The following is a 56,930-nucleotide window of genomic DNA, read 5'->3' as shown; positions in this document are numbered from 1 at the left end:
TCCTGTACGTAGATGCGCGGGCCGCGGCTGACCGTCCTGCGGGCCCGGAGCGGACCGCCGTCGGCCCCGACGAGCCGGCCGGAGGCGTACGGCCGGACCTCCAGGTGCCCGATCTCGGCGTCCACGAGCCGGTCACGGTCGTCTCCGTACCCGCCGAGGAAGGTGACCCGCCCCTCGTGCACGGCAAGCGCGGTCGCTCCCTCCAGGCCGTTGGCGCGCTGCCGCACCGCCCGGCCGGGGCGGACCTCCAGGAGGGTGAAGTCGCTGTAGGCGCAGACCCAGACGGCCTCGTCGGTCACGTTGAGCGCATAGCAGTCGTAGATCTCACTCGCGCCCTCCTCCGCCTCGTACGTCCACAGCGGATCGCCCTCGGCGCTCCAGCACCGCAGGCCCGGATGGCTGAGCTCGTCGTCGCCGAAGACCCCTTCGTCGAAGTGGCCGACCCACAACCGGCCCGCCTGATCGGCCAGAAGATCCTCTATGGCGTCCCCGACGCGGAAGGACCACGACTCGCGCCCGAGCGCGTCGAAGACCTGCACATGCTGCTCGGACCTGCGGCTGCGGCCGTCCGCCACGACGAAGCCCCCGTCGGGCAGCGCGTCGATCCGCGGATGCCGTGCCCGCACGGCGTTCAGCTCCGTCGTGTGGTCCCGGCCGTCGGCGTCGACGGTGACGACCACCGCGTCGTACGGCTTCATTGCGCCACGTCCGGGGCGCGGCTCGCGCGCGGCGAGAAGCCAGTGGGCCTGTCCGAAGGCGTCGACGGTGCTGTGCGCGATGTGGCGGTCGTGGTGGCGGCGCGGCAGACGTGCGTACGGGGTGAGCGGTGTGTTCTGCGTCCCCGGTTGCGGGTGGGGCGGTGCGGTCGGCTGCGTTCCGTGCTCGGCATCGGCCTTTCTGGTCGTCATGTGGAGATCTTGTAGGACACGCCGTTCCAGGCGCCATCCCTTTACCCAGAGGTCCACGTTGGGTGTACTCCTTGTACGGCTCATCCACGCGTCTCCTCCACGCGCCACACCCGTACGTCCCCTGTGAGCACCTCCGCGAACTGCCATTCAAGGGAGCAGAGTTGAGCAAGGACAGCGTGTACGACTACGTCATCGTCGGTGCCGGTTCCGCGGGATGCGTCCTCGCCGCCCGGCTCTCCGAGGATCCCGCGATACGGGTGGCGCTCGTCGAGTCGGGGCCACGCGACCGGAAGCCCGAGATCCGCATCCCGGCGGCCTTCCCGAAGCTGTTCAAGACGCCTTACGACTGGGACTACTCCACCGTGAAGCAGACCGCGCTCGACGGCCGTGAACTGTACTGGCCGCGCGGTCACACGCTGGGCGGATCATCCTCGATCAACGCCATGATGTGGGTGCGCGGCCACCGCGACGACTACGACGCCTGGGGCGAGGCCGCGGGGCCCGAGTGGTCCTACGACGCCTTCGAGCGCTACTTCCGGCGCGCGGAGCGGTGGACGGGCGGGGCGGCCGGGGCGGGCGCGGCAGGCAAGGACAGCGTCTACGGAAGCGACGGGCCGCTCTGGATCTCCCCGCCCCGCGCACTCAACCCGACCACCACCGCGTTCCTCGACGCCTGCCGCGACGCGGGCCTGCGCGAGCTGACGGAGCTGAACGAGCCCGACCACGGAGGCTTCGCGCTCACCCCGGTCAACCAGCGCCGCGGCCGCCGCTGGAGCGCCGCCGACGGCTATCTGAAACCCGCGAGGCGCCGCCGCAACCTGCACGTCCTCACCGAAGCCCGTGTCCGCAGGCTGGAGTTCGACGGGACGCGCGTGGCGGGCGTCATCGCCGACGGCGTGCCCGGGAAGCTGATAGCGCGCCGCGAGGTGATCCTCAGCGCGGGTGCCATCGGCTCCCCGCAGCTCCTCCAGGCCTCCGGCGTCGGCGACCCGGACGACCTGTCGAAGGCGGGCATCGAGCCACGCGTCGAGTCGCCGGGCGTGGGCCGCCACCTCCAGGACCATCTCGCCTACGCACTCACCATGACCTGCCCGCGGCCCATCACGCTGACCGGCGCGGACTCCCTCGCCAACGTCGGCCGCTTCCTGCTCGGCGGGCACGGACCGCTCACGTCCAACGTCGCCGAGGCTGTCGCCTTCATCAAGACCCGGCCCGAACTCACCGCTCCCGACATCGAGTTGATCTACGCACCTGTCCCCTTCGTCAACCACGGCCTCACCCCGCCGACCGAACACGGCATCACCATCGGCGTGGTGCTGCTCCAGCCGGAGAGCGAGGGCCGGATCACGCCGAGGGGCCCGGGGGTGGGCTCCGCGCCCCTCATCGACCCCGGCTATCTGACGGCGGAGGCCGACATCCGCACCCTGGTCGCCGGGGTGCGCCGCGCCGAGGAACTCCTCGCGGGCCCCGCTCTCTCCCCGTACGCATCGGACCCGCTGGCACCGCATCCGGGCACGGTCGACGACGCGAGCCTGGCCCGGACGATCCGCGGGGCGTCCGAGACGCTCTACCACCCGGTCGGCACCTGCCGGATGGGCAGCGACGAGGCCTCGGTCACCGATCCGGCGCTGCGGGTGCGAGGCGTGACGGCGCTGCGGGTCGTGGACGCCTCGGTCATGCCGCGGATCACGCGGGGCCACACGCACGCTCCCACGGTGGCCCTCGCGGAGAAGGCGGCCGAGCTGATCAGGGCGGACGCGCGGAGGTGAAGCGGGCGGGGGAAATCTCCCCGCCCTGCCCGCCGGTCGTATCCTGACCGGCGCACACCCGCAAGCTGCCCCGAGGAGCCCCACGTGACCGAGCCGCCGAGCGCCGCCCCGCGCCCCACCCTGGAGGCCGTGGCCGCGCGGGCCGGAGTCTCCCGGGCCACGGTGTCCCGCGTCGTCAACGGCGACGTGGGCGTACGCGAGGTGCTCGCCGAGAAGGTCAGGCAGGCGGTCGACGAGCTCGGCTACGTGCCGAACCGCGCCGCCCGCAGTCTGGTGACCCGCCGCCACGACGCGGTCGCCGTGGTGATCGCCGAACCGGAGACGCGGGTGTTCGCCGACCCGTTCTTCGCCCGTCAACTCCGGGGCATCAGCAAGGAGTTGACGTCGCGTGACGTCCAGCTGGTGCTGCTCCTGACGGAGGGCCGTGACGACCACGAGCGGGTCGGCCGCTATCTGGCGGGTGGCCATGTGGACGGCGCCCTCGTCTTCTCGCTGCACCTGGACGATCCGCTGCCCGGCATCATTCAGGGTGCGGGCGTGCCGACGGTGTTCGGCGGCCGTCCGGGGTGGCCGGAGGGGACGGTGACATCTCCGTACGTCGACTGCGACAACCGCGGCGGTGCGCGGGACGCGGTGCGCCACCTGGTCTCGCTGGGCCGCACCCGCATCGCGCACATCACCGGCGCGCTCGACCAGACGTCGGCGGTGGACCGCCTCGACGGCTTCCGCGACGTCCTGCCGGAGGCGGGGGAGAGGTTCGTCGCGCAGGGCGACTTCACCCCGGCGGGCGGCGAGCGCGCGATGCGCGAGCTCCTGGACCGCGTCCCCGAGGTGGACGCGGTCTTCGCCGGCAACGACCTGTCGGCACTGGGGGCCCTTCGGGTGCTCCGCGAGCGGGGGAAGCGGGTGCCGGACGACGTCGCGGTGGTGGGCTTCGACGACATGCTGCCGGTCGCCGAGCAGGTGGACCCGCCGCTGACGACGGTGCGTCAGGACATCGAGGAGATGGGCCGGCTGATGGCGAGGATGCTGCTGGCGCGGGGCGAGCTGCCGACGGAGAGCGTGGTCCTGCCGACGGAGCTGGTGCGGAGGGAGTCGGCGTAGGGGGCCGTGCCTTCCCGGTCCCGGTCCCTGCCCGGCGGCCCCGAGCCCAGGGACACGGGGCTCCAGGGGGCTCCAGGGGGCTCCCCAGGGGGCCGATAATCCCACGATCGGGTGCCCTCGTTACCCCGCACGGTCCACCGGCGTTTTTGCCGCGTCGCGCCCGGGTGAGGCTCGCTTCAGCACTTCCCCTCATCCGGAGGTAACACCATGCGCAAGTGCGCGATCCTGGCAGCAGCGGCCTTCGCCGCGGTCACCGTCATCGGCGGGGCCGGCTCCGCCGTCGCCGACCCCGGCCCCGGCGCCTACGCCGAGGGCACGGCTCAGAACTCGCCGGGCGTCCTCAGCGGCAACGTCCTGCAGGTTCCCGTCGACGTTCCCATCAACGCCTGCGGCAACACCCTGAACGTCGTCGGCCTCCTCAACCCGGCCGCGGGCAACAACTGCCAGTAGGACCCCGGACCGGACACCGCCCCGTCGCGACCAGCGCGCGACGGGGCGGTGTGCGTGGTGGGAACGTGCGGGAGGCCCCCGCCGGGGCCGCTAGGCCCCGACACTCACCGTGAACCGCCGCGGATTCCCGTCGTGCGCGGCACCGGACACATCGGGCTCCCCGTCCGGCCGGACGTCGTCGTACGGGAAGGCGTATCCGATGGGCGAGTTCGCGTGCACGACCCGGGCCCAGTGGTTGGTCACGTCACCCTTGTAGTAGTCCCCGGCGCCAGCCCCGTTCGGCTGCTCCGCGTGCGTCAGCATGATGCTCCGGTTGAAGCCCGCCGCGAGCCGCGCCAGCAGGCCCTTCTTGTCGTCGGAGTCGCCGGGGTTGTTGGTGAAGGGGCCGTGGTTGCAGGTGAAGATGTCCTTCGAGGTCGGCTTCGAGAACGTGTGCCCGCCGTTGAACGTCAGCGTGTCGCCGCTCACCCGGCCCGTGAACACACCCCGGCCGCCCTGCAGGTCGATCTTCAGGTCGGTGCTCCGGTACTTCTCCCACGCCTGGTCGATGTAGCTGTTCCACACGTCCCGGAACGGCATCTCGTTCGGGCGGTCGAAGTACGGGGCCATGAGGTTTTGCGGCGAGATGACGCGCAGTACGTCGCCGTCGTCGCCGCGGATCACCAGATCACCCCAGGGCTGCCCGTCCTTCTCCCCCTGGGCGGCGAGGTCGGAGGCGATCTTGTCGACGGCGCCGTCCGGCAGCGGGGCCACCGTGTGCGTGGCGTCCCCCTCCAGGGTCAGGCCGATGGGGAGGGCCGTGACGAGGTCCACGTAGCTGATGTTGGCGTACAACTGCGAGCTGTTGAAGGTGAATTCACAGAACGACCAGGTGCGCCCGTAGTTGGCGTCCTCCTTGGTCGCGAACGCGGGCTCGACCAGCGAAGGACCCGGGTTGAGGAAGAAGTCCAGCTTGTCGTCCCGTACGAAGTAGACGCGGGCGCCGAACATTTGAGGAAGCGTCAGGACCTTCGGCGCGGATCCCGCCGCGCCGAGCGGGATCGCGCAGTCGACGGGCAGCGGGGTCTGCGGGGCCGACGGCGAATCGGGGCGGTAGACGCCGCCGTCCGGCTTCAGCAGGACCCAGCGGTCGGTGCCCTGCTCGTGTCCGGTGACGTAGGCGTGCACCTGGCCGGGCAACGACTTGTTCTGGAGGGCGAGTTCACAGGTCGCGGGTGCTGCCTTGGCGCCGGGGCTGAGGGCGCTTCCCCAGACGGGGTAGGTGAGGGCTCCGGCGGCACCGGCGGCAGTGGACAGGAACACTCGACGCGATATCACGGAAGGTCTCCCGGGATGTGTGTGGGGGGATGTCGTGCGGCCGTGGGTGGCTGTGGGGGTGGCCGGCCTTGTGGTGCGACCACTGTCGCTTCGGCCCATTCGACCGTCAAGAGTTGTGACTGAGAGCGCTCTCAGAATCTTGTTTCTTTCACAAGGTGGCAGCACACGCGCACTGTCAGTGCCGGGTGCCAGACTCGGAGGAAGGGAAGAGAGATACGACAAAGGAGTCGGTCATGCTCAATAACCGTTATGTCGTGGGAGCCCCGACATGGGTCGACCTCGGCACTCCGGATCTTGAAGGCGCCCACGCCTTCTACGGCGAGCTCTTCGGGTGGCAGTTCCTGTCGGGCGGTGCGGAATTCGGTGGCTATGGCATGTATCAGGCGGACGGGAAGACCGTGGCGGGAGCCATGACGGTCACCGCCGATCAGTCCCCTCCGTCCTGGACGCTCTACTTCAAGACACCGGACGCCGACGCGACGGCCAAGGCGGTCGAGCAGGCCGGCGGCAGCACGGTGTACGAGGCCATGGACGTCGGCGACCTCGGCCGCATGGCGGTCTTCCATGACGCCCAGGGGGTCGGCTTCGCCGTGTGGCAGCCGGGCACGAACAAGGGCCTCGACCTGGTCGACGCCCCGAACAGCATGTGCTGGACCGAGCTCTACACCCCGGACATCGAGGCGGCCCAGGAGTTCTATGGGGCGGTGTTCGACTGGGGCACCTCCACCCAGGCCTTCGAGGGCGGTTCGTACACGATGGTGCACCCCGCGGGCGGCACCGAGGACGACATGTTCGGCGGCCTGTGGCCGCTGTCCGACGCCCCGGAGGAAGCTGAGGCCGGGCCGTACTGGACTCCGTACTTCCAGGTGACCGACATGGACGCGGTGCTCGCCAAGGTCGAGCCGTCCGGGGGCACGGTGCGGGTGCCGCGCATGGACCTCGCGGGCGTCGGCAGCTTCGCCAAGCTCGCCGATCCCTCCGGGGCGCGGTTCGCGCTGATGCAGCCGGAGGCGCCGGGCGGAAGCTGAGGGCGGAAGGTGCCGGACGGGACGGACGCACGCGTCCCGTCCGGCACGCGAACCCGCCGGTGAGCGTTTCGCCGCGTTCCCCGGCGGGCAAGCAGGAGGAGGCCGAAACAGCGCATGTCATGGCGTTGATCGTTCGTTGATCCCTTGTTTCGCGCCCCCTGCCAGCATCGACGGCATGCAGATCCACATGACAGCCCAGCCGGAAATCGCCTGGGAGCAGGCCCTGTGCGCCCAGACGGGATCCGAGTTCTTCTTCCCCGAACCGGGCAGCTCGGTGCGCGAGGCCAAGTACATCTGCCAGCTCTGCGAGATGCGCCCGGCGTGCCTCGAGTACGCCCTGGCCCATGACGAGCGGTTCGGCGTCTGGGGCGGGCTCTCGGAGAAGGAACGGCTCAGCCTCAGGCGTACGTGACCGTGAACCTCCTCGTCCCCGCGGGAATGTGCACGTTGTCCCCCGTCACCGTCAGATCGCGGCCGTCCGCCGTCACCGCGCGCACCGGGCCGAACCGGCACGGATAGACGTACCGCACGCGTTCCGGCGCCCGCGTGATGTCCACGATGACCTTCCGGCGGCCCGCGTCATGGGTGAGGCGGTAGCCGAAGGGCGCCCCGAACAGGTTCGGGGCGTCGTCCACGGCCACCGACGCACCGTCCGGCACCCAGTGGGGGCGTATGCCCGGAGCGATGTAGAGGTGCGGGTCCCTGTCCTCGTCCGCCTCGAAGAAGAGGATGTCGCGGATCAGGAGCAGATACTCGGCCGCCGCCCAGCCGTGCGGGATGTCCCCCATGTACCAGTGGCGTGAGGGGACTTCGCGGTAGTCGGAGGCGATGGGGAAGGCGTGCTGCTCGTTCCACGCGCCGAGCGCCACCGCCCGCTCCTCGGTCCGGGGCATCGACGCGCCCACGATCCAGCCGAGCAGCGTGTCCATCCGCGCGGCGTCGCCCGCCAGGAGATACGCGTGCGCCAACTGCGTCGTGAGGTAGGGGCCGTAGGCGTTCCAGGCCGCCTCGTGCCGGTAGCCGCCGGTCACGAAGTGCGCGTACATCGTGTCGAGCGTCCAGCGGGCCGCCCGGTCGATGTCCTCGCCCAGCTTGCTGCCCATGTGCAGCCGCAGCGGGTGGAAGAACGCCGCCGTGCCGATCATCGTCGAGTCGAGCCGGCCGACGTCACCGGGTCCGGTCGGGATGTACGTCTCCCAGGCGCCGCGCCTCTGCTGTTCCGCAAGGACCCAGCGCACCGATGCCGCCGTGGCCCGCTTCAAGTCGTCGAAGGCGCCCCAGAGTTCGGGCACGTCGGGGGAGCCGATCCGCTCGGCGAGCCGCGCGGCCTCGTAGAGACCGGCAAGGCCCCACAGGTCGTCCCAGTAGTGCGGCTTGTCCCGCTCTCCGAGGTGCTCGGCGCTCCAGCCGCTGTGCAGCAGGCCGTACTGATCGCGGTTGTCGCGCAGCCACCGGGCGCCGTCGATGACGTACGGCGTGTAGAGCTTGGCCCCGAACGCGGTGGACCGGCCGTGGGTCCGGTCGAAGCGGCCGATCGCCCACAGCGCCTGGCCGTTGCTGTCCCACTCGCGGTCGTCCTTCTCGTGCGGTCCGCCGTAGAAGCCGTACTCGGCACACGGCCCGATCCGGCCCGAGCCGCGGTTGAACTTCAGCGGATAGTGCGTGCCCAACTGCCGTTCGGCCAGGGCCGCGTCGCCCACCAGTGAGCACGCCGTGGCCTCGACGGACGAGTCGCGGATCCAGAAGGAGTCGTACACCGTCGGGCCCGGATGGATCTCGCCGTGGTCGGAGAGGATGAGGAGCTGTGAGCGGCACTGCCGCCACCGGTCCGCCAAGTGTGAGACGGGCTGCGGCAGTTCGGGTTGCACACCCTGCGCGATCAGCTTGCCCGTCCAGAACAGGCGGTTGGCCTCCTCCAGAGCGGCGGCCGGAGTGGCCTTGATCTCCGCAAGGTCGGCGGCGCCGCTGTAGAGGTCGACCGGCAGGCGGACGTCGAGCTCGAACAGCTCGTCGTCCGCGACCCGGTAGGGCCAGGCGAACGCCGCGCTGCACAGACCCGCGATCTGGTCCTGGGCCTGCGTCGCGCCGTTCAGCTTGCCGCCCATGACGAGGTCGTGGAACGGGTTGCGGCTCAGATAGGAATCCGGGGCGTACGTGAAGTCCGGGTTGCCGTACACGCCGTACTGCTCGGGAGGCGTGTCGAACACCGGCCCCCACCCGCTGTTGGTCTCCACCCGGCCCTCGTCGGGCAGATGGCGCAGGAACGTCAGGCGCCGGTCGGTGATCTGGCGGCCGTTGCGGTCGTGCCGCTGGAAGCCGCTCGGCCCCGCGGGCATGACGGCCGCGCACAGCCAGCCCTCGCGCGGCTGCCCGGTCGCGCTGCCCACCGTCAGACGGGTCACGACGAGGTCCCGCTGCCGGGGGCCGATGGCCGTACCGAAGGTCCGCTGCACGAACTCGGTGCCGTCGGCGGTGCGGAACGTCGTCAGGACCACCGGCAGATGGGGCGCCTCCATGCGCTGGCCAAGCGTCCCGGCGTCCGTCAGCTGCGGCAGCCGCACGGCGCCGGTCGACGGTGAGTAGAGGAAGAAGGACAGGCAGTACTTGTCGTAGACCGGCTCGATCTCGCCCGCCTGCCCGATGAGGGACTCCTGGCGGTGGTCCTTGACGCCCACCATGTGCCAGTAGCGGTACAGCGCGTTGGAGGCGAAGGCGGCCTCCTTGGATTCGTACGTTCCCGAGTCGAAGTCGTCGCTCCAGCGCCGGAAGGCGGCTTGCGCCCACCACGGAACGGGATAGGGCACCCGGGCCCGCCCCGCCCAGCCGCGCCACATGACCTCGTAGAACATCCATTCATGGGTCTGTGCCATGGGTTCCACCCCCGCTGCCCACCGTTGCACCGGGGCGGGCACTCGTAAATCGGTTCGGCACGGCGGTACGCGCGCGGCTACGATCCGGGGGCGCGGGCGGACCGAACACTCCTGGTCCGCGCGGGTGCGGGGTCCTGTAGAGCAGAGGCAGACTCGCCGCCTTCTCAGGGCGGATACGCCGGTTCGAATCCGGCCGGGACCACGAGCGGACGGCACGGGCGGGGCGGAACGGATGGATGAGAGCGGCGGGATCAGCGAGGCGGACCTCGCGGCCTTCCACGACGTGATCGGCAGGCTCCGTGAGCTGCCGGCCGACGACCCGGTGCGGCTGCGCGCCGAGCAGGTCGCCGCTTCCTTCGCCCGGGACGGACGGCTGCGCAGACGCAAGGCGCGCGGGGCCGAACTCTCCGCCGCCGACGCCGCCGTGATGGCCGCCACCGCCACCGGGGCCGACGACCGCCGTGAGGACGCGCCGCTGGTCGTCGAGGGGGCAGCGGGTGCCGCCGCTACCGCCGGGGTCTTCCGGCGGGCCAGGCCCTGCTATGTCTGCAAGGCGTCGTATCGACAGGTCGACTCCTTCTACCACCGGCTCTGTCCCGGCTGCGCAGCCGACAACCGCACCCGGCGCGAGCTCGGGACCGATCTGAGCGGGCGTCGCGCGCTGCTCACCGGGGGCCGCGTGAAGATCGGCTTCCAGCTGGCCCTGATGATGCTGCGCGACGGTGCCGAACTCCTGGTCACCAGCCGCTTTCCGCATGACACGGAGCGGCGCTTCCGTGCGGTGCCTGGCAGCGAGAAGTGGCTCGAGAGGCTCACGGTGCTCGCTGTCGACCTGCGTGACCCGCGCCAAGTGCTCGGCCTGTGCGAGGAGTTGCGTCGGGAGGGCGAGCCGCTGGACATCCTGGTCAACAACGCGGCGCAGACGGTCCGAAGGCCGCCCGAGTCGTACGCGGCTCTCGCGGCGGGGGAGCGGGCAGAACTGCCCGCCGGGGCCCGTGGCGCACCCGGCTTCCGGCCGATGCGGACGCTGGACGGTTCCACCGCGATCCTGGACGGCTCAACCGCGACGCTGGGCGCGCTCGCCATGGTCCTGCCCATGGCCGACGAGGCGGGCCTGTTGCGCGACGCGTCGCCGGAGAACTCCTGGTCCGCCCGGCTCGGCGGCCTCGACCCGGCCGAGGTCCTGGAGACCCAGCTGGTCAACTCGCTCGCACCGGCCCTGCTCTGCGACCGGCTGTTGCCGCTGCTGCTCGCCTCGTCGCGCCCCCGCACGTACATCGTGAACGTCACGGCGGTCGAAGGCCGGTTCGCCGTGCGCAACAAGATGGCCGGGCATCCGCACACGAACATGGCCAAGGCCGCCCTGAACATGCTCACGCGCACGAGCGCGGCCGAACTCGCCGAGCAGGGCGTGCACATGTGCGCCGTCGACACCGGCTGGATCACCGACGAGAACCCCGCCCCCAAGAAGGACCGCATCGCGGGCGCGGGCTTCCGCACGCCCCTCGACGTGGTGGACGGCGCGGCCCGGATCTACGACCCGATCGTGCGGGGCGAGGCGGGCGCGCCGGTCTCGGGGGTCTTCCTCAAGGACTACCGGGAGGCGGAGTGGTGAACGGCCCTGCGGACGCGGGGGAGTTCCGGGCCGCCCGTGGCACCCGGCCCGAAGACGGAGGATAGGATCCGGCCCAAGGGCGGGGTCGTAGCGCAGAGGCTGTCGCGTCGGTCTCCAAAACCGGAACACGCTGGTTCGAATCCAGCCGCCCCGCCCCCTTCGTGATCCTCTTCTCGGCAGCTCGGTAATCCGCTGTCCCCGAGCCGGTCCCGCCGGGCAGAATCCGCGCATGGCTCTGCCCGAGAAGACCGCCGCCCGCTATCTGCTCTCCGATCTCGACCCTCTGCCGTATCCGCGGCGGATGCGGGAGATCGCCGAGAGCGCCCGGGACTTCGCGGGGCGCGGCGCGCTGCGCACCGTCCTGGAGGAGCTGGAGAGCGGCGGCCCGTACGAGTGCGGGGTGGCCATCGTGCTGGCCTGTGCCGGCGGGGACACGGAGTGGACCGCCGCCCGGATCGCCGACCCCGACCCCTTCGTGCGCGGGCACGCGCTGCGGGCCGCGCGGAGCCACGGGGTGCCGGACGCCGCGTTCGAGGCCGCGTTCCACGACGCTCCCGAGGCGGTGCGGCGGCAGTTGCTGCGCGCGATCGTCGCCGGGCGCCGCACCGCGCTCGCCGACCGCGTCATCGGCCCGCTGCGGCGCGAGTGGGGTGACGTGGAGGCGGCCAGGCTGCTGCCCGGTTGCTCGGACCCGGTGGTGCGGCGGCTGCTGCCGGAGCTCTTCCACGCCGTGCGGGGGTGGCGGCCGTTGGCGAGGCGGCACGCGGACGCGCTGCTCGACATGGCGGCGCGCGAGCTCGGCGCGCTGCCCGATGCTATGCGGGACGGGTGGTGGCAGCGGTACGCGGCGGGCATCGCCGCGGCCACGGAGTCGGAGCCGGTCCGCGTGCTCGACCTGCTCGACCGGTTCGCGCCCAGCGTGTTCCCTCATCAACTCCGCCCGCGTCTCGGCATGTTGGCCGACGCGGCACCGGGACGGGTCCTGGCGATCCTCTGCGGGACCTGGGGGTGGCCGCTGCGGCGCAGCGGCGCGCTCACCACGTCCGTGCTGTACAAGCTCGCCCGCTCGGGCGCTCCCGAACTCCTCACGTACGCGCGAGCCGTCGCCGACGACTCCGCCGACCTCGCCCGGCTGATGCTCGCGCACGCGCCCGCTGAGCGTGCCGCCGTGCACGCGCGGGCCGTCGAGGGGCGCGGCGCGGGGTTCGTCACCGTCGACGGGGCCGTCCTGGGCGCGCTGCCCCGCAGTGCCGTGGCCGACGAGGCGCGGCGGATGGCCGAGCGGGTCAAGGAACGTGGCGGGCACTGGAGTTCCGTGCTGCTCGCCGAGTCCTTCCTGCCGTGCGCGGAGGTGCGCGACCGTTTGGTGGCGGCCACCCGGCGGCCCGCCGCCGACGACCGCGCCGAGGCGTGGCCGCTGTTCGTCCGCAACGCCGCACGCTCCGGCGAACCGGCCCAAGTCACCGCCGTCCTCGAAGAGATGACCCGGCTGGCGAACGAGCAGGACCCGGTGCGGGCCGCCGCCCTGTCCGCGCTCGCCGAGACCCGGCCCGCCCTCTTCGGCGCCGACGCCGAACCGTTCCTCGACCGGATCTCGGCGGACGCCGTCGCGGCCCGCGACTCCTCGCACGGTACCCGCGGCAGCCTCAGCCGCCTGGCCGTCGCCGTACTGCGCGAGCACGCGGCGGGCGGACAGCGGGAGTTGGTGAACTGGGCGCTGCGCACGCTCGTCCGGATCTCCGGCAACACCGGCGGCGCCGACCTCGGGCGCCTCGACCACACCCTGCGCCGCGGCCAGGAGCACGACGTGTTCGACGCGCTGCGCCCCTGGATCGAGGCGGGAGCCGAGAAGTCCGACTACAGCCTCGCCTTCGCGCTGGCCCGTGCGGTCGGCCGGCGTGCCGCCGGGATGGCGGAGCTGCAGGAACTCCTGTGGCAGGCCATCCGGTTCGGCGGCAACGCGACGGTGTCCAGGGCGATCGACCTGTGGCTCGAGCCGCCCGCGACCCGTGACGAACGCGTCGCCCGCGTCCTGGCGCAGGAGCCGTCGACGGGCGCGCTCGTCCCGGTCCGTTCCCTGCTGTGCGCACGCCGCACGGACCTGCTCGACCAACTCCTGTCCGGCACACCTCCGTACGGGCGTTTCCTGACCAAGGGTGCGCCGTGGACGGTGGAAGCCTATGCCTGGCAGATCCGCCGCTGGCTGCCTCGCCAACAGGAGGCACTGGCGCGGCAGTTGGAGCAGGCCGCCGGTGACGCGGGTCTTCCGCGGTGGAACCGCGCCGCGGCGATCGCGCGCGGTGCGGCCGTTCCCGGCGCGGGGGAGGAGCTCGTCCGCCGCTGGACCGGATCGCCCGACACCGTGCTCGCCGAGGCGGCCCTCGGCGCGCTCGCCCACATCGCGCGCCCCGGGGACGCGCTGCCCGAGCTGCTCGCGCACGCGGGAGGCGAGCGGGCGCGGGTCGCGGTGTACGCGGCGACGCAGGCGTCACGGCATGTCCCGCCGTCCCGGCTCGCGGTGCTGTTGCGGGAGGTCCTGTGCGGCCCCGGCAAGAAGGTGACGAGCCGCAAGGAGGCCGCGCGGCTCGCAGCCGTGCGGCTGCCCGCGTCCGAGGCGGCGGCGCTGCTCGGCGACGCCTACGAGGCACCGGACGCCCACCGCGACGTACGGGCGGCGTGTGTCGCCTTCGCGGGCGGGCTGCTCGGCGAGGAGCGGGTGTGGGGGCTGCTGCGGGACGCGGCCGGGGGCGATGCCGTGCTGCGGACGGCTGTGCTGCGGGTGCGGCCGCTGGATCTGGCACAGGGGCATCGGGAGCGGTACGCGCGTCTCGTGCGCGAGGTGGTGGGCACGGGGGACGACGAGGCCGCGGCCCTCGCGCTCGCCGCCCTTGCGCGGTGGGCCCCTTGGTCGCCGGACGCGGCTTCGGTGCTCGCGGACGCGGTGGCGGATCTCGGCCGCCGGTCGACGTGGCAGGTGGCGGCGCGGGGGCTCGTGACGGCCGCGGCGACCGCGCCGCGCGGGGACGAGGCATTGCGCGGGGCCCTCGCGGCGCTTGCGGGGGCCGATGGGGTCACGTCACCGGACCGGGACCTTCCGGCGCGGCGGCGGATCGAGTACCTGGCGCAGACGCTGGCCGATGCGGGCGAGGTGTACCGGGCCGCTGCCCTGCGGGCGGGCGAGCTGCTCGCCGGGTACGGGGATTTCGTGCCGCAGGCCGCCGAGGTGCTGGCCGGGGCGGTGGCGCTGGACGCCGGGCCCGCCGAGGTGGCGGAGGCGCTGTCACGGCTCGCCCGGCTGCACGAGGGGCGTCCTGCCCTTGCGGTGCGGACCGCCGCGACGCTGGGCGCGCGCCTCGCTGACGCGGAGGGGGAGACGGCCCCGCTGCTTCCGGTGACGCGCCGCCTCGCCGAGGAGGGCGGCCACGCGTCGGGCCTCTTGGCGGTGGCGGCGGTGGAATCCCTCGGGGAGTGGACGGACTGGGCGGCACCGTGGCGCGCCCTGCTGACGTCGCTGCGGGCCCACCGCGTCCCGGACGTGCGGGACGCGGCGCTGGGTGTGTGCACGTCGTACGAGTAGTGCTCTGCCGGTGGGTGGGCTCTGAACCGCCGCTTCGCGGCGGATGCTTCCCGCCCACCCACCGATTACCCCGGAGGGACTACTTCCCCCGAGCCGCCATCCGCGCCTTGCGAGCGGCCAGCTTCTCGTCGAACTTGCTGGCCTCGCTGTCGAGCCCGTTCATGTACATGCCGAGCTCCTCCTGCGCCTTGAGACCCTCGGGGCCGAGCCCGCCGATCTCCATGACCTTGAGGTAGCGAAGGACGGGCTGGATCACGTCGTCGTGGTGGATGCGCATGTTGTAGATCTCGCCGATCGCCATCTGCGCGGCGGCCCGCTCGAAGCCGGGCATGCCGTGTCCGGGCATCCGGAAGTTGACGACGACGTCGCGCACGGACTGCATCGTGAGGTCCGGGGCGAGCTCGAAGGCCGCGCCCAGGAGGTTGCGGTAGAAGACCATGTGCAGGTTCTCGTCGGTCGCGATGCGCGCCAGCATGCGGTCGCAGACCGGGTCGCCCGACTGGTGGCCGGTGTTGCGGTGCGAGACGCGGGTCGCGAGCTCCTGGAAGGCCACGTACGCGACCGAGTGCAGCATCGAGTGCCGGTTGTCCGACTCGAAGCCCTCGGCCATGTGCGCCATGCGGAACTGCTCGAGCTTGTCCGGGTCCACGGCGCGCGAGGCCAGGAGGTAGTCGCGCATCACGATGCCGTGGCGGCCCTCCTCGGCGGTCCAGCGGTGCACCCAGGTGCCCCAGGCGCCGTCGCGGCCGAAGAGGGACGCGATCTCGTGGTGGTAGCTGGGGAGGTTGTCCTCGGTCAGGAGGTTGACGACCAGGGCGATCTTGCCGATGTCGGTGACCTTGGACTGCTCGGGCTCCCAGGCCTCGCCGTCCTCGAAGTAGCCGGGGAAGTTCCGGGCGTCGGAGAACGGGACGTACTCGTGCGGCATCCAGTCCTTGGCCACCTTCAGGTGGCGGTTGAGCTCCTTCTCGACCACTTCTTCCAGGGCGAACAGCAACCGGGCATCGGTCCAGTCGTCCGTGCTGCCGAGATGAGGAGAGGTGATCGTCACGGGGGCTCCAGGGGGACGGGAGTTTTTTTACGGACTACGTGCGTAGGGGTTACGCGGTAGCACGAGCGGGTGCTACCTACCTACGGTGTCGTAGGTTACGTTGCCGTAGGTTAAGCCCTCCGTAAAGTGCTTGCGGCAGCGGGGCTCATGTGCCCCTCTCGCCCCACCCGCTCCAGGACTGGTCACGCGTACAGCTCCCTCAGCCGCACTGAGAGGCATGTCACACAGCCTTCGAGCTTCTCGAATTCGCTGATGTCCACCATCACGGGGTCGAAACCGAGGTCCGCGAGCAGCTCCGCGCTCTTGGGCGCGCTCGCCGCCATCAGCAGCTTCGCGCCGCCGAGCAGCACCACGTGGGCCCCGGACTCCTCGGGCACCGGCAGGAAGCGCGGGAAGAGCGAGGGCGTGTCCACCAGCGGCGGGTAGCCGATCACCGTGCCGTCCGGCAGCGCGGTCACCGCCGACTTCAGATGCAGGACCTTGGCCACGGGGACGGCCACGACCCGCGCCCCGAGCGGTTCGAAGGCCGCCCGCAGCTGTCGCACCCCGGCGGCGTTCGTGCGCCCGCCCCGGCCCACGTAGATCGTGTCGCCGACCTTGAGGATGTCGCCGCCGTCCAGCGTCCCCGGATCCCACACCCAGTTCACGGAGGCGCCGAGCCGTGCCACCGCCTCCTCCACGCCCTCCGTCTCCGGCCGCCGGGACTCGGCGCCGGGCCGGGCGATGAGTGCCACGTTGCGGAAGACGACGACCGCGTCCTCGACGAAGACCGCGTCCGGGCAGTCGTCGGCGGGCTCCACCTCGACCGTCTCCCAGCCGTGCGCCCGCAGCGCGTCGGCGTACGCCTCCCACTGCTCAAGAGCGAGCCCCGCGTCGACCGGGGTCCGCTCGACGTGCGTGACCAGGCCTTCGGCGATGCGCGGTCCTGGGCGGCGGATCAGCGCTTTCTTGCTGGGCACGGGAGCTCTCCGTAGGGGTGGAGCGGCGGGGGCGCCCCCGCCCGGCGGGCGCCGGGCCGGGGTGTTGCCGCACATCATGCAGCGTGGGAGGGGTCCAGGCCCAGGTCTCGTCGCAGATGAGCGGCGGTGAACGAGCCGTCCGCGTCGAGCAGCTGCCCCGGCGTGCCCTCGAAGACGATCCGGCCGCCGTGCTTGCCGCCGTCGAGGCCGAGGTCGATCACCCAGTCCGCGTGCTTGACGACCTCCAGGTTGTGCTCGACGACGATCACGGTGTTCCCCGCGTCGACGAGCCGGTCGAGGAGGGCGAGCAGGCCGTCCACGTCCGCCATGTGCAGGCCGGTCGTCGGCTCGTCCAGGACGTACGTGGTGCCCGTGCGGTGCAGCTGCGTGGCGAGCTTGATGCGCTGGCGCTCGCCGCCCGACAGGGTGCTCAGCGGCTGCCCGAGCGTCAGGTAGGTGAGCCCCACGTCGTGCAGGGCCCGCAGCCGGCGGCGTACCGCCGTGTCGTCGACGGCGGCCAGGAAGTCCAGGGCGCGCTCGGCCGTCATGTCGAGCACGTCGGCGATGGAGCTGCCGCCGACGGTGAGCCGGAGCACCTCCTCCTTGAAGCGGCGCCCCTCGCACGCCTCGCAGGTCGTGGTCACCGGATCCATGAACGCCAGGTCGCTGTAGATGATCCCGCGGCCCTGGCAGCTCGCGCACGCGCCGCTGGAGTTGAAGCTGAAGAGGCCCGCGTCCTGGCCGGTCTCGCGCGCGAAGAGCTTGCGCAGCGAGTCCATGATCCCGAGGTACGTCGCCGGGGTCGAACGGCCCGAGACGCCGATGCCTGACTGGTCGACGACCACGGCGTCCGGATGCTCGGCGACGAACGCCCCCGACACCAGCGTGCTCTTGCCCGAGCCCGCGACGCCCGTCACGGCGGTGAGCACCCCGGTCGGCACGCGCACGCTCACGTCCTTGAGGTTGTGCAGGTCGGCGCCCTTGACCCACCGCCCGCCGATGGCCTCACGCGGGTGCTCCTTGACGCCGGTGGAGCGCCGCAGGTGCCGGCCCGTGAGCGTGTCCGCGCGGCGCAGCTCGTCCGGTGTCCCCTCGAAGACGACCAGACCGCCGCCCGTGCCCGCCGTCGGGCCCATGTCGACGACGTGGTCGGCGACGGCGATCACGTCCGGGTCGTGCTCGACGACCAGGACCGTGTTGCCCTTGTCGCGCAGGCGCAGCAGCAGGTCGTTGAGCCTGCCCACGTCGCGCGGGTGCAGGCCGACGCTCGGCTCGTCGAAGATGTACGTCATGCCGGTCAGGCTGGAGCCGAGGTGCCGCACCGTCTTCAGGCGCTGGCCCTCGCCCCCGGAGAGCGTGGACGTCTCGCGGCCGAGGCTGAGGTAGCCGAGCCCGATCGCCTCGATCCGCTCCAGGGCGGCCACGGCAGCCGCCGCGATCGGGCCCGCCACCGGGTCGTCGATCCGCTCCAGGGCGGCGATGAGGTCGGTGACCTCCATGCGCGAGCAGTCGGCGATGTTCAAGCCGTCGATACGGGTGGCGAGCGCCGCCTCGTTGAGCCGCGCCCCGTCGCAGGCGTCGCACTCGCCCTCGACGAGGAAGCGCTGCACCAGGTCGCGCGTCTTCTGGGAGAGAGCCGACAGGTCGCGGTTGAGGTAGAGCCGCTCGAAGCGGTCGGCGAGCCCTTCGTAGTCGATGTCCCGCGCGCCGCCGGTGTTGTCGACGTTGACCTTGCCGCCGTGCTCTGCGCCGCGCATGAGGAACTGCCGTTCCCGCTCGGTGAACCGGCCGACCGGCTTGTGCGTGTCCAGGTCGGGTGTGTTGGTGTACGTCTGGCCCTGCCAGGTCCCCACGGCGAACGGCGGGAAGAGGATCGCGCCGTCCGCCAGGGACTTGGCGGGGTCCAGGATGCGGTCGTAGTCGGGCCGCACCGTCTTGCCCAGGCCGTGGCACCGGGGGCACATGCCCGACGGGTCGTTGAACGAGTACGCGGTCGCGGGACCGGCACTCGGTGTGCCGTGCCGCGAGAACAGCACGCGCATCACCGAGTAGATGTCCGTCATCGTGCCCACCGTGGACCGGGAGTGGCCGCCGATCGGCCGCTGGTCGACGACGATCGCGGGCGAGAGCTCCTCGATGGTGTCCGCGTGCGGCCGCTCGTACTTCGGCAGCCGGTTGCGGACGAACCACGTGAAGGTCTCGTTCAGCTGGCGCTGCGACTCCACCGCGATCGTGTCGAACACGACCGACGACTTCCCCGACCCCGAGACGCCGGTGAAGACCGTGAGCCGGTCCTTCGGGATGCGCAGGTTCACCTCCTTGAGGTTGTTCTCACGGGCTCCGGTGATCGTGATGTATTGGTGCATACACCCGAAGCTAGCCAAAATACCCGACAGCTTCTGTCGTGATTTCTTTCATTTCTCCGTCGAGAAGCAGCCAGCGTGTGATGCCGATCGACTCCAGGAACGGCACGTCGTGACTGGCCACGATCAGCGCTCCCTCGTACGACTCCAGGGCCGTGGCCAGCTGTTTCACGCTCGCCATGTCGAGGTTGTTCGTCGGCTCGTCGAGCATCAGGAGCTGCGGCGCGGGCTCCGCGAGCAGCAGCGCGGCCAGCGCCGCCCGGAACCGTTCGCCGCCCGACAGGGTCGCCGCGGGCTGGTCGGCCCGTGCCCCCTTGAACAGGAAGCGGGCCAGGCGGGCCCGGATCCGGTTGTTCGTGGCGTCGGGCGCGAAGCGCGCCACGTTCTCGGCGACCGTCAACTCCTCGTCGAGCACGTCGAGGCGCTGCGGCAGGAAGCGCAGCGGGACGTGTGCGAGCGCCTCTCCCTCCACGGCCGCCAGCTCTCCGGCGATCGTCCGCAGGAGCGTGGTCTTGCCCGCGCCGTTGCGGCCGACCAGCGCGACCCGCTCGGGCCCGCGCAGCTCGAACTCGCCCTGCACGCGTGCGCCGTAGTGCAGCGTGAGCTCGCGCAGGGTGAGCACGGTGCGGCCGGGCGGGACCGCGGTGAACGGCAGGTCGACGCGGATCTCGTCGTCGTCCCGCACCGCCTCGACGGCGTCGTCGAGGCGCTCCTTCGCCTCGGTGAGTTTCTCCTCGTGCATGATGCGGTGCTTGCCCGCGGACACCTGGGCCTGGCGCTTGCGCTCGCCCATGACGACCTTCGGCTCGCGCTTGGTGTCCCACATCTTCTGGCCGTAGCGCTTGCGCCGGGCCAACTTGACGTGCGCGTCGGCCAGTTCGCGCTTCTGCTTCTTCAGGTCGGACTCGGCGACGCGCACCATGCGCTCCGCCGCCTCCTGTTCGGCGGCCAGCGCCTCCTCGTACGCGGTGAAGTTGCCTCCGTACCACGTGACCTCTCCGTCCCGCAGATCGGCGATCTGGTCGACCAGGTCGAGGAGTTCACGGTCGTGGCTGACCACGACCAGGACTCCGGACCAGGCGTCGACGGCCGCGTACAGGCGCCGACGGGCGTACAGGTCGAGGTTGTTGGTGGGTTCGTCGAGCAGGAGCACGTCGGGCCGGCGAAGGAGCAGCGCGGCAAGGCGCAGCAGCACGGACTCGCCGCCCGAGACCTCCCCGGTCGTCCGGTCGAGGCCGATGTGCCCGAGGCCGAGCTGGTCGAGGGTCGCGACGGCGCGCTCCTCGACGTCCCAGTCGTCACCGACCGTCGTGAAGTGCTCGTCGGCCACGTCGCCCGCCTCGATGGCGTGCAGGGCGGCGCGCGTCGGCGCGATGCCGAGGACCTCGTCGACGCGCAGACGCGTGTCGAGGGTGACGTTCTGCGGCAGATACCCGATGTCACCCGCGACGCGGACGCTGCCCTCGCTCGGCGTGAGCTCACCGGCGACGAGCTTCAACAGGGTTGACTTCCCTGATCCGTTGACGCCGATGAGGCCGGTCCTGCCGGGGCCGAAGGCCACCTGGAGCCCGTCGAAGACATGGGTGCCGTCCGGCCAGTCGAAGTCGAGGGACGTGCAGGTGATGGAGGTGGGGGAAGTAGACATGGGGTCCTCGCGATTGCGTGAGATGAAGCGCGGTCAGGGGCAACGCGTTTCGGGACACCGCGGGGCGCGACAAGAGGACGGGAGCAGCGTCGTCAAGGGAGGCGAGGGCAGAAGAATGGGCCCTGCGTCAGGCAGACGGCTCGTACGCCGAGGTCGCACGCTACGCACACGGCCGAGCCGTGTGACGCGGTGACTCCAGACCTCAGACGAGCAACGTCCTACTCCTATCGGCGACAACAGAACCGTTATACACCGTAGGTTGCGACCTGAACGCTGTCAACGACTTATCGTGACCGCGAACAAGGAGGCCCCCATGCCTTACGGCTCGCTCTCACTGCCGACCCGGATCTTCCTGCTGGCCTGGGACACCGGTCGCAACAAGGTCACCGGCGCCCCCGACCTGCACTTCGCCGTGCGGGCCTGCGCGCTCGCGGAGCTGGCCCAGCGCGGACTTCTCTCGGACGTGGACGGCATCGTCACGCCGGTCTTCGGCGCACGCACCGGCGACCCGTCGCTCGACGGCGTCCTGGAACTCATCGAGGAGTCAAGGCCCCGCAAATGGCGTGGCTGGATCACGCACAAGGCCCGCGCCACCCAGGACGGCGTGCGCGACCAGCTGGTCTCCGAGGGCTATCTGCGGACGGAGCGCACCCGGGTCCTCGGGATCTTCCCCTCCCGGCGCTACGAGCTGGAGCGCGCCGGATACGTCGAGGTCCTGCACGCCGAGGTGCTCGCGGTCCTGCGCGGTCCGGTGCCGGTGTCCGAGGTTCCCGCGGGCGACGCGGCCCTGGTGGTGTGCGCGGCTACGGGCAAGCTGCGCGGCATCATCTCGGGCAAGGACCGCAGGCAGTACAAGGAACGGCTCGAGGCGCTCACCGACCGCAGCGGGGCCCCGGCTCCCGAGCTGCCCGAGCTGATGCGGGGGCTGCGCAAGGCGCTGGCCTCGGCGGTGTCGTCGGCGGAGGCGGCAAGGGCGTCGTCCGGCGGCGGGGGCGGGGGCGGCTGACCCCGGCAACCGGACCCCGGCGACCGGATCCCGGCACCGGGCTTCGGCGCCGGGCTTCGGCTCAGCAGGCGTCCCGCATCAGGTCGGCGAGGTCCTGGTCCAGGTCGACGTGCAGGTGCTCGTCGCCGACGGGCACCAGGGCAAGGGAGCGGTGCAGGAAGCGGCGCAGCTCGCCGGTGCGGATGTGGACGATCGCCGTGCCCTCGGGCGCGTGGAACTCCACGACCGTGCGGTCGAAGCCGTACGGCCGCACGCGGACGTCCCCGTCGCCCACCGCCTGCTCCATGCCTTGGGAGAGCAGCTCGCGGGCGAAGGTCCAGTAGACCTCGATGCCCTCCAGGGTCGCGGGGGCGGGAAAACTCATCCGGACGGCGAACGGATCGCCCCGGTCGTAGTGCAGCGTCGCGGGGATGGACTGCATCCGCGGCGCGGCGGCGACGAGGCGGGCCTCTACGGCTTGCTCGATGCTGTTGGACAACGCCTGCTCCCTCAACTACAGCTGGACGACTCGGGTCGGCACTTGGATAGACGTCGGAATGACGGAATCCGTGCACGCGAACACCGAGTGACCTCGGTCACCGCGTGCTCTTCACCGTCTTCACAGAATGCCCGGAAGGAATCCTGCGTTCCGGTGGTAACTTCGCCCGCCATGAAGTCCTTGGGGAAGACGAGAAGGGTGCGGTCCATGGGCCGTGCGGTGTCGGTGGGGCTGTGCGGGGCGGCGCTCGCCGCGACGGCGCTCACGGCGCCAGGGCTCGCCCAGGAGGCCTCCGCGGCCCCCGAGGGGCAGTCGCGGCGCGGCGGTGGCTGGGATCTCAAGGACAGCGGCACCGACGCGCGCTTCCGCGGTCTCGCCGCCGTCAGCCGGAGCACCGCCTGGGTGGCGGGGGCGAAAGGCACCGTGCTGCGCACCTCGGACGGCGGGCGGAAGTGGCGCGACGTCTCCCCGCCCGGTGCCGAAGGGCTGGAGTTCCGTGACGTCGAGGCCTTCGACGGCCGCCGTGCGGTGGTCCTCGCCATCGGTGAGGGCGAGGCGTCGCGGGTCTTTCGCACGGCGGACGGCGGGGCGACCTGGACGGAGTCCTTCCGGAACACCGATCCCAAGGCCTTCTACGACTGCATGACCTTCTTCGACCGGAGCCACGGCCTGGCGATGAGCGACCCCGTGGACGGCAAGTACCGCATCCTGTCCACCGCCGACGGCGGCCGCTCCTGGAAGGTCCTGCCCAGCGACGGCATGCCCGCGGCCCAGGAGGGCGAGGCGGGCTTCGCCGCGAGCGGTCAGTGCCTGGTGAGCTCGGGCCCCCGCGACGTGTGGCTGGCCACGGGCGGAGCGGCACGCGCGCGTGTCCTGCACTCCGCCGACCGAGGCCGCACCTGGACGGCCACCGACGCGCCGATCCCGGCGGGCGCCCCGGCCCGCGGCGTCTTCGGCCTCGCCTTCCGCGACCGTACGCACGGCATCGCGGTCGGCGGCGACTACACCCCCGACCAGCCCTCCCCGAAGGCCGCGGCCACCACGGGCGACGGCGGCCGCACCTGGACCACGGCGGCCCAGCCCCCGCCCGCCTACCGCTCCGGGGTGGCCTGGCTGCCGGGGAGCCACCGGGGCGCGCTCGCGGTCGGGCCGACCGGCACGGACGTCACGTCGGACGGCGGGCGCACCTGGCGGACGGTCGACCCGGGGTCGTACGACACCGTGGACTGCACGCGGGACCGGGCCTGTTGGGCGTCCGGCGAGAAGGGCCGGATCGCGCGCTGGGAGGGGAACTAGGGCCCGTCGCCGTCGCCGTCGGCCGGGCTAGGGCAGTTGCTGCCGGTAAGGGGCGAGTTCGGGGGCCGTCTTCGTGGCGATGAATTCGGTGATGCGGTACTCGCAGACCTCCGCGAGCACGAAGGGATCGCTCGCCGCGATCTCCTCGATCGCCGCACGGTCGTCGGCCACGGCGAGGATCACGCCGCCGTCGCGCGGGTTCTTGCGCCCGGAGGCGATGAAGACGCCCTGCGCGTACAACTGGTCGAGCCAGGCCACGTGGGCCTCAAGCTCCTTGTCGACGGCGGACACGGGCGCGGTGTAGGTCAACTCGAGAACGAACATGATCGTGAGGCTACCGCCGGGAGTCGCCAGGCGTGGCCCGGGGCCGGGGAGTTCGCGCGGAGGAGACGAAGCCGGGCGGGAGGTCCGGGCGAGTGCGGGTGCCAGTCCGCGGCGGCCCGGCACCGTCCGCCGTCCGCCGTCCGCCGTCCGCCGGAGCGGCCCGTCCGCGTTCGTGGGCGCACTCCGTGCCGGGACGGCGAAGGCCTAGGCTTGCCCGCACGATGACGACGCACACCGCAACCCCCTCCCACGTCCCCGCCGACTGGCCCACGGACGAGCCGTCCGCCCGCGCCGTCCAGGACGGGCTCCGCGCCCGGGTCGTGCTCGGCGAAGAGGGGCCGCGGCCGGGCACGGGGCACGTCACGGGGGTCGACGTCGCCTACGACGACGAGCGCGACATCGTCGCCGCCGCGGTCGTCGTCCTGGACGCCGCCACACTCGAAGTCGTCGAGGAGGCGACCGCGGTGGGCCGCGTGGCCTTCCCGTACGTGCCGGGCCTGCTCGCCTTCCGCGAGATCCCGACCCTCCTCGCCGCCCTGGGGGCGCTCGAAGCCGATCCGGGCCTCGTCGTCTGCGACGGCTACGGCATCGCGCACCCCCGCCGGTTCGGCCTCGCGAGCCACCTCGGCGTCCTCACGGGACTCCCCACGATCGGCGTGGCCAAGAACCCCTTCACGTTCACGTACGAGGCTCCCGGCGCGCCACGGGGCAGCGCGGCCCCCCTGCTCGACGGAGCGGAGGAGATCGGCCGCGCCCTGCGCACCCGCGAGGACGTCAAGCCGGTCTTCGTCTCCGTCGGGCACCGCGTGAGCCTGGACAACGCCTGCGCCCACACGCTCCGCCTGACGCCGCGCTACCGCCTCCCCGAGTCGACGCGGCGCGCGGACGCCCTGTGCCGCGCGGCCCTGCGCGAGGCGACCGGCGCGGCACCGGACCCAGCGGCGGCTACCGCGTCGCCGCCACCCGGAACCTGAGCCCCGCCGCCGTCAGCCGCGCGGTCAGCGCGTCGCCCATCGCCACGGCGGTGGTCAGCTGCCCGGCCACGTCCGGCAGGTCGTCGTCGACGGCCAGGCACAGCGCCGCCTCGGCCAGCATCTTCGCCGTCTCGTCGTACCCCGGGTCACCGCCCGAGACCTCGGTGAACACCCGCTTGCCGCCGCCCTCGCCGACGAACCGCACGGAGAACCAGCTCTCCGCACGCCGCTGCTCGCTCGGGCCCTCGCCGGGCTTCAGGCGCGACGACAACCACCGCCGTGCGGGCGGCAGTTGGGCCGCGGCCACCAGGCCGGTGACAGCCGCCGCGCCGCCGAAGGCGAACGGCAGGGTCTTGACCGCCGCGTAGTGCCGGTAGCGGAAATCGGGCCCGTAGCGCTCGAGGGCCCGCGCCGAGCGCTGCACCACCTGCGGGTCGATCGTCGGCAGGGGCAGGGCCCAGGCGCCGACCTCGCCCGCGTACCGGGGCGCGCTCGGCGGCGCGTACGCCTTGCGGTCCACCAGGCGCGGCTCGTGCCGCCGCCGGTCCCGCGCGGCGGACAGCATCTGCGGCCCGCGCGCGAACTGGGCGAGCGCGGAGGCGAACGTGCCCCCGGAGAAGGTCGCGTTGCTGCGCACGAACCCGTCGACGCGCAGCGGCACGCCCTCGGGGAGCTGTCGCACCGTGAAGTACGCGCCCAGGTCGTGCGGGACGGAGTCGAAGCCGCAGGAGTGCACGAGGCGTGCGCCCGTCTCCCGTGCGCGGGCGTCGTGCCGCACGTACACGAGGTCGACGAACTCCGGCTCACCGGTGAGGTCCACGTAGTCCGTGCCCGCGTCCGCGCACGCGGCGACGAGATCCTGGCCGTACGCGAGATAGGGGCCCACGGTCGTGGCCACCACGCGCGCGTGGCCGGCCATCTCCCGCAGGGACGCCTCGTCCGCCACGTCCGCGCGGACGAGGGGGAGTTCCGCGCAGGCCGGATGGGCCTCGGCGAGCTTGTCCCGCAGCCGCTCCAGCTTCCCCGTGTCGCGCCCCGCGATCGCCCAGCGCAGCCCTTCGGGCGCGTGCGCGGCGAGGTACTCCGCGGTGAGCACACCGACGAAACCGGTCGCTCCGAAAAGGACGATGTCGTACGTGCGGTCCGCCGCACGCTCCTTGCCGTTGCCGTTCTGACTGGTCATGGCACCTCTCTGCCGTGCACCCCGCGCCGATGTCGGTGGCCGAGGCTAGCGTGAGGAGTCGCAGCGGTTACCAGGAGGTACCCCATGGCTGTCCCGAAGAGTGCCCTGACGAAGTGGGAGCGGGTGCGCGGCTTCGCGCTCGGCATGCCGGGCGCGACCGAGGACTTCCCCTGGGGCGAGAGCGTCGCCAAAGTCAACAAGAAGGTGTTCGTCTTCCTCGGAATGGACGACGGCAGCTATCCCCTCGGCATCACCGTCAAGCTCACCGACGAGGCGACGCACGCCCACGCCCTGACGGCGCCGGGCGCGGAACCCGCCGGGTACGGCCTGGGCAAGGCGGGCTGGGTGCGCGTCCCCCTGGAGGAGAAGGGCGGACCGGCCGCCGATCTGCTCTGCGACTGGGTCGAGGAGAGCTACCGCACGATCGCCACGAAGAAGCTCGTCGCGGAGCTGGACGCCCGCGCCTCGTGATCCGTGCGGAGCCGCCCGGCCTTACACCCCCGGCGCCGCCCGCACGCTGATCCCGTTCCGCTGGAACAGTGCTGCGGTCACTCCGTCGCCCGCCACCAGCCGCCCGCCGAATGATCCGTCGTGGACCGAGCCGTGCCCGCACGACGGGCTGCGCGGCATCAGCAGCGCCTCGGTGCAGCCGCCGGCCAGCGCCGCCGCCAGCGCGCGCCGGGCTCCCGCCACGAATGCGGCCGTCACATCCTGTCCCGTGTCGTCGACGACACGGGCCGTCCCGTCGAGCACGTCGTGTCCGTCGCCGCCGACGAGCTCGGCAGGCCGGCGGGGGGTGGGCAGCCCGCCTGCCGCCTCCGGGCAGAAGGAGACGACCCTGCGGCCCGCCACCGCGTCGTCGAGTTCCGGTGACTCCTTGTCGCGGCCGTCGAACCGGCAGGGCACCCCGCGTAGACACGCGCTGACCAGTACGGAATCCATGACCGCAGGCTAGTCGCCGCACCGCCTGTCCCCGGATTTGTCTAAGCGCTTGCTTGCTAGGGTCTTGTGCGGAGTGGAACACGTTCTTAGCATCACTGGTGTTACATCAGTTGTGTCATAGCGCTGGGGGCTCAATGGCAGTGCCGGACAAGGGCGTTCGCGGACCGCTCGCCGGGGTGCGCGTGGTCGAGCTGGCGGGCATCGGGCCCGGCCCGTTCGCGGCCATGCTCCTCGCCGACCTCGGCGCCGACGTCGTGCGCGTCGACCGACCGGGCGGCGGCGGTCTCGCGATCAATCCCGAGTACGACGTCACCAACCGCAACAAACGCTCCGTGATCGTCGACCTCAAGGCGGCGGACGGCGCGGACCGCGTCCTCGACCTGGTCGACCGCGCCGACGTCCTCATCGAGGGCTACCGCCCCGGCGTCGCCGAGCGCCTCGGCGTCGGGCCCGCGGACTGTCACGCCCGCAACCCGAAGCTCGTCTACGGACGGATGACCGGCTGGGGCCAGGAGGGCCCGCTCGCCCAGCGCGCCGGACACGACATCGCGTACATCGCGATCACCGGCACCCTCGGCATGATCGGCAACCCCGGCGAGCCGCCCACCGTCCCCGCCAACCTCGTCGGCGACTACGCGGGCGGCTCGCTCTACCTCGTCGTCGGCATCCTCGCGGCCCTGCACCACGCGCGCGAGCACGGCAGCGGCCAGGTCGTGGACGCCGCGATCGTCGACGGCACCGCACACCTCACGTCCATGATCCACGGCATGCTCGCGGCCGGCGGCTGGCAGGACCGGCGCGGCGCCAACCTCCTGGACGGCGGCTGCCCGTTCTACGGCAACTACGAAACGGCCGACGGCGGTTACATGGCCGTCGGCGCCCTTGAGCAGCAGTTCTACGACGAGTTCATCGAGCTGCTCGGCCTGACGGGACAGGCGCCCGCGCGCAAGGACCTCGCCCGCTGGGGCGAGCTGCGCGAGGCGGTCGCCGCCCGCTTCAAGGCGCGCACGCGCGAGGAGTGGACGGCCGTCTTCGAGGGCTCCGACGCGTGCGTCGCGCCCGTGCTCTCGCTGTCCGAGGCCCCCGGCCACCCCCATCTCGCCGCCCGCGGCACCTTCGTCGACCACGGCGGCATCACCCAGCCCGCCCCCGCGCCCCGCTTCTCCGCGACCCCGACGGACGTCCGCAGCGGCCCCGCACAGCCCGGCGCGGACACCGAGGACGTGGCCCGCGACTGGGACGTACCGGCCCTGATGAGCATCCCCACGAAGGAAGACGACTGATGCAACTCTCCGCACCTCTCGCCTACGCGGGCGACCCGCGACAGGCCGCCGACGACGTGGCGGTCCTGGAGTCCGCCGGTCTGGACGCCGTCTGGGTGGCGGAGGCCTACGGCTTCGACTCGCCCACCATCATGGGCTACCTGGCCGCGCGCACCGAGCGTATGAAGATCGGCGCCGCGATCCTCAACGTCTACTCGCGCACCCCCGCCCTCATCGCCCAGACAGCAGCCGGACTCGACGCGATCTCCGGTGGCCGCGCGATCATCGGGCTCGGAGCGTCGGGCCCGCAGGTCGTCGAGGGCTGGCACGGAAAGCCGTACGACAAGCCCCTGGCCCGCACCCGCGAGGCGATCGAGCTGACCCGCCGCATCCTGCGCCGCGAGGTCATCGACCACCACGGCATCACGGACATGCCGCTGCCCGAGGAGAAGGGCGGCAAGCTGGGCAAGCCGCTCAAGATCCTCACCAAGCCGGTGCGTTCCGAAGTGCCGCTGTACGTCGCTTCTCTGGGCCCGGCCAACGTCCGCATGACCGCCGAGATCGCCGACGGCTGGCTGCCCACCCTGTTCATTCCGGAGAAGGCCCACCAGGTGTGGGGCGCTCCGCTCGCCGAGGGCAAGGAGAAGCGCGATCCGGCGCTCGGTCCGTTGCAGACGGTCGCGGGCGGACTGCTCGCCATCGGTGACGACGCGGCGGCCGTACGGGATTTCGCCCGGCCCCAGATCGCCCTCTACGTAGGCGGCATGGGAGCTGTGGGGAAGAACTTCTACAACGACCTCGCGGTCGCGTACGGCTACGAGAAGGAAGCCAAGCTCATCCAGGAGCTGTATCTCTCGGGCAAGAAGAAGGAGGCCGAGGCCGCCGTCCCGGCCGAGTTCTGCGAGCTCATGTCGCTGTGCGGCCCGGAGAGCTACGTCCGCGAGCGCGTCGAGGCCTTCCGCGAGGCGGGCGTCGACATGCTCAACGTCATTCCCGTCGGCCCCGAGCCGGCCACGTTGATCGAGACCGTCAAGGGCTGGCTCTAGGAGGCCGTACGTGAAGCGACAGATCTTCTCCGCCGAACACGAGGCGTTCCGCGAGACCGTCCGCACCTTCCTGGCCAAGGAGGTGCTGCCCCACTACGAGGAGTGGGAGAAGGACGGGATCGTCAGCCGTGACGCCTGGCGCGCCGCGGGCAAGCAGGGGCTCCTCGGGCTCGCCGTGCCCGAGGAGTACGGAGGCGGCGGGAACGAAGACTTCCGCTACAGCGCCGTCCTCGCCGAGGAGTTCACGCGCGCGGGAGCCTCCGGGCTCGCGCTCGGCCTGCACAACGACATCATCGGCCCGTACCTGACCTCCCTGGCCACCGAGGACCAGAAGCGGCGCTGGCTGCCCGGCTTCTGTTCCGGCGAGATCATCACGGCCATCGCGATGACCGAGCCGGGCGCGGGCTCCGACCTCCAGGGCATCCGCACCACCGCCACGGACCAGGGCGACCACTGGCTGCTCAACGGCTCCAAGACGTTCATCTCGAACGGCATCCTCGCCGACCTCGTCGTCGTCGTCGCCAAGACCTCCCCGGAGGGCGGCGCGAAGGGCCTGTCCCTGCTGGTCGTCGAGCGCGGCACGGACGGCTTCGAGCGCGGCCGCAACCTCGACAAGATCGGCCAGAAGTCCCAGGACACCGCCGAGCTGTTCTTCAACGACGTACGCGTCCCCAAGGAGAACCTCCTGGGCGAGCTCGACGGCGCCTTCATCCACCTGATGACGAACCTCGCGCAGGAGCGCATGGGCATCGCCGTCGCGGGGATCGCCGCCGCCGAGTACCTCCTGGAGATCACCACGACGTACGTCAAGGAGCGCGAGGCCTTCGGGCGCCCGCTCTCCAAGCTCCAGCACATCCGCTTCGAGATCGCCGAGATGGCCACCGAGTGCGCGGTCACCCGTACGTTCCTCGACCGCTGCATCGTGGATCACTCGAACGGGGAACTCGACGCCGTGCACGCGTCGATGGCCAAGTGGTGGGCGACCGAGCTGCAAAAACGCGTCGCCGACCGCTGCCTGCAACTGCACGGAGGCTACGGCTACATGACCGAGTACCGCGTGGCCAAGGCCTTCACCGACGGCCGCATCCAGACGATCTACGGAGGTACGACCGAGATCATGAAGGAGATCATCGGCCGCTCCCTGCTCGCCTGAGCCCGCCCCCACCCTCACCTTCACAGTTCTTTGCGAAAGGCTGCTGTCTTGACCACCGAAGCGTACGTATACGACGCGATCCGCACCCCGCGCGGACGCGGCAAGGCCAATGGCGCCCTGCACGGCACCAAGCCGATCGACCTGGTCGTCGGCCTGATCCACGAGATCCGGGCGCGCTTCCCCGACCTGGACCCGGCGGCCGTCGACGACATCGTCCTCGGCGTCGTGGGCCCCGTCGGCGACCAGGGCTCCGACATCGCGCGCGTCGCGGCCATCGCCGCCGGTCTTCCGGACACCGTCGCGGGCGTCCAGGAGAACCGCTTCTGCGCCTCGGGTCTCGAAGCGGTCAACATGGCCGCGATGAAGGTGCGTTCCGGCTGGGAGGACCTCGTCCTCGCGGGTGGTGTCGAGTCGATGTCGCGCGTCCCGATGGGTTCGGACGGCGGCGCCTGGTTCGCCGACCCGATGACCAACTACGAGACGGGCTTCGTGCCGCAGGGCATCGGCGCCGACCTCATCGCCACGGTGGAGGGCTACTCCCGGCGCGACGTCGACGAGTACGCGGCCCTCTCCCAGGAGCGTGCCGCGGCGGCCTGGAAGGACAACCGCTTCGAGAAGTCCGTCGTGCCGGTGAAGGACCGCAGCGGTCTGGTCGTCCTGGACCACGACGAGTTCATGCGCCCCGGCACCACCGCCGACTCGCTCGCCAAGCTGAAGCCGTCCTTCAAGGACATCGGCGACCTCGGCGGCTTCGACGCGGTCGCGCTGCAGAAGTACCACTGGGTCGAGAAGATCGACCACGTCCACCACGCGGGCAACTCCTCCGGCATCGTGGACGGCGCCGCGCTCGTGGCCATCGGCACCAAGGAGGTCGGCGAGCGCTACGGCCTCACGCCGCGTGCCCGGATCGTCTCCGCCGCCGTCTCCGGCTCCGAGCCGACCATCATGCTCACCGGGCCCGCCCCGGCGGCCCGCAAGGCGCTCGCCAAGGCGGGTCTGACCATCGACGACATCGACCTCGTCGAGATCAACGAAGCCTTCGCGGCCGTGGTCCTGCGCTTCGTCAAGGACATGGGCCTGTCCCTGGACAAGGTCAACGTCAACGGCGGCGCGATTGCGTTGGGCCATCCCCTGGGCGCCACCGGGGCGATGATCCTGGGCACGCTGGTGGACGAGCTGGAGCGTCAGGACAAGCGGTACGGCCTGGCCACGCTGTGCGTCGGCGGCGGCATGGGGATCGCCACGATCGTGGAACGGGTGTAGCGCCGCTGGGGCCGGGGCCGTCGCCGACCGCGGGTGCGTCGTGGTTGCTCGCGCCCACGCGGCGGAGCCGCAGATGTCACAGCCCCGCGCCCCTGAAGGCATGCGCTGCGCGCAGCCTTCCCCGATACGCGCTCTGGAGATGGCGCACGCAGTGCGCATCTTCAGGGGCGCGGGGAACTGCGCGATCAGCCCCCACCAGCGGTCAGCCGGTCACGTCCCCTCAGCCACCCTCCCCGGATCCCGCCCGGGCCCACTCACACTTCACGGAGCGCATCATGACGCAGAGCACTACTATCCGCTGGGAAATGGACGCCACCGGCATCCTCACCCTCGTCCTCGACGACCCCAACCAGTCCGCGAACACCATGAACCAGGGGTTCAAGGACTCCATCGCGGCGATCGCCGAGCGCGCGGAGGCCGAGAAGGACTCCATCCGCGGCATCATCTACACCTCCGCCAAGAAGACCTTCTTCGCCGGCGGTGACCTGAAGGACATGATGCAGGCCGGTCCCGAGAACGCGCGCGACGCGTTCGAGGCGGGCGTCGCCATCAAGAGCTCCCTGCGCCGCATCGAGACCCTGGGCAAGCCCGTCGTCGCCGCCATCAACGGCGCAGCCCTGGGCGGCGGTTACGAGATCGCCCTCGCCAGCCACCACCGCGTCGCGCTCGACGCGCCCGGATCCAAGATCGGCCTGCCCGAGGTCACCCTCGGCCTGCTCCCGGCGGGCGGCGGCGTGACCCGCACCGTGCGCCTCATGGGCATCGCGGACGCGCTCCTCAAGGTGCTCCTCCAGGGCACCCAGTACTCCCCGAAGCGCGCCCTGGAGAACGGCCTCGTCCACGAAGTCGCCGCGACCCGCGAGGAGATGACCGAGAAGGCCCGCGCCTTCATCGACGCCAACCCCGAGTCGGCGCAGCCCTGGGACAAGCCGGGCTACCGCATCCCCGGCGGCACCCCGTCCAACCCGAAGTTCGCGGCGAACCTGCCCGCCTTCCCGGCCAACCTCAAGAAGCAGATCAACGGCGCCCCCTACCCGGCCCCGCGCAACATCCTCGCGGCCGCCGTCGAGGGCTCGCAGGTCGACTTCGAGACCGCGCTGACCATCGAGGCGCGCTACTTCACCGAGCTGGTCACCGGGCAGACCGCGAAGAACATGATCCAGGCGTTCTTCTTCGACCTCCAGGCCGTCAACTCCGGCGCCAACCGGCCCAAGGGCATCGAGCCGCGTCCGGTCCGCAAGGCCGCCGTGCTCGGCGCCGGGATGATGGGTGCGGGCATCGCCTACTCGTGCGCCCGCGCGGGCATCGAGGTCGTCCTGAAGGACGTCTCCGCCGAGGCCGCCGCCAAGGGCAAGGCCTACTCCGAGAAGCTGTGCGCCAAGGCGGTGGAGCGGGGGCGTACGACCCAGGAGAAGGCCGACGCCCTGCTCGCCCGCATCACGCCGACCGCCGACCCGCAGGACCTCGCGGGCTGCGACGCAGTGATCGAGGCCGTCTTCGAGGACACCTCGCTCAAGCACAAGGTGTTCCAGGAGATCCAGGACGTCATCGAGCCGGACGCGCTGCTGTGCTCCAACACCTCGACGCTGCCGATCACCCAGCTCGCCGAGGGCGTCACGCGGCCCGTCGACTTCATCGGCCTGCACTTCTTCTCGCCCGTCGACAAGATGCCGCTCGTCGAGATCATCAAGGGCGAGCGGACCGGGGACGAGGCGCTCGCGCGCGCCTTCGACCTCGTACGCCAGATCAGCAAGACGCCGATCGTCGTCAACGACTCGCGCGGCTTCTTCACCTCGCGCGTGATCGGGCACTTCATCAACGAAGGCGTCGCGATGGTCGGCGAGGGCATCGAGCCCGCGTCGATCGAGCAGGCCGCGGCCCAGGCCGGCTACCCGGCGAAGGTCCTCTCCCTGATGGACGAGCTGACCCTCACCCTGCCGCGCAAGATCCGCAACGAGACCAGGCGCGCCGTCGAGGAGGCGGGCGGCACCTGGGCCGGGCACCCGTCGGACTCCGTCATCGACCGCATGGTGGACGAGTTCGAGCGTCCCGGCAGGAGCGGGGGAGCGGGCTTCTACGACTACGTGGACGGCAAGCGTGCCGGCCTGTGGCCGGGCCTGCGCGAGCACTTCACCAAGGCGGGCACGCAGATCCCCTTCGAGGACATGCAGGAGCGCATGCTCTTCTCGGAGGCGCTCGACACCGTGCGCCTGGTGGAGGAGGGCGTCCTGACGTCCGTCGCGGACGCCAACATCGGCTCGATCTTCGGCATCGGCTTCCCCGGCTGGACCGGTGGCGTGCTCCAGTACATCAACGGCTACGAAGGCGGCCTGCCCGGGTTCGTGGCACGCTCGCGCGAGCTGGCCGACCGCTACGGCGAGCGCTTCACGCCGCCCGCGCTGCTGGTCGAAAAGGCTGACAAGGGCGAGAAGTTCAGCGACAACTGACGTGAACTGAACCGCTCACCTGCGGTTCCGCCCCTGAGGGGGCGGAACCGGGGGTCTTCTTGCCGCGTCGTATTCTGCCGTAGGGCATGATCACGACAAACGGAGGATGACCGCTGTGCGGTTGACAACTGGGGGAACGACGCGAGCAGTGGGCGTCGGAGTGCTGGTCCTCTCGCTGGCCCTGACGGGCTGCGGGGGAAAGAAGAAGAACAAGAAGCACAAGTCGGGTTCGGGCTCGTCGCACAGCCGCACCATCGGCGGCGCGACCGGCGGCGGCTCCGCCGCGAAGGGCGGCGGCTCGCTGAGCGGCGCCCAGGACGCCAAGGCGGTCCTGCCGCCCACCGGCACCATGCCCGCCGCCCTGCGCAACGTCGGCACGGAGCTGCACAGCCGCGCCAAGGCGCCGTCCGTGTGCAAGGACCCCGGCGGCACGTGCAAGAACGCCGTCGCCAACGGCCAGGTCGGCTACCACACCGACGACAAGGGTGAGGGCGCCAGTTACGACGTGATCGTGTACCGCAACGACAGAGCCGCCCAGCGTGCCTTCGCGGCCTGGGACAGCTACGTGCGCAACAACAAGCACGAGCTGAAGGTCGTCGACGGGCCGACGCAGGGCGCCGACAGCGTCGCCTTCGGGTTCACGCGGCCCGCCGAGAAGAACACCCAGGAGATCGTCATCCTCCAGGGCAAGTTCGTCGGCACGCTCAAGCTCCGGGACAACTCCGGTCCCGCGGAAGCCGGGAAGGACCTGAGCGTCCTCGCCGAGGTCTACGCCACGCGGCTGCTGCAGGCCACGCAGGACGAGGCGCCGACCGCCACCGCGGCCAACGTCAAGGTGTAGCAAGGGGATGGGGGGAATGGCTCAGCTCTCCGTGAGCCACTCCCTCAGCTCTTCCTTCAAGGACCGCTGGAACGCCGTCACCAGGGCCTGCACCACCATCGGCTGCATATGGGCCGACAGGGACCGCATCGCCGCCACGTGGGCCGGGTCCGACTCCCGCTCGCGGTAAGGGCCCCACACCTCGTCGCGGAAGAGCCGGGACAGCTCGACGGCCGCCGAGCGGGTGTGCTCCATCAGGACCGTGCGCGCCGCCAGGATCGTCTCGTGCGCGATGGGTACGTCGAGCAGCTCCACGCCCAGGCGCAGCAGCCCCGGGTCGACGCGGTACGCCCCCGGGAGCTCCGTCGGCGCGACGACCCCCATCGCCGAGAGCCGGTCCAGGTCCGCGTCGGTCAGCGAACGGCCCGCCCTGCGCTCCAGCTCCGCGCGGTCGGTGTCCTCGGCCGAGTCGGGGGCCCAGGAGGCCACCACGGCGCGGTGGATGGCGAGGTCGTGGGCGCTCAGATCGGGCGGCAGCTGTTCCAGGTACCGCTCGATCGCCGCCAGCGTCATGCCCTGGTGCTGCAACTCCTCGATGAGCCCGAGCCGGGACAGGTGCTCCTGGCCGTAGTGACCGACCCGGCGCGGGCCGATCACGGGCGGCGGAAGCAGGCCCTTGGTGCTGTAGAAGCGGATGGTGCGGACGGTGACGCCCGCGCGCGCGGCCAGTTCGTCGACCGTGAGCGTCGGCTCGTCGGTGTCCGACGTCGTCGTCATCGTCATGGCAGCGCTTCGCCTCCCCAGTTGTGCACCGACAGTTGTGCACCGATCAGGTGCAACAGTATTGCTGTCTCACCACTGTTGTGAAAGCGTCCGGCCCAGTCACTTGCTTCGTCGATGACGCCAGGAGGCGGTCATGACCACGATCCTGCGACTCCCCGGGGAACCCGCCGACATCACGCTGCCGGCCCTGCTGCTCCGCAACGCCGAGGACCACGGCGACCGCCCCGCACTCTCCTGGCGTGCCACCCCCGAAGGGGAGTGGACGACGCTGACCTGGCGCGAGGCGCGCCGCAAGGTCGCCGTCCTGGCCGCCGGATACGCGGCGCTCGGCGTGCGGCGCGGCGAGCACGTCCTGATGATGATGGGCAACCGTCCCGAACACTGGCTGAGCGATCTCGCCCTCGTGCACCTCGGCGCGGTTCCCGTCACCGTGTACAACACATCGGCCCCCGAACAGATCGCGCACATCGCCCGGCACAGCCGCGCCCGCTTCGCGATCGTCGAGGGCACCCGCGAGCTGGCCCGGTGGGAGCCCCTCCTGACGGACGACACGGCTCCGCTGGAGCGCCTGGTGGTCGTCGAGGCGGCCGAGGCGGGCCCGCACCGCACGTACGGCTCCCTGTACGCCACGGGGGGCCGGCTGTCCGACCCGGACGCCTTCGAGAAGGGCTGGCGCGAGTCGCGGGCCGACGATCCGCTGACCGTCGTCTACACCTCGGGCACCACCGGTGACCCCAAGGGCGTCCGCATCACGCACCGCAACGTCGTCCTCAACGCCGTCGCCCTGGACGCCGTCGTCGAGCTGCCCGACTTCGTGGAGCACATCAGCTACCTCCCCTTCGCCCATGTCGCGGAGCGCATGCTCGGCATCTACCTGCCGGTGTTCCGCGTCTCGCACGTGCACCTGTGCGCGGATCCGAACGCCGTCGCCGCGACCGCGCGCGAGCTGCACCCCGCGCAGTTCTTCGGGGTCCCGCGCGTGTGGGAGAAGCTGGCCGCGTCCGTACGGGCCGCGCTCGCCGGGCTGCCCCAGGAGCAGCAGGAGTCGATCGAGACGGCGAACGAGGCGGTACGCGCGCGCGTGGCGTACGTGGAACGCGGTGAGGAAGCCCCGGCCGACATCGAGACGGCGTACCGCGAGGCCAAGCAGAACGTCCTCGATCCGCTGCTCTCCCTGGCCGGGTTCGACCGCCTGGTGTGGACGGCGAGCGCGGCGGCGTCGATGCCGATGGACATCGTGCGCTTCTGGTCGGGCTTCGGCCTCGTGATCATGGACGCGTGGGGCCTGACGGAGACGACCGGGGTCGTCACCATCAACACCCCGGCCGGCTTCCGGCTCGGCTCGGTGGGCAAGCCCCTGGAGGGCCTGGAGATCCGCACCGACGACGACGGCGAGATCCTGGTGCGCGGCGCGACCGTCTTCGACGGCTATCTGCTCCCCGACGGCGGTGTCGCGTCAGCCTGCGACGCGGACGGCTGGTTCCCCACCGGCGACGTCGGGCGCATCGACGAGGACGGCTACCTCTGGCTCACGGACCGCAAGAAGGAACTGATCGTGACCTCGACGGGCAAGAACGTCTCGCCTGCGCTCGTCGAGAACACCCTCAAGGAGCACCCCCTCATAGGCCAGGCCCTCGTCCACGGCGACGGCCGTTCCTATCTGGTGGCGCTGCTCGTCCTGGACGCCGAAATGGCTCCGGCGTGGGCCGCGGCGCGGGGGATCACGGGCGACCTGATGGAGAGCGAGGCCGTGCGGGAAGAGGTCGCGCGGGCCGTCGAGGCGGCCAACGCGCGCCTCAACCGCACCGAGCAGATCAAGCGGTACCGGCTCCTCGGCGAGGAGTGGGGCCCCGAGACAGGGGAGCTGACGCCGTCCCTGAAGCTGCGCCGCCGGGTCATCAGGGAGAAGTACGAGGACGCCATCAGCGCGCTCTACGCGCCGTGACCCACGGGCCGTGCACCCGCTGATCCATACGCTGTACACCCGGCGATCAGCGGGTGTACACCCCCTGCCCACCATGTGAGAAGTGCCGCTATGTGACGTGCGCCACCGCATGCCGGGCGATCCCTGGGGGAAGGTGTCGCGTCGGTCCACGCACGTCAGGGGTGTCGTGGACCGGAGCACATCCGGACACCGGAGTTTTCCGGGCACCAGAGAGTAGACCCCCCACGTGAGCAAGGAAGCCGTAGACACGGCCGCTGCGGACGCATCCCGCACAGATGCGTCCCAGGCCCCCGCGGACGCGGGCGACGCCGGTTACAGCAAGGACCTCAAGGCCCGTCACGTCAACATGATCGCCATCGGTGGCGCGATCGGAACTGGACTCTTTCTCGGTGCGGGCGGCCGCCTGCACTCCGCGGGCCCCGCGCTCGCCGTCGCGTACCTCGTGTGCGGCATCTTCGCCTTCTTCGTCGTCCGCGCCCTCGGCGAGATGGTCATCTACCGGCCCTCGTCGGGTTCGTTCGTCAGTTACGCGCGTGAGTTCCTCGGCGAGAAGGGCGCCTACGTCGCCGGCTGGATGTACTTCGTCAACTGGTCGACCACCGGCATCGCCGACATCACGGCCATCGCGCTGTACACGCACTACTGGAGCTTCTTCACCGACATCCCCCAGTGGGTGCTCGCGCTGATCGCCCTCGCCGTCGTCCTCGTGATCAACCTGATCTCGGTGAAGTACTTCGGCGAGATGGAGTTCTGGTTCGCGATCGTCAAGGTCGCGGCCCTGATCGCCTTCATGCTGATCGGCATCTTCCTGCTGGTCACCCAGCACGACGTCGGCGGCCAGACGCCGGGCCTGAGCGTGATCACCGACAACGGCGGCTTCCTGCCGCACGGCATCATGCCGGTCGTGATCGTCATGCAGGGCGTCGTCTTCGCGTACGCCTCGCTGGAGCTGGTCGGCGTCGCGGCGGGCGAGACCGCCGACCCGCAGAAGGTCGTCCCGCGCGCGGTGAACTCCATCATGTGGCGCGTGGGCCTCTTCTACGTCGGCTCGGTCATCCTGCTCGCGCTGCTCCTGCCCGGGTCGGTGTACTCGGCGGACCAGAGCCCGTTCGTGACGGTCCTGTCCAAGATCGGCGTCCCGGCGGCCGGTGACGTGATGAACCTGGTGGTCCTCACGGCGGCGCTGTCGTCGCTCAACTCGGGCCTGTACTCCACGGGCCGCATCCTGCGCTCGATGGCGATGGCCGGTTCGGCGCCGAAGTTCACCGCCAGGATGAACAAGAGCCAGGTCCCCTACGGCGGCATCCTGCTCACCTCCGCGGTGTGCGTGCTCGGCGTCGGCCTGAACTTCCTCATGCCGAGCCAGGCCTTCGAGATCGTCCTGAACGTGGCGTCCCTCGGCATCATCAGCACCTGGGTGATCATCATGATCTGTCACCTGGCGTTCGTCCGGCGTGCCAAGGAGGGCCTGATCAGCCGGCCCAGCTTCCGGCTCCCCGGCAGCCCGGTCACGGAGATCGTCACGATCGCCTTCCTGCTGGCCGTGCTCGGCCTGATGTGGAAGGACCCCGAGATCGGCCGCAAGACGCTCTACCTCATCCCGATCATCGGGGCCGCACTGGTCGCCGGCTGGTACGGAATTCGCCGCAGGGTGGACCGCGAGGCCGCGAGTCTCATGAAGTAGCCGAGCAGTACCTGAAGCGACGGCCCGAAACGGTGGCGTCACCCCGGAGACCACATGTCGCCGGGGTGGCGCCACCGCTTCGTTGGGCCGGAACGTGGCAGGTATCACTCAACTGCCGTGCAGATGCGCGTTGTTGCGCACTGATGAGCGGGTAGGTCGACGGCATGCAGCTCATTCCCATGCCGCTAGGGCCGATCAATCCGGAAGTCGAGCACCTCGCTGTCGGAGCCGTGCTGTTCGGCTCCCTCTACCTCTTCATCAGGCGCATGATCCTCCGCGTCAACCGTGTGCTCGAAGTGCGCGCCACGATCCTCGAAGGGGTCACCGGGGGACCGGCGGCGGAACTGCGGCGCGAGGCCGAGCGCATACGGGCCGATCAGGAGGCGACGCTGGCCGAGGCCCGGCACGAGGCCGCACTGGTGCGGCAGCGGGCCCGGGAGGAAGGCGCGGCCCTGATCGCCGCCGCCCGTGCGGACGGCGCCCGCGAACGCGACGAGGTGCTGACGAGCGGCAAGGCCGCGATCGAGGCCGAGCGCGCGGCGGCGGATGCCGAGCTGCGGGGCCATGTCTCACAGCTTGCCTCCGGCCTCGCGAGCAGGATCGTGGGGGAGCCGGTCGCGGCGGGGACGGGTTCCGGCCGCTAGAGGGACGCATTCGGGTCCCACCGGGGGCGTGCGACCCACCGGTCTGGCGTCCGGGGCGGCGTCACGGCAGGCTCGCACCATGGAACTCATGGTGCCGGTCAAGGACGGCGAGCTCTGGGCGCACGACTCGGGAGAGCCGGGAGGCGCGAGTGGATCGGGCGGTGACGCGCCGCCGCTGGTGCTGCTGCACCCGGGAGTCGCGGACTCCCGCGTCTGGGACGGGATCCTGCCGCGCCTCACGCAGGAGCGCCGGGTCATCCGCTACGACGCGCGGGGGTACGGCAGGTCTCCCGCCCCCACCGCGCCGTTCTCGCTCGTCGAGGACCTGACCGCGGTCCTCGACCACTTCGACGTCGCGCGGGCGTTCCTCGTCGGATCGAGCATGGGCGGCACCACGGCCATCGGCCTCGCGCTCGCCGACCCCGGCCGGGTGGCCGGGCTCGCCCTGCTGGTCCCCGGGATCACCGGCAACCCGGACTTCCTCATGGAGGAGTTCACGGCCGAGGTGGGCCGGCTCGCTCAGGCGGGCGACATGGACGGCATCGTGGCCCTGGTGAAGCGCACGTCGGCCGCCGCGGGGACCGGGGACGACGCCGAAGTGCAGGCGCTCATCGAGGCGGTGATCCCGTCCTGGTTCGCCGTCCACCCCCACCAGGTGCCCGACCCGCCCGCCTTCGGCCGGCTCGGCGAGCTCGACGTGCCGTGCGTGCTCGCGCTGGGGGAGCAGGACGACCCCGAGGTGGTCCGCTGCAACGAGGAGATGGCGGCACGCATCCCGGGCTGCCGCCTCGTGCGGCTGCGGGACAGCGACCACTTCCCGACCCTGCGCGAGCCGGACGCGGTCGTGGACATCGTCAGGGAGGCGTACGCGGCCGTGCGACAGGCGGGGCAGCAGGGTCAGGGATCACCCGGCGGCTCTCACAGGCCGTAGCTCTTGCCGATGATGTCCCGCTGGATCTCACTGGTGCCGCCGTACACCGTCGACACCACCGCGGCCCGCAGATGCCGCTCCATGTCGTACTCGGTCGCGTAGCCGTAACCGCCCATCATCTGCATGCCCTCCAGCGCCGCACGCTTCGCCGTCTCGGTGGCCTTCAGCTTGGCCATCGAGGCCTCGCGCGGGAAGAGGCGCTCCGGCTCGGCGTCGCACCGCGCCGCCACGTCGAAGACGAGCAGCCGCGCGCACTCGATCTCCGTCGCCAGATCCGCGATCCGGTGCCGCAGCGCCTGGAACGAGCCGACCGGACGCCCGAACTGCTCGCGCCCGCGCACATACGTGAGCGTGTCGTCGAGGATCCGTTCCGCGAGGCCCAGCATGTTCGCCGCCAGGAAGAGCCGCTCCGCGTTGAGCCCCGCCATCAGCTGCGGCCACGCCTTGCCCTCGACGCCCACCACCGCGTCCGCGGGCAGCCGTACGTCCGTGAAGTAGACGTCGTTGACCTCGCGGCCGCCCATCGTGGAGATGCCCCGGATCTCGATCCCCGGTGTGTCCACGGGGACATGGAACATCGTCAGGCCCTCGTGCTTGGGCCCGCTCGCGTCCGTGCGCGCGACCAGGAGGATGTACGACGCCAGATGCGCGTTGGAGATCCAGGTCTTGTGCCCGTTGATCAACCACCCGCCGGCGCCCGAGTCGTCGGCCCGTTCCGCCCGGCACCGCAGCGCCGCCACATCCGATCCGGCCTCCGGCTCCGACATCGCGACCGAGAGGACCTGCCCTGCGACGGCTCCGCCCACCGCCGCCTTCTTCTGCGCGGCCGAGCCGAACCTTTCGTATGCCTTCGCCGTGATCACGGACGTGACGAAGCCGCCCGCGGGGACCAGGCCGCGCGCCGTCTCGCGCAGGAAGAGGCAGGCGTCCGTCATGCCGCCGCCCGACCCGCCGTACTCCTCGGGCAGGCACACTCCCAGCCAGCCCAGGCCGGCCAGCTTCGCGTAGAGGGCGGGGGAGTGCGGGCCGCCGGACGCGGCGGTCAGGGCGTCGCGCTGCTCCCGCGTGCCGCACTCGCGCTGCGCGAAATCGCGGAGCGCCGCGGTGAAGTCGAGCTGCTCCGAGCTGAGCCTCTGCGTCATGAAACCCTCCTGGACTGGGCGTAGTTACAAAGAGATTGAGTTAGTGTCTGTGTAGCCACGGCGAGTTGGTGTGATGGCTGTGGTTGAGTGCGTGGGGACGACGGGGAGGGCTCATGGATTCGATGATGGAGCGCGCGCTGGACGCGGCGCCGCCGCCCGACGCCCTGACCGAGCAGATACTCGACGCGGCGCGCGAGCAGTTCATGACGTTCGGCCTGCGCCGCTCGACCGTCGACGACGTCGCCAAGCGCGCCAAGGTCTCGCGCGTCACCGTGTACCGCCGCATCGGAAACAAGGAAGCGCTCGTCTCCGCCTGCCTGCTGCGCGAGTACCGCCGGTTCGTGGTTGAGGTGGACGAGGCCGTCGCCACGCTCCCGACGATGGAGGACCGCATCGTCGAGGGCTTCGTGGTGGTCCTGCGGCACATACGCGAACACCCGCTCATCGGCGGCCTGATGCGCCTCGAACCGGAGACGATGCTGCCGTTCCTGACCCTGGAGAGCGGCCCCGCGTTCCTCGCGATGCGCGGATATCTCACGGACCGGCTGCGCCGCGCACAGCGCGCCGAGGGGAAGGAGGAGGGTGATCCGACGCCGGTGGCCGAGCTGATGGTGCGGATCACGGTCTCCTTCCTGCTCAATCCGGTGAGCTGCTTCGAGCTCGAAGACGACGACCACGTACGGGACTTCGCCCGCCGCTACCTGGTCCCCCTGCTCGGCAGGTAGGCATGTGGGCATCTGCGTGAGCTGAGTGCTAGAACCGGGCGTGCAGCCTGCGGCCCAGCTCCACCGCCCGTGCCGTCTTCTCCCGCGCCGTCGCGAACGACGTGAGATCCGCGTACGGCGCGAACCGCTTCACCGTGACCGACCGCGGCACCGCGAACGCCCGCAGCCCCTCGGCGCCGTGGATCCGCCCGTACCCCGATTCCCCGGTGCCGCCGAACGGCAGCGCGGGCACGGCGGCGAACCCGAGCACCGAACCCACCGCCACCGCACCGGAGTTGAGCCGACCCGCCACGTCGAGACCGGACCGCCGCGACCCGGTGAAGACGGCCGCGCCCAGCGCGTACGCCGACGCGTTGGCCCGCCGCACCGCCTCGTCCAGATCCCGCACCCGGTTCACCGCGACCACGGGTCCGAAGGTCTCCTCGGTCATCGCGGGCGAGTCCTCGGGCACGTCCACCAGGACCACCGGATGTACATAGGGCCCGCGCACGGACTCGGGGCCGCCCAGCGGCGCCCGTGCCCCTGCGGCCAGCGCCTCCTTCATGTGGCGCTCCACCACGCCGAGTTGGGAAGGCAGCGTCATCGGCCCGTACGTGGTCCCGGCGTCCAGCGACCGCGCCCGCTCGACGATCAGCGCGCACAGCCTCTCGTGCACGGACTCGACCGCGTACACCCGCTCCACGCCCGCGCAGGTCTGCCCCGCGTTGGCCATCGCGCCCCACACCACCGCGTCCGCGGCCGCCGTCAGGTCGGCGTCCGCGCCCACGAGCACGGCGTCCTTGCCCCCGCACTCCGCGAGGAGCGGCGTCAGCGACCGCGCGCACACCTCCGCCACCTTCCGCGCCGTCCCCGGCGACCCGGTGAACGCGACCTTGTCGACCCCGGCCTCCGCGAGCGCCTGCCCGGTGGACCCGGGCCCGGTCACCGTCTGGAGCAGCCCCGCACAGTCCGGAACGGCGTCGTCGAAGCTCTCCGCGAGGAACACCCCGGTGCCCGGCGTCAGTTCGGACGGCTTGAAGAGGACCGCGTTGCCCGCGGCGAGCGCGTAGCCGATCGAACCCATGGGGGTGTAGACGGGGTAGTTCCAGGGTCCGATCACTCCGACCACGCCAAGCGGCCGGTAGCCGAGCAGCGCCCGCTGATGCACGGAGAGCAGCCCCGACGGCACCCGGCGCGCCCGCAGTACCCCACGGGCATGGCGCGCCGCCCAGTCCAGGTGGACCAGGGCGAGCAGCACTTCGGCGCGCGCGTCGTGCGCGGGCTTGCCCGTCTCGGCGGCCACCGTCCCGGCGAGCTCGTCCATCCGCCCGGCGAGCGAGCGCTTCCACGTGAGCAGCCGCGAGCGGCGTCCCGCCCAGCCGAGCCCGGCCCATACGGCGGCGGCACCCCGGCCGCGCAGGACCGCGTGCGCGATGTCGTCGGCGCCGTGCACCGGATGCTCGCCGACCGGCTCTCCGGTGGCGGGGGAACGTACGACGAAAGTGGTCATCAGTCAGCGCTCCAGGGGTACTTCGTCGGGCAGCGGCCGCACCGGGCGGCCCTGCGCCCAGTGCGGACCCAGGTCGTCGAGGGTGTAACCGAAGGGATACGACCGGGGTTTGGGAAGAGCGGGCCGGCGGTCCGGCCGCGCGGGGAGCAGACGCACGAAGGCCGAGCGGGCCCGGACGGCGCGCTCGGCCGCGGCCCGCACCCAGCGCGGCTGCGACCGGAACCCCAGTGCGCGCAGCAGGGGTTCGTCGAGCAGGGCGAGGGAGAGCCGCGCCACCCAGGGGCGTGCGGCACGCGGATACCAGGACGCCATCACGCGGAACGTGGCGTTGGCGACCCGGCGGTTGGCCGGATCGTAGGCGAACATCTGAGCTTCGTAGTCGTCGAGGAGCTTCTCGAATCCGGCGTACGTCGTCGGGGAGCCGTCGATGTCCATCATCCGCGCCATCTTGTGGCCGACGAGGGCGAGGGCCTCGGCCTCGTTGGCGCACAGGGTCCGCCAGCCGAAGCGGTCGATCCAGCGCTTGGGACCGACGACGGTGGTGGCGAGGACGTACAGGAAGTCCTCGTTGGGGATCTGGTACTTGCCGTGGATGCGGTTGAGGTGGCGGGCGGCGGCCCGGCCGCGCTCGGAGTCGAAGCCGTCCTGCGCCATCTCGAAGCCGAACAGGACGGTGTCGTCGTAGCGCTTCTGGCCTGCCTTCTCGAACTCCTGGGTACGGTCGAGGAGTTGGGATATGCGGGGCACGCCGTAGTCGCGCAGGAACGCGATGCTCACACCTTGCGCGTAGTCCCAGGGGAACTCGTACTGCGAGACGAGCTTGTGGATGTGTGCGTAGTCGCGGGCGGGATCCATGCGGCGGATCTCGCGCAGTCGGCTGTAGCGGCCCATGGACGCTCTCCTATCGGCGTGGCGAGCTGCTGAGTACGGTGTAGCGGACGTCGGCGGCGTCCACGAGTACCTGACCGGCCGTCACCGGCTCCAGGGTGAGCTCCGGAAGCTGGACGGCGACCGGCAGATTGGCCGGGATGACGTCGGCGCCGATGCAGATCTGCGGGGTCTTGACCTTCAGGAACGGGATCTCGACGGCGCCCTTCAGGTAGGTCGCGTAGACATCGACGTCGCGGATGTCGAGCTGCACGTCGAGGACGTGCGTCGACCCGTCGGGCCCCTTGACCTCGAAGTGGTAGTCGCGGGCGACGATGCGCTGCGCGTGCACCCACAGCACCTTGACGCGGCCGCCGCCGACGGTCGGCAGATAGGTCGAGCCGTGGATGATCGCGTCCGTGGCGGCGAGCCGGGCCGCGCTCACCGTGGGGTGGTAAGGGCTGACGGGGTACGTGGCGCGGCCCGGTCCCGGGTGGTCGCCGACGACGAGCGGGGGCTTGAGGGCGGTGAGGTCGCCGGGTTCGCCGATCTCACCGGGCTCGGCGGACTCGGCGGACTCGGAAGGGGGCCTGCCGTTGGGCGGGGGGTTGTCGGCGCCGCCGGTGTCGATGCCGGTGAGGCAGGGGAGGGAGACCTTGGCGGGGGCGTCGCGGGGGTCTCCGTCGGCTCGGCGGTCCTCGGAGGGCGCGTCTTCCGAGGGCACGTCTTCGCGGGGCGGGGCCTAGCGGGGCGGGTCCTTCGCGTCGGGCTCGTCCGGCTGCTCCCGCCGGGGATCGGGCTCGGTGCCGGTGCCGGTGCCGGTGTCGTCCGGGCATTCCCCCGCCTCCCACGGCAGCTGTACGTCGGGCAGTCCGAGCCCGAGCCCGTCCAGCGGCCAGGGCAGGGGCGCGGACCCGGCAGGCTCGGGACAGTTCTCCGCGGCCCTGCTGGTGCCGGGCACGCCGATGAGGAATCCGGCGGTGAGCGCGAGAGAGAGGGCCACGCCCGTCCCGCGCCGCACGGCGGCCACGGGACGCCGCCGGACGCGGCCCTCACGTGCTTTTGGGCGCAAGCCCTCCGCACCGGCTCCGGGTGCCCCCGGAGCCGGATCGCACGCGTTGCCGGGCGTTCGAGCATGCGGCAGCCAGCCGAACGCCATCGACGAGCCGAGGAGGCCGAGTCCCACGCCGATCCCGAACCCGCCCAGGTTCGTCGTCGCGAGCGACACCAGCGAGGCGATCGCCGTCACCACCGACACGAACATCCGCTGCGCGGGTGCGAACACGAAGAAGAGACCGCCCGCGACGAGGACGAGCCCCACCCCGATCGCGGACATCGCGCCGATGCCGACCTTGAGCATCAGGGGCAGCGGCGCGAGCGGCAGAAAGATCATCTCCAGGCCGCCGAGCCCGGTCCACACGCCCGCCCAGAACGGTCTGCGCCGGCGCCAGGACCGCAGCGTCCTGCGCAGCCTGGGCGCCGGAAGCAGCCGGTCGAGCCATGCCCCGGTCTCCTTGGCCAGCTCGGCCCCAAAGCCGAGCACCAGTCCGATCACGATGCGCACGTCCTCTCGGCGGCACGCTCCGCCGTCACGTCAGGAGTCCGTTGTGACGGCATGTCAGTAGCACTCCTTGCCGTCGCGGCTCAGCTGGATGCTGACCTTGTCGAGGGTGAGTGAGCCGCCGTTGGACGCCCAGGCCGTGGACCGCACGTCACGGGCGACCGCGCCCGAGGCCTGCACGCCGAACAGCCCCTTGGGGCCCTGGACGCCCGGCGCCTCGTCGAGCGTCGAGGCGTCACGCCCCGCCTGGACGCCGGTGACGCGGCCGCCGCCGCTGGTGAGCGCGTCGGCGTTGACGACGAGGTTCTCGCCCTTGATCGGCTTGCCGTCACCGGACCTGACGATCATCGAGACCTCGCCGACCAGCGGCAGCTTCTGCTTCATCGACAGGCACACGCCCTTGGCGGTGCCGCTCTTGATCCCGGCGAGCAGCACCGCGTGCCCCTTGCCGTCCGAACTGCTCAGCGAGGAAGGGAAGCTGGAGATCCCGCGCCCGGTGATCTCCTCGGCGGAGACCTTGAAGTTCTTGCCCGACACCGCGAAGGAGGCCGCCATGGCGCCCTGCGCCAGGGCGATCACGACCGCGCCGACCGCCGCGACGCCGGGCACGAACATCAGGGCCGATCTCTTCCAGTGCGTACGCCCTTCGGGACTCAACTCGCCGTCACCTAAAGCCATTTGACGACCCCTCTCATCCGATGAGTCAAAGTTACAAGGACTATTGACTTGTTTCATCGATGGCGTCAACACTGCTGACGCAGATTCGACGGAGGGAGTCGTGATGAGCGACATACGGGCGCCACGGCGCGGCGGCGCCGCCTGGCGCTACTTCGGAGACACCCGGAACTTTCTGATCTCGCCCCAACTGCTGCTGCTCCAGGTCGCCCACCCGGTCGTCGGCGCGGGCGTCGAGCAGCACTCCGACTTCCGCGCCGAACCGTGGCAGCGCCTGTGGCGCACGGTCTCCTCGCTCAGCACGGTGATCTACGGCGGACAGGCCGCGGCCACGGCGGAGGCGGACCGGATCCGCGCGATGCACGAGCACCTCAAGGGCGTCGACGATCAGGGGCGCCGCTACCACGCCCTCAACCCGGAGGCGTACCACTGGGTGCACGCGACGCTCGTGCGCGGCGGGTACGACGGCCACCGGATCTTCGGCAGAGGTCTCTCGGCGGCCGACACCGAGGCGTACTACCAGGAGATGCGGGACGTGGGGCGCGTATGGGGCCTCAAGGACCACCATCTGCCGCCGGACTGGGAGGCGTTCTGCGCGTACTACGACGAGATGGTGCGCGAGCGCCTTGAGCTGAACCAGTCGGTGCGTGACGTGCTCGACGAGCTGGCGCGCCCGCAGAAGCCGCCGGTGCGGTGGATCCCGTCCCTGCTCTGGCGGCCCTTCGCGGCACTGTCGGCGCACTACGCGCTGCTCGTGAACGTGGGCACGCTGCCGCCGGTGCTCCGCGAGCGGCTCGGCCTGGCCTGGACCCCTCGCCAGGAGCGCGCGCTGCGCCGCGTCGCACGGCTCGTACGGATCGCGATGGCGCTGGTGCCGCCGCCCCTGCGGATCGCGTTGACCATGGCCGTCGCATACTGGAACACACACAAACCGGGCACCGACCGGCGGGCCCGCCGACCCCTGGGAGCCGTGTGATGCCAAGCCGCAGCCAGGCTCCCGAGCTGCCACCGCCCGGCGGGATCCTGTGGGACATCGCGGGCGACGTCCGCGCCCTGCTCGCCCTGCCCGCCGCCCTGACGATGCAGGTCGCGCACCCCGCGGTGGGCGCCGGCGTCGACACGTACTCCGTCTTCCGCACCGACCCGTGGGGGCGCGGCGAGCGGTCGCTGCGGTCGCTGCAGACCTGGGTGTACGGCGGCGAGAGCGCGGCCGAGGAGGGCCGCAGGCTGCGCGCCCTGCACAAGGACATCCGGGGCACGGACGCGCACGGCCGCGACTACCACGCGCTGACGCCCGCCTACTACGCGTGGGTCCACGCCACCGGGTTCCCCGTCTACCACCACGCCCAGAAGTACCTGGGCCGCCCCTTCACCGAGGCGCAGGAGCGGCAGCTGTACGCGGAGTGGCTCCAGGTCGGCCGGATCCTCGGCATCCACGACCGGGACATGCCGCAGACGGTCGAGGAGTTCTGGCCGTACTACGCGAAGATCCTGGCCGACGAGCTGGAGGAGACGGAGGTCGTCCGCGACCTCGTCGCCACGGACCGCCCGGTCCCGCCACCGGACCGCGGCCCCTACCTGCTCCGGGTGACCCTGCGCATCCTGTGGCCCCTGCTTCTGCCGCCCCTGGCCCGCTTCCGCCGCTTCATCACGATCGGCCTGATGCCACCGGACGCGAGGTCGGCCATAGGCCTGCCGTGGACGGACACCCAGGAGCGGAGGCTGCGCCGCTTCGGCAAGGTCGTGCGCACGGTGGTCCCACGCCTGCCGGAACACCTCCGCTACCTGCCGCTGGCCCGCAAGGCCAGGGGCGCCCACCCACACGATTGACGCCGGGCAATCGGGTGGGTGGGCGGGAAACATCCGCCGCGAAGCGGCGGCTCAGTATCAGTGACCGTGGTCGTGCACACCATTCGTCGCAGCGATGGACTTCCACGACTTCGGCGCGGCAGCCGAACCCGAAGCGGAGGACCGGGCAATCCCCGCGCCCCGCGCGGCAGGAGCGTCCGGCCGGGAGGGCTGGAACAACCAGGCGTCGAACAGCGACGCCAACGGCTTCCCGGACACCTTCTCCGCGTACTTCACGAAGTCACTCACCTTCGCGTTCCCGTACGCGTGCTCCTTCGGCCACCCCTTCAAGATCGCCGAGAAGGACTTCTCGCCGATCTCGTTGCGCAGCGCCTGCAGGGCCAGCGCCCCGCGGTCGTACACAGCGATGTCGAACTGGTTCTCCGGCCCCGGGTCACCCGGCTTGACCTTCCAGAACGGGTCGTCGGCCGGGTGCTGGGCGTACACGTAGTCCGCGAGCTCCTGCGCCGTCCCCTCACCCTCCTTCTCCGACCACAGCCACTGGCTGTACCGCGCGAAGCCCTCGTTGATCCAGATGTCCTTCCAGCCGTCGACCGACACGCTGTCGCCGTACCACTGGTGGGCCAGCTCATGCACCACGACGGACACGTTGGACCCGTTCGCGAACTGCTTCGGGCTGTAGAACGGCCGCGTCTGCGTCTCCAGGGCGAAGCCGCTCGTCACGTTCGGGACGTACCCGCCGAGCGCGTTGAAGGGGTACTTGCCAAAGACCCCCTCCAGCCACTCCGCGACCTCGGTCGACCGCTCGATGCTCGCCCGCGCGGCCCCCGCGTTGTCGCCGAGGTCCTTGCTGTAGGCGTTCAGGACGGGCAGTCCGTCCGCGGTCTTGTCGGTCGTGATGTCGAACTTGCCGACGGCGAGCGTCGTCAGATAGCTGGCCTGCGGCTTGTTCGAGCGCCAGTTGAAGCGCGTCCAGCCCAGCTTCGAACTCTGCGACTGGAGCACGCCGTTGGAGATGGCCTGCGAGCCGTCCGGCACGGAGACCGAGACGTCGTACGTCGCCTTGTCGAGCGGGTGGTCGTTGGACGGGTACCACCAGGCGGCCGACTCCGGCTCCTGCGCCGCCACGCCGCCGTCCGGCGTACGGGCCCACGCGGTGAAGCCGTTGATCTTCACCTCGGACGGCTTGCCCGCGTACCGCACGACGACGGTGATCGGCGTGCCCTTGGGCAGGCCGGCCGCCGGAGTGATCTCCAGCTCCTGCTCGCCGGACTTCTTGAAGGCCGCCTTCTTGCCGTTGACGCGCACCTCGCTGACCTTCAGGCCGAGGTCGAGGTTGAAGCGGGAGAGATCCTGCGTCGTGGTGGCGTTGATGGTCGCCGTGCCTTCGAGCAGGTCGGTCTTCGGCTGGTACTTCAGCCGCAGGTCGTAGTGGGAGACGTCGTAGCCGCCGTTGCCGCTCGCCGGGTAATAGGGATCGCCGATTCCCGGGGCCCCGGGCGTGCTGTGCTCTGTGGGGGATCCCCCCACACCCCCGGCGTCGGCCGATGCCGGGATCGCCAGCAGCAGAGAGGCCGCGAGCGCGCCAGGGGCGATGAGTCTGCGGTGCACAAGAGCTCCAAGTCGTAGGGGCACTTCGGTAGATGGCTCGACCATATTGAGCCCCGGGGCCACGCGTCATGTCCATGGTCGCTGCTGTCACACGATCGCCATTCGGCCGACATGTGCCAAAACGCCCCATGAGCCTGTCGTCCGTACGTGCGGCCCTCTGTCGCGCGGGAGTTGACCGGTGTACCTTCCGCGCCATGCCGATACGTGCGCGACGCACACGCTTGATCATCAGACCACTGGTGACGGCGGCCCTGGCCGCCCTCCTGGCCACCCTCGTGAGCCCGGGAGCAGCCCAAGGGGCGCCGAGCGCCCCACGTGAGAGCAAGCCCGTCTACTCGTACGAGAGCGCGATCCGCGAGTCCGTCTGGGTCGACACGAAGATCGACGGTGACGGCGACGGGAAGTCCGACCGCGTCGCCGTCGACATCGTCCGGCCCCGTGAACCGGCCGCGCAGGGCCGGAAGATACCCGTGATCATGGACGCGAGCCCGTACTACTCCTGCTGCGGGCGCGGCAACGAGAGCCAGAAGAAGACGTACGACGCGGACGGCAACCCCGTCCAGTTCCCGCTCTACTACGACAACTACTTCGTGCCCCGCGGCTATGGATTCGTCGCCGTCGACCTCGCGGGAACGAACCGCTCCGACGGCTGCGTGGACGTGGGCGGCCGCTCCGACGTCCAGTCCGCCAAGGCCGTCGTCGACTGGCTGAACGGCCGCGCCCGCGGCTACACCACCCGCACCGGCGGCAAGGGTGCCAAGGCGTCCTGGACGAACGGCGCCACCGGCATGATCGGCAAGAGCTACGACGGCACGATTGCCAACGGCGTGGCCGCCACCGGCGTCAAGGGCCTGAAGACGATCGTCCCGATCGGTGCGATCTCCTCCTGGTACGACTACTACTTCGCCAAGGGCGCCCCGCTCTACGACAGCGGACCCGAGTGGCTCTCGGACTACGTGGAGAGCCCCGAGGCACGGGCCCGCTGCGGCGCCGTACAGCAACGGCTCGTGGACGGAGCGCCCCGCACGGGCGACTGGACCCGGCTGTGGAGCGAGCGCGACCACACCCCGGACGCGGACAAGGTGCGCGCCAGCGTCTTCGCCGTGCACGGCATGCAGGACCTGAACGTCCGGATGAAGCACTTCGGCCAGTGGTGGGACGCGCTCGCCGACGAGGGCGTCGACCGCAAGGTGTGGCTCAGCCAGACCGGCCATGTCGACCCGTTCGACTTCCGCCGCGGCGACTGGGTGCGCACCCTGCACCGCTGGTTCGACCACGAGCTCCTCGGCTACGACAACGGCATCGACCGCGAGCCGATGGCCGACATCGAGCGCGCCCCCGGGCAGTGGAGCACCGACCGCGTCTGGCCCCCGCGCACCACGGACACGGTGAAGCTGCGCCCCGGCAAGGGCACTTCACCCGGCGTCGGCACCCTGGGCACGCGCCCCGGCACCGGCAGCGAGACCTTCACCGACGACCCGAAGCTGAGCGAGACCGACTGGGCCGCGCAGATCGACACATCCACTCCCTCGAAGGCCGGGTTCATCAGCAAACCCCTGGGCCGTGACCTGCGGCTCTCCGGCTCCTCCGAGGTGACCGTCACCGCGACCCCGACGACCCGCACCGCCCACCTCTCCGCGGTCCTCGTCGATCTCGGCCCCGCCACCATCCGTGACTACGCGAGCGCGGGCGAGGGCATCACCACGCTCCCCGAACGCACCTGCTGGGGCCCGAGCACCACCGGCGACAGCTCCTGCTTCAAGGAGACGCAGGCGAAGACCGCCGACGTCGACTACACCGTGTTCAGCCGGGGCTGGGCCGACCTCGGCAACTGGGCCGACGACCACCAGGGCCGCCCCCTCACGCCGGGCAAGCCGCACACCATCACCCTCGACCTCGCCGCGAGCGACCACGTCGTACCGAAGGGGCACCGCCTCGCGCTGATCGTCGCGGGCACGGACAAGGACCTGATCGATCCCCCGGCCGACACCCCGACCCTCGCCATCGACCTGTCCCGCACATCGGCGAAGGTGCCGCTGGTCGGCGGCGCCGGAGCATTCCGCACCTCCGGGACCGTCACCCCCCGCGAATCCCGTCTCGACGGCGTGGCCCCGCCGCGTCCGTTCCGCCCCGTACCGGGAGGCAGCACTTCATGAGACCCCGCACCGGCCTCACGCCCCGCGTCCGCACCCTGGCGCTCGCCTGCGCCGCCGCCGCGCTCGCCGCACCGCTCCTGACCGTGCCCGCGCAGGCGACGCCGACCCCGCCCCGCACGGGATTCGAGGAGACCAACGGCGCACGCTGGACCAGTCAGCCCGAGGAGCAGAAGTTCCTCGCCGCGATCGACAAGTCGACCGACCGGGTCTCGGTCGCGCGCATCGGCACCACTAAGCAGGACCGGCCCGTCCAGCTGGTCCGCATCGGCGAACGCCCCACGAAGAACACCGTGTTGCTGATCTGCAGCCAGCACGGCGACGAGCCGTCGGGCCGCGACGCGTGTCTGTCGACGATCCGCGACCTGGCGTACGCGAAGGACAAGGAGACCCGGACGTTCCTCTCGCGCACCACGCTCCTCGTCGTCCCGACCGCCAACCCGGACGGCCGCGCGGCCGACACCCGCGGCAACTCCGACGGTGTCGACATCAACCGCGACCACATCTCCCTGCAGACGGCGGAGGCCCGCGCCATGGCCGCAGTCATCCGCGACCGGCAGCCGGACTCCATCTACGACCTGCACGAGTACGGGGCCACCCCCAAGTACTACGACAAGGACCTGTTCGACCTGTGGCCGCGCAACCTCAACACCGACGAGGCGGTGCACGGCGAGGCGAAGACCCTCTCGGAGGCGTATGTCAGGCCGGCCGCCAACAAGTCCGGATACACGACGGGAACGTACGGGATCTGGACCGATCCCGTGACCGGTGACCCGATCAAGCAGACCGCGGGCGACGGCCAGGAGCGCATCCTGCGCAACGTCTCCGGCATCAAGCACGCCGCGGGCCTGCTCATCGAGAGCCGTGTCGACCCGCTCACCGACGCGGAGAAGAAGGACGAGGCGCTGAACAACCGGCGCCGCGTCGAGTCCCAACTCTCCGCACTCGGCGGCCTGTTCGCCTACGCCGACGAGCGGCGCGGCCAACTGGAGGCGGCCACCGGCGCGGCCCGCCTCGAAGGGTTCCGCGACCGCGGGCCCATCTATCTCGGCGGCGCGGACAACGACCCCGCCGAGCCGTCCGAAGTGATCCAGGACCCGCCCTGCGGATACCGGCTCGACGCCGCGCAGTACGGCGGCATCAAGGATGAACTCGCCCTGCACGGAGTGAAGGTCAAGAAGGAGGGAAAGGGCGCCTACGTACCGATGAGGCAATCCGCTCGTTCGCTCGTACCGTTGCTTCTCGACGAGCGTGCTCCCTATCACCTGGTCACAGGTTCGCCCGACACCGACTGTTGAGTGGTTGATAGGTGCGTCACATGTGGTACTGGGTAGCGGACCACAGAGTTTGTACAAATGCGAAACCGTGAGAGGTGTGCTTGTGACGCAAGACCAACAGAAAGCGGGCGACGGGGGAGGGGACGGGCACCTCATGCATGCCGCGCATGGCGGCAGCCATCCCCAGACCGACCGCATCGTCTTCGGTGTGACCGCCGTGCTCACCCTGGCCTTCGTGGTCTGGGGCGCCGTCGCCACGGACTCGCTCGAGAGCACTTCCACGAAGATGCTCAACGGCCTGATCCACAACGGCGGCTGGGCCTTCATGCTGGCGGCGAGCGGGTTCGTGGTCTTCGCGCTCTGGCTCGCCATCAGCCGATACGGGAAGATCACCCTGGGTGAGGAGGGCGAGGAGCCGGAGTTCCGCACCATCTCCTGGGTCGCGATGATGTTCAGCGCCGGTATGGGCATCGGTCTGATGTTCTACGGCGTGAGCGAACCGCTCGCCCACTTCACCACGCCCCCGCCGGGCACCGATCCCGCCGACTCGGCGGCGAAGATGGAAACGGCGATGGCCACGACCCTCTTCCACTGGACGCTCCACCCGTGGGCGATCTACGCCGTCGTGGGTCTCGCCATCGCGTACAGCACCTTCCGGCGCAAGCGCAGGCAGACCATCAGCGCCGTCTTCACGCCGCTCATCGGCGAGAAGCACGCGAACGGCGCCTGGGGCAGGGTCATCGACATCATCGCCATCTTCGCGACGCTCTTCGGTTCCGCCGCGTCCCTTGGCCTCGGCGCCCTGCAGATCGGCAGCGGTTTCGAGGTCCTCGACTGGATGGACAACGCGAGCACGGGCCTGCTCGTCGCCATCATCGCCGTGCTCACGGTGGCCTTCGTGGCCTCCGCCATCTCCGGTGTGGAGAAGGGCGTGCAGTGGCTTTCGAACATCAACATGGTGCTCGCGCTGCTGCTCGTCGTGTTCGTCTTCATCGCGGGCCCGACCGTCATCGTCCTCGACCTGCTGCCGACCTCGCTGGGCGCCTATCTCGGCGATCTGCCCCAGCTGGTCGGACGCACCGAGGCGTCGAGCGGCAAGGGCGTGTCGGACTGGCTGGGCAGCTGGACCGTCTTCTACTGGGCCTGGTGGATCTCCTGGACGCCCTTCGTGGGCATGTTCATCGCACGGATCAGCCGGGGACGCACGATCCGGCAGTTCGTGGGCGGCGTCATCCTGGTGCCCAGCACCGTCAGCCTCATCTGGTTCGCCGTCTTCGGCGGATCGGCGATGAAGGTCAAGGAGAGCGGTGGTCTCAGCGGCGAGTCGACCCCCGAGGGCCAGCTCTTCGGTCTGCTGCACGAGTACCCGATCGCCACGGTGACCAGCCTCCTCGTGATGATCCTGGTGGGCATCTTCTTCGTCTCGGGTGCCGACGCCGCGTCGATCGTCATGGGCACGCTCTCGCAGAAGGGCGCGCTCGAACCGGGCAAGCTCGTGGTCGTGTTCTGGGGCGTCGTGACGGGAGCCGTGGCGGCGATCATGCTGCTCATCGGCGACGGGTCGGGCAACGCCCTCACGGGCCTGCAGAATCTGACCATCCTGGTCGCCGCGCCCTTCACCCTGGTGATGATCGGGATGTGCGTGGCCATGATGCGGGACCTGCGCCACGACCCGCTGATCGTCCGGGGCGAGCACGGTACGGACGCCGTCGAGAAGGCCGTGATCGCGGGCCACGAGCAGTACGACGGTGACTTCGAGCTCCGCATCGGCCCGAGCGACACCAGCGACAACGGCGACGAGGAGGAGAGCCCCGCCAAGTCGTCCTGAGTTCGCATCGTTTCAGGAGGCGGCCGCTTCGTCCGCGAAGCGCGCCGCCTCCCGCGCGCATCCCCAGGCCACGGTGACCCCGGCGCCGCCGTGGCCGTAGTTGTGCACCAACACCCCGCCTGCCGCGGGGTGTTCGCGCTCGATCCGCACCGCGGGGCGGACGGGCCGCAGCCCCACCCGGTGGTCGAGCACCCGCGCCTTCGCGATCTCGGGCCGCACGGCGGCGCACCGCTCCACGATCGCCGCGGCCACCGCCGGATCGGGATCGAGCGACCAGTCGTCCTCCTGCGCCGTGCCGCCGAGGACCAGCCGGTCCGGCTGCGGGAAGAAGTAGGTGGAGTTCTGCCCGGTGTCGTCGGCGGACGCGAACCAGGTCCGCACGCCCGGGTTCTCCACGATCACCAGCTGGCCCCGCACCGGCCGCACCGAACGGTCGGGTACGAGGTCGCGCGCCCCGATCCCCGAGCAGTTGACCACGCAGGGGGCCTCGGCCAGCGGCTCGTCGAGGCTCCCGGCGGTGCGCGCCTCCACCGTTCCGCCCGCCCGCGCGAGGCGCTCGCGCAGCCACCTCAGATGGACCGGCATGTCGATCAGCGGTACCCGCGCCCGCACGCCGGGACCGGCGTACTCGTCCGGAGTCGTGGGCCGCAGCCCCGGCACCCGGGCGGCCCACGGGCCGAGGTCGTCCAGCCGGGTCTCGCCTTGTACGCCATCGACCATGCGTACGCCGGTCTGTGCCGCCCGCTCCGCCAACTCCGCGTACACGAGCAGGGATTGGAGCGACCAGTCGCCGACCAGGGCCGCCGGTTCGATGCGATAGGGCCACCACAGCGCACCCGCGACGGCCGAGGTCGTCCGCTCGGCGGGCTCCCGCGCCCACACGCGCACCCGGCGCCCGCGCTCGGCCAGAAGCACCGCGGTCGTCAGGCCGACGACACCACTGCCCACCACGATCA

Annotated in this window: 47 protein-coding genes and 2 tRNA genes (2 of these 49 only partly in view); 29 read left to right on the top strand and 20 right to left on the bottom strand. The window is 71.2% G+C overall.

What is annotated here, in order from left to right:
• Positions 1-908, bottom strand: partial view of a hypothetical protein gene (locus ABZ833_RS10280; RefSeq protein ID WP_361043771.1) — the 5' portion only. Its footprint begins 52 nt before the window's first position; 908 of the gene's 960 nt are visible here — the first part of the coding sequence; its start codon is at positions 906-908; its stop codon lies off the left edge, out of view.
• A 161-nt stretch (positions 909-1,069) separates the two neighbouring features.
• Here ABZ833_RS10280 and ABZ833_RS10275 point away from each other — a divergent pair, with 161 nt between their 5' ends.
• The 3 genes from ABZ833_RS10275 (at position 1,070) to ABZ833_RS10265 (ending at position 4,231) form a co-directional block, all read left to right on the top strand.
• Positions 1,070-2,677, top strand: a complete 1,608-nt coding sequence (locus tag ABZ833_RS10275; protein WP_361043768.1) for a GMC family oxidoreductase N-terminal domain-containing protein — start codon at positions 1,070-1,072, stop codon at positions 2,675-2,677.
• 84 nt (positions 2,678-2,761) lie between these two features.
• The gene (locus ABZ833_RS10270) at positions 2,762-3,781 is read left to right on the top strand and encodes a LacI family DNA-binding transcriptional regulator (protein WP_361043766.1); all 1,020 of its coding nucleotides are present in this window, start codon (positions 2,762-2,764) and stop codon (positions 3,779-3,781) included.
• A gap of 207 nt (positions 3,782-3,988) precedes the next feature.
• A complete protein-coding gene (locus ABZ833_RS10265; protein WP_361043763.1) occupies positions 3,989-4,231 on the top strand; it encodes a chaplin in 243 nt (80 codons plus the stop codon).
• Positions 4,232-4,321: 90 nt separating this feature from the next.
• On the opposite strand, the gene ABZ833_RS10260 is transcribed toward ABZ833_RS10265, so the two are convergent.
• On the bottom strand, positions 4,322-5,548 hold the full coding sequence (locus tag ABZ833_RS10260; RefSeq protein ID WP_361043760.1) for a glycoside hydrolase family 64 protein: 1,227 nt from the start codon (positions 5,546-5,548) through the stop codon (positions 4,322-4,324).
• A gap of 233 nt (positions 5,549-5,781) precedes the next feature.
• On the opposite strand from ABZ833_RS10260, the gene ABZ833_RS10255 reads away from it, so the two are divergent.
• Positions 5,782-6,576 carry a VOC family protein gene (locus tag ABZ833_RS10255; protein ID WP_361043758.1) on the top strand — a complete coding sequence of 265 codons (795 nt, stop codon included), beginning with the start codon at positions 5,782-5,784 and terminating at the stop codon, positions 6,574-6,576.
• Between the two features lie 175 nt (positions 6,577-6,751).
• A complete protein-coding gene (locus tag ABZ833_RS10250) occupies positions 6,752-6,988 on the top strand; it encodes a WhiB family transcriptional regulator (RefSeq protein WP_361043754.1) in 237 nt (78 codons plus the stop codon).
• On the opposite strand, the gene ABZ833_RS10245 is transcribed toward ABZ833_RS10250, so the two are convergent.
• Positions 6,975-9,446, bottom strand: a complete 2,472-nt coding sequence (locus ABZ833_RS10245) for a hypothetical protein (protein WP_361043751.1) — start codon at positions 9,444-9,446, stop codon at positions 6,975-6,977. The two genes, ABZ833_RS10250 and ABZ833_RS10245, sit on opposite strands and share 14 nt — an antisense overlap.
• Before the next feature lie 130 nt (positions 9,447-9,576).
• Here ABZ833_RS10245 and ABZ833_RS10240 point away from each other — a divergent pair.
• The 4 genes from ABZ833_RS10240 to ABZ833_RS10225 all read left to right on the top strand — a co-directional run bounded on the left by ABZ833_RS10240 (position 9,577) and on the right by ABZ833_RS10225 (position 14,638).
• Positions 9,577-9,648: transfer RNA gene (locus ABZ833_RS10240), tRNA-Glu, on the top strand.
• Positions 9,649-9,678: 30 nt separating this feature from the next.
• Entirely contained in the window at positions 9,679-11,061 is a 1,383-nt protein-coding gene (locus tag ABZ833_RS10235; protein ID WP_361043747.1) for an SDR family oxidoreductase, read from the top strand.
• A gap of 79 nt (positions 11,062-11,140) precedes the next feature.
• Positions 11,141-11,216, top strand: a tRNA-Trp gene (locus ABZ833_RS10230).
• Positions 11,217-11,290: 74 nt separating this feature from the next.
• Positions 11,291-14,638 carry a hypothetical protein gene (locus tag ABZ833_RS10225; protein WP_361043744.1) on the top strand — a complete coding sequence of 1,116 codons (3,348 nt, stop codon included), beginning with the start codon at positions 11,291-11,293 and terminating at the stop codon, positions 14,636-14,638.
• Between the two features lie 79 nt (positions 14,639-14,717).
• Here ABZ833_RS10225 and ABZ833_RS10220 read toward each other — a convergent pair whose 3' ends face one another.
• The 4 genes from ABZ833_RS10220 to ABZ833_RS10205 form a co-directional block, all read right to left on the bottom strand.
• On the bottom strand, positions 14,718-15,689 hold the full coding sequence (locus tag ABZ833_RS10220; RefSeq protein ID WP_361043741.1) for an acyl-ACP desaturase: 972 nt from the start codon (positions 15,687-15,689) through the stop codon (positions 14,718-14,720).
• A gap of 182 nt (positions 15,690-15,871) precedes the next feature.
• Complete coding sequence (gene ddaH, locus ABZ833_RS10215; RefSeq protein ID WP_361043740.1) at positions 15,872-16,648, bottom strand: dimethylargininase; 777 nt, start codon at positions 16,646-16,648, stop codon at positions 15,872-15,874.
• Positions 16,649-16,722: 74 nt separating this feature from the next.
• Complete coding sequence (locus ABZ833_RS10210) at positions 16,723-19,014, bottom strand: excinuclease ABC subunit UvrA (RefSeq protein WP_361043737.1); 2,292 nt, start codon at positions 19,012-19,014, stop codon at positions 16,723-16,725.
• Between the two features lie 10 nt (positions 19,015-19,024).
• Positions 19,025-20,656 (bottom strand): ATP-binding cassette domain-containing protein, encoded by a 1,632-nt coding sequence (locus tag ABZ833_RS10205; protein WP_361043734.1) that lies wholly within the window; start codon positions 20,654-20,656, stop codon positions 19,025-19,027.
• A gap of 313 nt (positions 20,657-20,969) precedes the next feature.
• On the opposite strand from ABZ833_RS10205, the gene ABZ833_RS10200 reads away from it, so the two are divergent.
• Positions 20,970-21,662: a GPP34 family phosphoprotein gene (locus ABZ833_RS10200; protein ID WP_361043731.1), complete on the top strand. Its 693-nt coding sequence runs from the start codon at positions 20,970-20,972 to the stop codon at positions 21,660-21,662.
• A gap of 61 nt (positions 21,663-21,723) precedes the next feature.
• Here the strand turns inward: ABZ833_RS10200 and ABZ833_RS10195 are convergent, their stop codons facing one another.
• Positions 21,724-22,140 (bottom strand): SsgA family sporulation/cell division regulator, encoded by a 417-nt coding sequence (locus tag ABZ833_RS10195; RefSeq protein ID WP_361043728.1) that lies wholly within the window; start codon positions 22,138-22,140, stop codon positions 21,724-21,726.
• 171 nt (positions 22,141-22,311) lie between these two features.
• On the opposite strand from ABZ833_RS10195, the gene ABZ833_RS10190 reads away from it, so the two are divergent.
• Positions 22,312-23,436 (top strand): oxidoreductase, encoded by a 1,125-nt coding sequence (locus tag ABZ833_RS10190; RefSeq protein ID WP_361043725.1) that lies wholly within the window; start codon positions 22,312-22,314, stop codon positions 23,434-23,436.
• A 27-nt stretch (positions 23,437-23,463) separates the two neighbouring features.
• Here ABZ833_RS10190 and ABZ833_RS10185 read toward each other — a convergent pair whose 3' ends face one another.
• Positions 23,464-23,760 carry a YciI family protein gene (locus ABZ833_RS10185; RefSeq protein WP_361043723.1) on the bottom strand — a complete coding sequence of 99 codons (297 nt, stop codon included), beginning with the start codon at positions 23,758-23,760 and terminating at the stop codon, positions 23,464-23,466.
• A gap of 221 nt (positions 23,761-23,981) precedes the next feature.
• Here ABZ833_RS10185 and nfi point away from each other — a divergent pair, with 221 nt between their 5' ends.
• Positions 23,982-24,734 (top strand): deoxyribonuclease V, encoded by a 753-nt coding sequence (gene nfi, locus ABZ833_RS10180; RefSeq protein ID WP_361043721.1) that lies wholly within the window; start codon positions 23,982-23,984, stop codon positions 24,732-24,734.
• On the opposite strand, the gene ABZ833_RS10175 is transcribed toward nfi, so the two are convergent.
• Positions 24,706-25,917 (bottom strand): saccharopine dehydrogenase NADP-binding domain-containing protein, encoded by a 1,212-nt coding sequence (locus ABZ833_RS10175; RefSeq protein WP_361043718.1) that lies wholly within the window; start codon positions 25,915-25,917, stop codon positions 24,706-24,708. The genes nfi and ABZ833_RS10175 overlap by 29 nt on opposite strands.
• Positions 25,918-26,001: 84 nt before the next feature.
• On the opposite strand from ABZ833_RS10175, the gene ABZ833_RS10170 reads away from it, so the two are divergent.
• Entirely contained in the window at positions 26,002-26,388 is a 387-nt protein-coding gene (locus tag ABZ833_RS10170; RefSeq protein ID WP_361043716.1) for an MmcQ/YjbR family DNA-binding protein, read from the top strand.
• Between the two features lie 21 nt (positions 26,389-26,409).
• Here ABZ833_RS10170 and ABZ833_RS10165 read toward each other — a convergent pair whose 3' ends face one another.
• Positions 26,410-26,859 (bottom strand): DUF523 domain-containing protein, encoded by a 450-nt coding sequence (locus ABZ833_RS10165; RefSeq protein ID WP_361043714.1) that lies wholly within the window; start codon positions 26,857-26,859, stop codon positions 26,410-26,412.
• A gap of 134 nt (positions 26,860-26,993) precedes the next feature.
• Between ABZ833_RS10165 and ABZ833_RS10160 the strand changes: the two genes are divergently transcribed.
• From ABZ833_RS10160 to ABZ833_RS10135, 6 genes are all read left to right on the top strand, one after another.
• Positions 26,994-28,142 (top strand): CaiB/BaiF CoA-transferase family protein, encoded by a 1,149-nt coding sequence (locus ABZ833_RS10160; RefSeq protein ID WP_361043711.1) that lies wholly within the window; start codon positions 26,994-26,996, stop codon positions 28,140-28,142.
• Complete coding sequence (locus ABZ833_RS10155) at positions 28,142-29,167, top strand: LLM class F420-dependent oxidoreductase (protein WP_361043708.1); 1,026 nt, start codon at positions 28,142-28,144, stop codon at positions 29,165-29,167. The genes ABZ833_RS10160 and ABZ833_RS10155 overlap by 1 nt, the downstream gene beginning before the upstream one ends.
• A gap of 10 nt (positions 29,168-29,177) precedes the next feature.
• Positions 29,178-30,320 (top strand): acyl-CoA dehydrogenase family protein, encoded by a 1,143-nt coding sequence (locus ABZ833_RS10150; protein WP_361043705.1) that lies wholly within the window; start codon positions 29,178-29,180, stop codon positions 30,318-30,320.
• A gap of 48 nt (positions 30,321-30,368) precedes the next feature.
• On the top strand, positions 30,369-31,583 hold the full coding sequence (locus tag ABZ833_RS10145) for an acetyl-CoA C-acetyltransferase (protein ID WP_361043703.1): 1,215 nt from the start codon (positions 30,369-30,371) through the stop codon (positions 31,581-31,583).
• Positions 31,584-31,858: 275 nt separating this feature from the next.
• Entirely contained in the window at positions 31,859-34,030 is a 2,172-nt protein-coding gene (locus ABZ833_RS10140; protein WP_361043700.1) for a 3-hydroxyacyl-CoA dehydrogenase NAD-binding domain-containing protein, read from the top strand.
• A 148-nt stretch (positions 34,031-34,178) separates the two neighbouring features.
• Entirely contained in the window at positions 34,179-34,871 is a 693-nt protein-coding gene (locus ABZ833_RS10135) for a hypothetical protein (protein ID WP_361043698.1), read from the top strand.
• Positions 34,872-34,892: 21 nt separating this feature from the next.
• On the opposite strand, the gene ABZ833_RS10130 is transcribed toward ABZ833_RS10135, so the two are convergent.
• Positions 34,893-35,627: a MerR family transcriptional regulator gene (locus ABZ833_RS10130; protein WP_361044755.1), complete on the bottom strand. Its 735-nt coding sequence runs from the start codon at positions 35,625-35,627 to the stop codon at positions 34,893-34,895.
• A gap of 139 nt (positions 35,628-35,766) precedes the next feature.
• Here ABZ833_RS10130 and ABZ833_RS10125 point away from each other — a divergent pair, with 139 nt between their 5' ends.
• The 4 genes from ABZ833_RS10125 (at position 35,767) to ABZ833_RS10110 (ending at position 40,837) form a co-directional block, all read left to right on the top strand.
• Positions 35,767-37,578, top strand: coding sequence for an AMP-dependent synthetase/ligase (locus ABZ833_RS10125; RefSeq protein ID WP_361043695.1), 1,812 nt, complete (start codon positions 35,767-35,769; stop codon positions 37,576-37,578).
• A gap of 226 nt (positions 37,579-37,804) precedes the next feature.
• Entirely contained in the window at positions 37,805-39,262 is a 1,458-nt protein-coding gene (locus ABZ833_RS10120) for an amino acid permease (RefSeq protein ID WP_249586494.1), read from the top strand.
• Positions 39,263-39,426: 164 nt separating this feature from the next.
• Complete coding sequence (locus ABZ833_RS10115; protein ID WP_361043691.1) at positions 39,427-39,906, top strand: hypothetical protein; 480 nt, start codon at positions 39,427-39,429, stop codon at positions 39,904-39,906.
• Between the two features lie 79 nt (positions 39,907-39,985).
• Positions 39,986-40,837 (top strand): alpha/beta hydrolase, encoded by an 852-nt coding sequence (locus ABZ833_RS10110; protein ID WP_361043688.1) that lies wholly within the window; start codon positions 39,986-39,988, stop codon positions 40,835-40,837.
• On the opposite strand, the gene ABZ833_RS10105 is transcribed toward ABZ833_RS10110, so the two are convergent.
• Entirely contained in the window at positions 40,825-41,979 is a 1,155-nt protein-coding gene (locus tag ABZ833_RS10105; RefSeq protein WP_361043685.1) for an acyl-CoA dehydrogenase family protein, read from the bottom strand. The two genes, ABZ833_RS10110 and ABZ833_RS10105, sit on opposite strands and share 13 nt — an antisense overlap.
• Positions 41,980-42,092: 113 nt before the next feature.
• Between ABZ833_RS10105 and ABZ833_RS10100 the strand changes: the two genes are divergently transcribed.
• Positions 42,093-42,704, top strand: a complete 612-nt coding sequence (locus tag ABZ833_RS10100; RefSeq protein ID WP_361043682.1) for a TetR family transcriptional regulator — start codon at positions 42,093-42,095, stop codon at positions 42,702-42,704.
• A 28-nt stretch (positions 42,705-42,732) separates the two neighbouring features.
• Here ABZ833_RS10100 and ABZ833_RS10095 read toward each other — a convergent pair whose 3' ends face one another.
• From ABZ833_RS10095 to ABZ833_RS10075, 5 genes are all read right to left on the bottom strand, one after another.
• Positions 42,733-44,193, bottom strand: a complete 1,461-nt coding sequence (locus ABZ833_RS10095) for an aldehyde dehydrogenase family protein (RefSeq protein ID WP_361043679.1) — start codon at positions 44,191-44,193, stop codon at positions 42,733-42,735.
• Positions 44,194-44,196: 3 nt separating this feature from the next.
• Positions 44,197-45,084 carry an oxygenase MpaB family protein gene (locus tag ABZ833_RS10090; RefSeq protein WP_361043675.1) on the bottom strand — a complete coding sequence of 296 codons (888 nt, stop codon included), beginning with the start codon at positions 45,082-45,084 and terminating at the stop codon, positions 44,197-44,199.
• Positions 45,085-45,094: 10 nt separating this feature from the next.
• Positions 45,095-45,784: a hypothetical protein gene (locus ABZ833_RS10085; RefSeq protein ID WP_361043673.1), complete on the bottom strand. Its 690-nt coding sequence runs from the start codon at positions 45,782-45,784 to the stop codon at positions 45,095-45,097.
• 18 nt (positions 45,785-45,802) lie between these two features.
• Entirely contained in the window at positions 45,803-46,615 is an 813-nt protein-coding gene (locus tag ABZ833_RS10080; protein ID WP_361043670.1) for a DUF6114 domain-containing protein, read from the bottom strand.
• A 63-nt stretch (positions 46,616-46,678) separates the two neighbouring features.
• Positions 46,679-47,299, bottom strand: coding sequence for a DUF6230 family protein (locus ABZ833_RS10075; RefSeq protein ID WP_361043668.1), 621 nt, complete (start codon positions 47,297-47,299; stop codon positions 46,679-46,681).
• A gap of 103 nt (positions 47,300-47,402) precedes the next feature.
• On the opposite strand from ABZ833_RS10075, the gene ABZ833_RS10070 reads away from it, so the two are divergent.
• Both ABZ833_RS10070 and ABZ833_RS10065 read left to right on the top strand, forming a co-directional pair.
• Positions 47,403-48,272, top strand: coding sequence for an oxygenase MpaB family protein (locus tag ABZ833_RS10070; RefSeq protein WP_361043666.1), 870 nt, complete (start codon positions 47,403-47,405; stop codon positions 48,270-48,272).
• Positions 48,272-49,126, top strand: a complete 855-nt coding sequence (locus ABZ833_RS10065; protein WP_361043664.1) for an oxygenase MpaB family protein — start codon at positions 48,272-48,274, stop codon at positions 49,124-49,126. The genes ABZ833_RS10070 and ABZ833_RS10065 overlap by 1 nt, the downstream gene beginning before the upstream one ends.
• Positions 49,127-49,183: 57 nt before the next feature.
• Here the strand turns inward: ABZ833_RS10065 and ABZ833_RS10060 are convergent, their stop codons facing one another.
• Positions 49,184-50,716, bottom strand: a complete 1,533-nt coding sequence (locus tag ABZ833_RS10060) for a M1 family metallopeptidase (RefSeq protein ID WP_361043662.1) — start codon at positions 50,714-50,716, stop codon at positions 49,184-49,186.
• Positions 50,717-50,910: 194 nt separating this feature from the next.
• On the opposite strand from ABZ833_RS10060, the gene ABZ833_RS10055 reads away from it, so the two are divergent.
• The 3 genes from ABZ833_RS10055 (at position 50,911) to ABZ833_RS10045 (ending at position 55,974) form a co-directional block, all read left to right on the top strand.
• Positions 50,911-52,872: a Xaa-Pro dipeptidyl-peptidase gene (locus tag ABZ833_RS10055; protein WP_361043660.1), complete on the top strand. Its 1,962-nt coding sequence runs from the start codon at positions 50,911-50,913 to the stop codon at positions 52,870-52,872.
• The gene (locus ABZ833_RS10050) at positions 52,869-54,167 is read left to right on the top strand and encodes a M14 family metallocarboxypeptidase (protein WP_361043657.1); all 1,299 of its coding nucleotides are present in this window, start codon (positions 52,869-52,871) and stop codon (positions 54,165-54,167) included. The genes ABZ833_RS10055 and ABZ833_RS10050 overlap by 4 nt, the downstream gene beginning before the upstream one ends.
• A 133-nt stretch (positions 54,168-54,300) precedes the next feature.
• Positions 54,301-55,974 carry a BCCT family transporter gene (locus ABZ833_RS10045; RefSeq protein WP_361043654.1) on the top strand — a complete coding sequence of 558 codons (1,674 nt, stop codon included), beginning with the start codon at positions 54,301-54,303 and terminating at the stop codon, positions 55,972-55,974.
• 12 nt (positions 55,975-55,986) lie between these two features.
• Here the strand turns inward: ABZ833_RS10045 and ABZ833_RS10040 are convergent, their stop codons facing one another.
• Positions 55,987-56,930: the 3' portion of an FAD-dependent oxidoreductase gene (locus ABZ833_RS10040; RefSeq protein WP_361043651.1), read on the bottom strand. The gene runs 25 nt beyond the window's last position; the window shows 944 of its 969 coding nt (coding positions 26-969); the start codon falls outside the window, past its right edge — the gene reads right to left on this strand; the stop codon is at positions 55,987-55,989.

Origin of the sequence: Streptomyces sp. NPDC047525, from assembly GCF_040643025.1 — a bacterium.
Taxonomy (GTDB): Bacteria; Actinomycetota; Actinomycetes; order Streptomycetales; family Streptomycetaceae; genus Streptomyces; species Streptomyces durmitorensis.
This window is presented reverse-complemented; position numbering and strand designations above follow the sequence as displayed.

What these genes read in the sequence shown, in the direction of transcription:
- ABZ833_RS10225 (WP_361043744.1), top strand. Translation starts at nt 11,291, where the DNA reads ATGGCTCTGCCCGAGAAGACCGCCGCCCGCTATCTGCTCTCCGATCTC.
- ABZ833_RS10245 (WP_361043751.1), bottom strand. Translation starts at nt 9,446, where the DNA reads ATGGCACAGACCCATGAATGGATGTTCTACGAGGTCATGTGGCGCGGC.
- ABZ833_RS10160 (WP_361043711.1), top strand. Translation starts at nt 26,994, where the DNA reads ATGGCAGTGCCGGACAAGGGCGTTCGCGGACCGCTCGCCGGGGTGCGC.
- ABZ833_RS10075 (WP_361043668.1), bottom strand. Translation starts at nt 47,299, where the DNA reads ATGGCTTTAGGTGACGGCGAGTTGAGTCCCGAAGGGCGTACGCACTGG.
- ABZ833_RS10095 (WP_361043679.1), bottom strand. Translation starts at nt 44,193, where the DNA reads ATGACCACTTTCGTCGTACGTTCCCCCGCCACCGGAGAGCCGGTCGGC.
- ABZ833_RS10140 (WP_361043700.1), top strand. Translation starts at nt 31,859, where the DNA reads ATGACGCAGAGCACTACTATCCGCTGGGAAATGGACGCCACCGGCATC.
- ABZ833_RS10155 (WP_361043708.1), top strand. Translation starts at nt 28,142, where the DNA reads ATGCAACTCTCCGCACCTCTCGCCTACGCGGGCGACCCGCGACAGGCC.
- ABZ833_RS10115 (WP_361043691.1), top strand. Translation starts at nt 39,427, where the DNA reads ATGCAGCTCATTCCCATGCCGCTAGGGCCGATCAATCCGGAAGTCGAG.
- ABZ833_RS10200 (WP_361043731.1), top strand. Translation starts at nt 20,970, where the DNA reads ATGCCTTACGGCTCGCTCTCACTGCCGACCCGGATCTTCCTGCTGGCC.
- ABZ833_RS10045 (WP_361043654.1), top strand. Translation starts at nt 54,301, where the DNA reads ATGCATGCCGCGCATGGCGGCAGCCATCCCCAGACCGACCGCATCGTC.
- ABZ833_RS10210 (WP_361043737.1), bottom strand. Translation starts at nt 19,014, where the DNA reads ATGCACCAATACATCACGATCACCGGAGCCCGTGAGAACAACCTCAAG.
- ABZ833_RS10165 (WP_361043714.1), bottom strand. Translation starts at nt 26,859, where the DNA reads ATGGATTCCGTACTGGTCAGCGCGTGTCTACGCGGGGTGCCCTGCCGG.
- ABZ833_RS10110 (WP_361043688.1), top strand. Translation starts at nt 39,986, where the DNA reads ATGGAACTCATGGTGCCGGTCAAGGACGGCGAGCTCTGGGCGCACGAC.
- ABZ833_RS10205 (WP_361043734.1), bottom strand. Translation starts at nt 20,656, where the DNA reads ATGTCTACTTCCCCCACCTCCATCACCTGCACGTCCCTCGACTTCGAC.
- ABZ833_RS10055 (WP_361043660.1), top strand. Translation starts at nt 50,911, where the DNA reads ATGCCGATACGTGCGCGACGCACACGCTTGATCATCAGACCACTGGTG.
- ABZ833_RS10170 (WP_361043716.1), top strand. Translation starts at nt 26,002, where the DNA reads ATGGCTGTCCCGAAGAGTGCCCTGACGAAGTGGGAGCGGGTGCGCGGC.
- ABZ833_RS10105 (WP_361043685.1), bottom strand. Translation starts at nt 41,979, where the DNA reads ATGACGCAGAGGCTCAGCTCGGAGCAGCTCGACTTCACCGCGGCGCTC.
- ABZ833_RS10070 (WP_361043666.1), top strand. Translation starts at nt 47,403, where the DNA reads ATGAGCGACATACGGGCGCCACGGCGCGGCGGCGCCGCCTGGCGCTAC.
- ABZ833_RS10250 (WP_361043754.1), top strand. Translation starts at nt 6,752, where the DNA reads ATGCAGATCCACATGACAGCCCAGCCGGAAATCGCCTGGGAGCAGGCC.
- ABZ833_RS10265 (WP_361043763.1), top strand. Translation starts at nt 3,989, where the DNA reads ATGCGCAAGTGCGCGATCCTGGCAGCAGCGGCCTTCGCCGCGGTCACC.
- ABZ833_RS10175 (WP_361043718.1), bottom strand. Translation starts at nt 25,917, where the DNA reads ATGACCAGTCAGAACGGCAACGGCAAGGAGCGTGCGGCGGACCGCACG.
- ABZ833_RS10090 (WP_361043675.1), bottom strand. Translation starts at nt 45,084, where the DNA reads ATGGGCCGCTACAGCCGACTGCGCGAGATCCGCCGCATGGATCCCGCC.
- ABZ833_RS10130 (WP_361044755.1), bottom strand. Translation starts at nt 35,627, where the DNA reads ATGACGACGACGTCGGACACCGACGAGCCGACGCTCACGGTCGACGAA.
- ABZ833_RS10190 (WP_361043725.1), top strand. Translation starts at nt 22,312, where the DNA reads ATGAAGTCCTTGGGGAAGACGAGAAGGGTGCGGTCCATGGGCCGTGCG.
- nfi (WP_361043721.1), top strand. Translation starts at nt 23,982, where the DNA reads ATGACGACGCACACCGCAACCCCCTCCCACGTCCCCGCCGACTGGCCC.
- ABZ833_RS10235 (WP_361043747.1), top strand. Translation starts at nt 9,679, where the DNA reads ATGGATGAGAGCGGCGGGATCAGCGAGGCGGACCTCGCGGCCTTCCAC.
- ABZ833_RS10065 (WP_361043664.1), top strand. Translation starts at nt 48,272, where the DNA reads ATGCCAAGCCGCAGCCAGGCTCCCGAGCTGCCACCGCCCGGCGGGATC.
- ABZ833_RS10100 (WP_361043682.1), top strand. Translation starts at nt 42,093, where the DNA reads ATGGATTCGATGATGGAGCGCGCGCTGGACGCGGCGCCGCCGCCCGAC.
- ABZ833_RS10125 (WP_361043695.1), top strand. Translation starts at nt 35,767, where the DNA reads ATGACCACGATCCTGCGACTCCCCGGGGAACCCGCCGACATCACGCTG.
- ABZ833_RS10050 (WP_361043657.1), top strand. Translation starts at nt 52,869, where the DNA reads ATGAGACCCCGCACCGGCCTCACGCCCCGCGTCCGCACCCTGGCGCTC.
- ABZ833_RS10255 (WP_361043758.1), top strand. Translation starts at nt 5,782, where the DNA reads ATGCTCAATAACCGTTATGTCGTGGGAGCCCCGACATGGGTCGACCTC.
- ABZ833_RS10185 (WP_361043723.1), bottom strand. Translation starts at nt 23,760, where the DNA reads ATGTTCGTTCTCGAGTTGACCTACACCGCGCCCGTGTCCGCCGTCGAC.